The following is a 56552-nucleotide window of genomic DNA, read 5'->3' on the forward strand; positions in this document are numbered from 1 at the left end:
CTCGGACTCACCGAGCCAGTGTCCGTTCCGCTTCAGCGGATAGTGATCTCAGACCGCCTCAACGTCCGTCCGCGTCACGATGGCAAGATGTGGGTACAGGTCGCTCGCCTCGAAGAGCGCGTGACAGAGGGTCAGAATCAACGCATGCTCGATGAGGTTGCTTCCGAGATGGAGGTTGAGCTCGAGCGATTCTTCGGACAGAAGGTCCCGATGGAGAAGGTGTACTACTCCGGCCGCAGCTTCCCAGAGGACGGTCATTCGATCGTCGGTTTCCTCGATGAGCCACGAAAGGTGTACACGATCGTCACCCACTCCGGAATTCGAACTCCCACGCCAGACCGTACCGACCGACCCTGCCCGCATTCCTCGACCCGACCATCACACAACCCCTTTCGCACCTACCCTGACAACGAGTGTTGCGATGACTGTATGACGCCGGCCTACTTCATCGGTCGGCAATGAGTGCGGCCTGACTCTCGCGCTTCAACGTCGCCGGGTGTCCCTCGTCAAGCTTGTGGGACACCCGGCGAGGTCTGTGGTGCTAACTCACTCATCGAAATGAGCTCCTAGAACTCCCCGCGTTGGAAAGCCTCACCCCACACCCAACTCCCGCGCGATCAGCATGAGCTGCACCTCCGTCGTCCCTTCCCCAACCTCGAGGATCTTCGAGTCGCGGTAATGGCGGGCGACGAGGTACTCGTTCATGAAGCCGTAGCCGCCGTGAATCTGCGTGGCGTCCCGCGCATTGTCCATCGCGGCATCGCCGGCGACGAGCTTCGCGATCGAGGCCTCCTTCTTGAACGGCAGCCCCGCGAGCATCCGTGACGCCGCCAAGTAGTACGCCGCACGCGCCGCCACCACGCGCGCCTCCATGCGGGCGATTGTGAACGAGATCCCCTGGTACTCCCCGATCGGCTTCCCGAACGACCTCCGCTCGTTCGCATACCGTACCGACTCGTCCACGCAGCCCTGCGCGGCCCCCACCGACAGCGCGGCGACCGCGATGCGGCCCTCGTCGAGGATGCGGAGGAAGTTCGCATACCCACGGCCCCGCTCCCCCAGCAGGTTCTCCTCCGGCACCTGCACGTTGTCGAAGGTCAGCGGATGAGTGTCCGAGGAGTTCCAGCCGACCTTGTCATACGCCGGCTCCACGGTGAACCCGGGAGTGCCGGACGGGATCATGATCGTCGAGATCTCCGGCTTCTCCACCCCGTCCTTACCCGTCCGGGTGCCGGTCACCGCGGTGGCGGTGACGAGCCGGGTGATGTCGGTACCGGAGTTCGTGATGAAGCACTTGCCGCCATTGACGGTCCACATGCCGCCTTCGAGCGCGGCCCGGGTCTTCGTGCCGCCGGCGTCGGAGCCGGCTTCGGGCTCGGTGAGGCCGAAGGCCGCCAGGCCGGAGCCGTCGGTGAGCTGGGGCAGCCATTCGCGCTGCTGCTCCTCGGTGCCGAACCGGTGGATGGGCATGGCACCCAGCGACACCCCGGCCTCGAGCGTGATCGCGAGCGACTGGTTGACCCGCGCGATCTCCTCGATCGCCAGGCACAGCGCGAAGTAGTCCCCGCCCATCCCGCCGTGCTCCTCCGCGAACGGCAGGCCGAACAGACCCATCTGCCCCATCTTCTTCACGAGCTCATAGGGGAATTCGTGCTTGGCGTCGAGCTCCGCGCTCACCGGTGCGACGTCGTCATCGGTGAACTTCGCGACGCTCCTGCGCAGCGATTCGTACTCGTCGGGGAGCATTCCGGGGGTGAAGGTCGTGGTCATGACTGGCCGTCCTTGTCTGTCGAAGATGCGTCGGTGGAGGAATCGCTGGTCTCAGAAGTGTCGGTGCCCGCGTCATCGGTCACGGTGGCAAGCAGCTCGTCGAGCGCCACCTGGGCGCCGGCGGCGGTGTTCAGGTGCAGGGTGCCGGCCATGGGTGCGGTGAGGACGTGCTCCATCTTCATCGCCTCGACGACGATGAGCGGCTGGCCTGCCTCGACCGCGTCACCGTCTGCGGCGCGCACGTCGATGACGGAGCCGGGCATGGGCGCGGTGACCTCTGCGCCGGCCTCCCCGGGGTCGAGCGTCGGGTCGGCGACCGCGCGGGTGAACCGGAAGACGCCGGTCTCCGAGCGGACCCAGATCTCCAGGGTCGGCCGCTGCGCGCGGGAGTCGACCACCCGGGTGGTCCACACGTGCGCCCGCCGGTCCACCCCGTTCTCCCGGACCGTGATCTCCCGGCTGCGGGGAACCGGGGCCGAGGTGCCCGCAGCACTGCTGGCACGAGCATCGGCACCTGCCGTGCCCGCACCAGCACTACCGGCCCCGTCGCATTCGAACCGGGCGAGGTCGACATTCTCGAGGTCGACCTCGATCAGGCGCTCCTCGCCCTCGTGGGTCAGCGGCACGCGGAGCACAGACGGCTGGGAGGTGCGCCAGCTGCTCGGCCGGTTCCACACGCTGTCCGAAGTCCGGGCTTTCGTCGCGTCCCCGAGCACGGCGAGCGCGGCGAAGGCCCAGTCCGCCTCGCTCGGCGTGTGCTCGAGCTCGCTGCCCGTGCTCATCCGGTCGATGAGCCCGGTGTCGAGGTCACCCGCGGCCACGTCCTCGCGGCTCAGCAGCGTGCGGAGGAAGTCGATGTTCGTCACGATCCCGGGCACCGCGGAGCGCTGCAGGGCGTCACGGAGCTTCGCGACGGCGGCGGGGCGGTCCGGGGCGTGGACGATGAGCTTGGCGATCATCGGGTCGTAGTCGGTGGCGATCCGCTGCCCGGCGGTCAGTCCCGCGTCCACCCGGATCCCCTCGCCTGCCGGGAACACGACGTCGAGGGCGGTGCCGCCGGTGGGCAGGAAGCCGCGGGCGGGGTCCTCGGCGTAGATCCGGGCCTCGATCGCGTGCCCGGTGAGCGTGACCTCGTCCTGGGCGAAGTCGATGCGCTGCCCGGCGCCGATCCGCAGCTGCCATTCGACGAGGTCGAATCCGGTGACCTCCTCGGTGACGGGGTGCTCGACCTGGAGGCGGGTGTTCATCTCCATGAAGAAGAACTCCTCCGGGTTGTCGGCGGCGACGATGAACTCCACCGTGCCCGCCCCCCGGTACCCGACGGAGCGGGCCGTGTTGCAGGCGGCCTCGCCGATGCGCGCCCGGGTCGCCGCGTCGAGGAGTGCCGAGGGTGCTTCCTCGATGACCTTCTGGTGGCGGCGCTGGAGGGAGCATTCGCGCTCGCCGAGGTGGACGACGGTGCCGTGCTCGTCGGCGATTACCTGCACCTCGATGTGGCGCGGGGTGGCGACGAGTCGTTCGAGGAACAGTGTGTCGTCGCCGAACGAGTTCGCGGCCTCACGCCGGGCGGCCCTGAGCGCGGCCGGGAGGTCAGCGGCATCGAACACCGCGTGCATGCCCTTGCCGCCGCCCCCGGCCGAGGGCTTGATGAGGACGGGGAAGCCGACGTCCTCGGCTGCGGTGATGAGCTGTTCGTTGGTGAGTCCCGCCTCGGCGACGCCGGGGACCAGCGGCACCCCGTGGGCGGCGACGGCTTGCTTGGCGGTGATCTTGTCACCCATGGTGCGGATCGCCTCGGCTGTGGGGCCGAGGAACACGATGCCGGCGTCCTCGCAGGCGGCGGCGAACGCGGCGTTCTCCGACAGGAAGCCGTAGCCGGGGTGGATCGCCTGCGCGCCGGTGGCCCGGGCGGCGGCGATCACCTTTCCGATGTCGAGGTAGGACTCACTCGCGGCTGCCGGGCCGAGGCGCACGGCGGTGTCGGCGGCGCGCACGTGGGCGGCGTCGGCGTCCGCGTCGGAGTAGACGGCGGCGGTGCGGATGCCGAGCCTGCGGCAGGTGCGGATGACGCGCAGCGCGATCTCGCCGCGGTTGGCGACGAGTACGGTGTCGAAGAGCATGTCACATCCTGAAGACGCCGTAGCCGGGCGCATCGAGTGGGCGGGTCAGCGGTGAGCAGCGGCACGCCTCGAGGGCGAGCGCGAGGACGCGGCGGGTGTCACCGGGTTCGATGATCCCGTCGTCCCACAGCCGGGCGGTCGAGTAGTAGGGGTTGCCCTGCTGCTCGTACTGCTCGAGGATCGGGGCCTTGAACTTGGCCTCCTCCTCGGCCGACCAGTCCTCGCCGCGGGCGGTCTTCTGGTCGCGGGTGACGGTGGCGAGCACGCCGGCGGCCTGCTCCCCACCCATGACGGAGATCCGGGCATTGGGCCACATCCACAGGAAGCGCGGGGAGTAGGCGCGCCCGCACATCGAGTAGTTGCCGGCCCCGTAGGAGCCGCCGATGACCACGGTGAACTTCGGCACGCGGGCGGTGGCGACGGCGTTGACCATCTTCGCCCCGTGCTTGGCGATGCCGCCGGCCTCGTAGTCGCGGCCGACCATGAACCCGGAGATGTTCTGGAGGAACACGAGCGGGGTGTCGCGCTGGTCGCACAGCTCGATGAAGTGCGCGCCCTTCATCGCCGACTCCCCGAACAGCACGCCGTTGTTCGCGATGATGCCCACGGGGTGGCCGTCGATGCGGGCGAACCCGGTGACGAGCGTGGTGCCGTACTCGGCTTTGAACTCGTGGAACTGCGAGCCGTCGACCACCCGGGCGATGACCTCGCGCACGTCGTAGGGGACCTTCGAGTCGACGGGGACCACCGCGGTGAGCTCCGCGGGGTCCCAGGCGGGTGATTCAGGAGTGGCCCGCTCCCAGGCCGGGGCCGGGCGGGGGGCGAGGGTGGTGACGATGTCGCGCATGATCTCGAGGGCGTGCGGGTCGTTCGCCGCGAGGTGGTCGGTCACACCCGAGGTGCGGGAGTGGAGCGCTCCCCCGCCGAGCTCCTCGGCGGTGACGACCTCGCCGGTGGCGGCCTTGACCAGGGGCGGGCCGCCGAGGAAGATCGTCCCCTGCTCGTTGACGATGATCGACTCATCGGCCATCGCCGGGACGTAGGCGCCGCCGGCGGTGCACGAGCCGAGCACCGCGGCGAGCTGCGGGATGCCCGCGGCGGACAGGGTGGCCTGGTTGTAGAAGATCCGGCCGAAGTGCTCGCGGTCGGGGAACACCTCGTCCTGGTTGGGCAGGTTCGCGCCCCCGGAGTCGACGAGGTAGATGCAGGGCAGGCGGTTGTCCTTGGCGACCTCCTGCGCGCGGAGGTGCTTCTTCACGGTGATCGGGTAGTAGGTGCCGCCCTTGACGGTGGCGTCGTTGGCGACGATGACGCACTCCCGGCCGGCGACCCGGCCGATCCCGGTGATGATGCCGGCGCCGGGCGAGGCGTCGTCGTACATCCCGTTCGCCGCGAGCGGGGAGAGCTCGAGGAACGGCGAGCCGGGGTCGAGGAGCTGCTCGACGCGGTCGCGCGGCAGGAGCTTGCCGCGGTCGAGGTGCCGCTGCCGGGACTTCTCGGACCCGCCGCGCGCGGTGGCGGCGATCCGTTCGCGGAGCTCGGCGATGAGCTCGGCATGCGCCGAGGCGTGGGTGGCGCCAGTGGTCGTGTTCAGCGGTGAACCGATCACTTTCATGGATGATCCCCATTTCAGTTAATTGCGGCTAACTCAGTTGGTATCCTAGCGACCATGAGCACGATGGACAAGGGAACGGGCGCGACGACGCGGCAGACCGCGAAGGCCCGGCGGCGGCAGGCGATCCTCGACCACGCCAAGCGGCTGTTCGCGGCCTCGGGGTTCCGGGCGGTGTCGATCGAGGAGATCGGCGCGGGCGCCGGGATCTCCGGGCCGGCGGTCTACCGGCACTTCGGGTCGAAGGAGGACATCCTCGCCGAGCTGCTCGTCGGGATCTCGGAGTACCTGCATGCGGGTGGTGCGGAGATCGCGGCCGGCGTGGGCGGGCCGGAAGGTGTGGGCGGGTCGGCCGGGGACGGCGCAGTGGTGCGGGAGAGCGATCCGGCGGGCGTCCTGCGGCGGCTCGTCGACTTCCACCTCGCGTTCGCGCTCGGCGAGCCCGAGCTCATCCGCATCCAGGACCGTGACCTCACCTCTCTCCCGGCCGAGGCGCGCAGCAGCCTGCGCCGCCTGCAGCGGCAGTATGTGTCGCTGTGGGTCGCCGCGCTGAGGCGGCAGGCACCCGGGTTGTCGGAGGATGCTGCGACAGTGACGATCCACGCGGTGTTCGGCATGGTGAACTCGACGCCCTACGTCGCGCGCCGGATCGACACGGCGGTGGTCGCCGAACGCCTCCGCGCAGCAGCCCTGGCGACGCTGGGAGTCGCCGACGTGGTTGCTTACCGGAAGTGATTGTGGGCCGGTGACTCACGGTCGACGAGGACTCAGGACACATGGCCCTTCTCATCCACCTCCGGAGCAGGGGCGGCGCTCGCTGGCGAACACAGCCGCCGGGGGCCGGCGTCGGCCGGGACATCGCCGGTATTCACGATCTCCTGCCAGGTGAGCCCGTCGGTGAAGGTGAGGAGCGGCACCTCGCTCGAGCAAGGAGAAGGTGACACCCAGCCACACCTCGGTCCCCGGGAACCAGCACCAGAACCTTTGACGATAGAACCTGGGAGTTCTATAGTTTGGCCATGTGGGTCGTCGACATCGAACTGATCTCAGAATGGCTCGCATCACTCGATGACGACTCCCGCGAACACGTCGTCGCAGCTGTCGAACTTCTCGAGGAACACGGTCCGCACCCGGGGCGTCCACTTGTGGACACCGTGGTCGCATCTCGCCACCGGAACATGAAGGAACTGCGACCGGGCTCGAGCGGCCGGTCGGAGCTGCGAATAATCTTCGCCTTCGACCCGCGTCGCCACGCGATCCTCTTGATCGCTGGAGACAAGGCGGGACGCTGGAAGAGCTGGTATCGGAGACACATCCCGAGTGCCGACGACCTCTTCGATGAACATCTGCGCACCATGGAAGGAAAGTGACCATTATGGCAATGAAGATCAACGAGTTCCTTGCCGAGCACCCGATCGATCGCGAACGCGTCGATGCGCACAAGGAACGGATGCTCAGCGAAGTGCGCGCCTACCGACTCCGTGAACTGCGGGCCGATGCTGGTCTGACTCAAGTGGAGGTGGCACAACGGATCGGCGTCTCGCAGCGGCAGGTCTCGAAGATCGAGCGCGGCGACCTCGAGAGTACGAAGATCGGCACGATCCGTCGTTATTTGGAGGCGGTGGGTGGAGACCTCGCCATCGAATTCGTCGCCGGAGACTCACGGGTTCAGGTCGGCTGACACCCGTTCCCACCACTCAGGCGGCGATGCAGGACCGGAGGTGCGTCTCGATGGTGTCGGCGGTCCACCCGTGAGCCTCGCGCAGGCCGTTGCTCAGCATCGACAGGTACGGGGTCGAGGGCACGGTGTGCTCGACGGCGGCACTGCCGTGGGGTGCGGTGAAGGTGAGCATCGGGGTGCCCTCACGGCGGCCGACGTCGATGAGCGTCTCGTAGTGGCCGGGGCCGGCCCGGTGGCGGGCATTCTTCTCCAGGCCGACGACGATCTCCTCGATCGGGTCCTCGGGGTCCGGGATGCGGTGCATCTCCTGCGCGGCGATGTCGGCGAACTGCCCGGCGGTCACCAGATAGGCCTTGGCCGGGGTGGGACCGGGCACGTCGTGGTCGTAGAACGCCATTCCGCCACCGCCCCACACGCGGGACTCACCGGCGAAGTAGAGGCTGCCCGGCAGGTCGACGCCCGCCTCGGCGCGGGGCATCGAGGGGTCGCGCGCTCCCCGGTAGGTCACCTGCGCGCCCGGCGGCCGGCCGCCCTGCAGATAGCAGGCGAGGCGCTCGCGCGACATATTGGATCCGTAGCTGACGTACCAGACAAGTGTTTCAGACACCCTCTCTACGCTGGCGGCTCGGACGGCGTCGTTCAAGCTCACACGGGGTTTCGGCGTCGATGACCAGACGATTCCCACCGGCTTCGAATGGAGCACGGCGTTCCTCAAAGAATGCTCAGCGCCTTTAGGTGACGGTGGATGCACCCCCACGACCGGCCGCCCGCGGGTTCGAGCCCACGGCGAGGCACCCTGTTCTTCATGCCCAGCACGCAGTGCCAGGACGGGCCGCTCACCGCCCGAAGGTGAGCTCCCCGCTCTCGACGTCCACCGCGGTGAGCTCGAGTGCGATCCGACTGCCCACCTCGGCCTCGCCTTCGACGAAGGCGACGACTGCGGGCTCGGGGAAGTGCACCTCGTAGCGCGGCGGGCGGTCCCGGTTGGCCTCGCGCTGGGACACGACGACGCCCTCGAAGGACTCCCCCACCCGGTCGGCGAGCAGCACGGCCTCGGTGGCCTCGATGACGGCGTTCTCGACCTTCCGCGAGCGCGACCCGGCCGCGCTCATGAGGTCCGGCAGCTCGGGCAGCGCGGCGAGCGCCCACTCCGGTGCCGCGACGCCCTGGGCAGCGCCCCAGGCGATCGGCAGGACGAACCGGTCCACGAGCCGGCGCAGGGGTGCGGTGGTGTGGGCGTAGGGTGCGCCGACCGCGGCCTGCACTGCGGACCCGGGGTCCATGCCGGGTTCGATGACGGTGTAGCCGGCGCCGCGGAACAGCATGGGCGAGGCGTAGTGGACGGCGAGCGCGGCGGGGTCGGCGCCGGTGTGGTCGATCCGTTCGAGGATCTCCTGGTAGGTGCCATCCGCCTCGAAGCCGAGCGATCGCACGACGGCGGTGAACTCCGCGATCGTCTCCTGATCCGGGCGGGGCAGGGTGCGGAGGATCCCCTCGCCATCGGAGAGCATGAGGTCGGCGGCCACCCGGCCGGCGAGCAGCGAGATCTGCGCGTTGGCGTCCTCGATCTCCCGGCGCGGCCGGAACGCCAGCGTGTAGGTGTCCTCGTCGCTGCGGGCGACCTCCTGGTCGGGGATCGCGAGGTCGATGCCGCCGCGCTCGTGCTGCTGGGCGAGCAGGGCGGCGCCGAGCGCGGGGAGGGCGGCCATGCTCGGGTGCAGCGGGCGGCCGGCGTCGTGGTCGGCCTGGACGGTGTCGTAGTCGAGCTGCTCGACCGAGGCGATGACGGCCCGCACGAGGTCCTGGGCGACGACGGACCCGGATTCGGCGACGTCGACGACGAACACGTAGGCGGCCTTCGCAGCTCCCGGCAGGAGTGAGGCGGCATCTTCGGAGATCACCGGTGGGTGCAGGGGGATGCGGCGGTCGGGCAGGTAGTCGGTGAGGCCGCGGGCGCGGGTCTCCGCGTCGAGCGCGCCGCCGGGCCGGACGAACCGGCCGACGTCGGCGATCGCGTAGCGCACCCGCCAGCGGGCGCCCTCGATGGGGCTGTCGCCGAGGTGCATCGCCTGGTCGAGATCCGTCGCCCCGTCCGGGTCGATGGTGACGAAAGCGAGCTCGGTGAGGTCCTCCCGCTCACCGTCGATGCCGTCGTGGCCGGGTGCAGTGGGGTCGGTGAGCTCGGCGACGGCGGCCTGCGCCTCGGCGAGGGCTTCCGGAGGGTACTCCTGCGGGAGGTCGGCGGCGATCCGGTCGTAGGCCTCGGTCAGGGCCGGGCCGGGCAGGTGGGCGCGCATCCGGTGGGAGATCATGACAGCACAATACTGCCGGACCCGGCAGCGGGCCCCTACTGCCGGTGCACGAACAGCCGGGAGGGGCGGCCGCGGCGGCCGTCGGTCATCTCCCCGGTGGGCTGGAGCAGCGGTTCCATGCGGCGGCGGAAGGCGTCGCGCTGCAGCTCCTCGCCGAGGATCGCCTCGTGGAGCAGCTGGAGGTCGCGCAGGGTGAAGGAGCCGGGCAGGAGCCGCCACGGGTCCGGGGTGTCGGCGTAGTCGGCGCGCACCCGGGCGAGCGCCTCGGCGACGACGCGCGGCTGGTCGTAGGGCAGGCTGATCGACCCGCCGGGGGCCGCCTCGACGGCGGGGACGAGGGTGATGCGGCCGGCGGCGATCCCGGCGCGGACCACCTCGGCCTCGACGACGTCGAGGTGGGCGACGGTGACGACCCAGCCGCGCTGGTCGCGGTCCGGGTCGTCGAACACCTTGAGCTGCTGGGGTTCGCGCCCGGAGATCCCCGCTTTCTGCGCCTGGCTGCGCAGCACTGCGGCGGCGAGGCGCTCACGCTCGTGGACGAAGGTCCCGGGGAGCACGAGCCGGCCGTGCCGGTCGGTGACGAGCACGACGTGGAGGGCCCCCTCTGCCACGGAGAAGGTGGCAGTGTCGACGGCGAGCGAGGGCCGCGGGAACGCGGTGAGGTCGGATGAGGTCATGGTGCGGCGCAGCGGAGCGGCGGGGCGCTCAGTCGGCAGTGCGTCGGTGCTCGAGCGCCGGGTCGTCGCGGAACGGCACGAGGAGCAGCGAGCAGCGCGCGGCGTTGAGCACCTCGGAGCTCGTGCGGCCGAGCTGCACGCGCATGCTCGTGAAGCGGCCGAGCCCGCGCTTGCCCATGACGAGAAGGTCGGCGTCCGCGGACCGCTCGGTGAGCACGTCCACCGGATCGCCCTCGACGAACTCCGTGCGCACCCGGAGGCCGGGCACCTGCGAGCGCAGCCAGGCCATGTCGAACTCGGACTGGGCGCGGGCGCGCGCATCGTCGGCGAGCGGGGTGGTGACGACGACGATGGTGAGCTCGACTCCGGTGCGAGCGGCGTAGCCCGCTGCGTCGAGCGCGGCGACACCGGCGTAGTCCGAAGTGTCCTGGCCGACGACGACCCCTCCCCCACCGGTGACGTGGGCGTCGGCGGAGTCGAACTCGCTCGCCTGGGTCTCGCGGTAGACGAGGGCCGGACACAGCGCGTGACCGGGGAGGCCGGAGGAGATCGTGCCGATCCGTCCGCCGGTGGCCTGGTCGGAGCCGTGCTGCCCGATGACGACGAGTCCGGCGCGCTCGGACATCCCGGCGAGCACCTCGGCGGGATCGCCGGCTTCGAGAACGGCGTCGAACGCGGAGTCGGGCAGGAGCTCCCGCAGCTGCGCGCTCACCGCATCGAGGGACTCCTGAGCCTTCGCGCGCGCCTCGGCGGTGGGTTCGGCACCGGGTTCGGCAGGGCGGACGACGGAGACGAGGCGGACGCCGACACCGTGGTGGCGCGCCTCCTTGAGCGCCCAGGCGGCGGCCTCCCGGCAGGTGCGGGACCCGTCGATGCCGACGATGATCTCGCCGTTGATCTGCATTGCTCCACCTTGCTTCCCGGTGCCAGGACCGGGAACGACCTCGCCGAACATGTGTACCCCGATCCTAGAGAACAAAGCGCGGCGGTGGTAGTCACGGCCGCGGTCCGCGCGGGCGGGCCACGGAACGACGGAGCGCCCCCACCTGTGCGGTGGGGGCGCTCCGGAGCGTGAGCCTCCTGCCGGAATCGAACCGGCGACCTTCTTATTACGAGTAAGACGCTCTGCCGACTGAGCTAAGGAGGCAACCAGTACAGGGTACCGGGGGCGCCGGACCCGGTCAAAACCGCAGAAGGCGCCCGGTAGAGTGGGGTGGCGCCCCACCCGAAAGGACCTCAGACCGACGTGGCCATTGACATGCAGCGCTTCATGCGCGAGTTCGAGGAGTTCATCGAATGCGAGTCGCCGTCCTCGGATCCGGGGGCGCTCGCCCGGTCTGCTGAGCTCCTCTCCCGGATCGGCACCGACCTGCTCGGCGTCGCCCCGCGGATCGTCACCGTCGAGGGCTGCCCGCACGTCCTCTGGCGGTTCGGCGAGGGTCCGCGCACCGTCGTCCTCATCGGCCATCACGACACGGTGTGGCCGCTCGGCACGATCCGCCGCCTGCCGTTCTCCGACGTCGAGGGGATCGTCCGCGGCCCCGGCGCCGACGACATGAAGGGCGGCGTCCTCATCGCGCTCCATGCGCTCGCCGCACTCCAGGAGCGCGGGGACTCCCTCGACGGGGTGAGCCTGCTCGTCACCGGCGACGAGGAGCTCGGGTCCCTGAGCTCACGCGCCCTCATCGAGGCCGAGGCGGAGGGCGCCCGTGCGGCACTCGTGTTCGAGAGCGGGGGCGGCGACGGGGCGGTGAAGATCGCCCGCAAGGGGGTCGCGATCTACGAGCTCGAGGTGCGCGGTCGCGCCTCCCACGCCGGCGTCGAGCCGGAGAAGGGCATCAACGCCACGACCGAGGTGGCCCACCAGGTGCTGAAGATCGCGCAGATGGGCGACGCGAAGGCGGGCACCTCCGTGGTGCCGACGGTGCTGCACTCCGGGACCACGTCGAACACCGTGCCGGCGCTCGCGAAGGTCGGGATCGATTCCCGCGCCACGAACGTCACCGAGCAGCTCCGCGTCGACGCCGCGCTCCGCTCGCTCACACCGGTCCACCCGAGCGCCCGGCTGCTGCTGCGCGGCGGGATCAACCGCGCCCCGCTCGAACCGCGCCAGTCGATGGGCCTCTACGGTCGTGCGCAGCGGATCGCCGGCCGGCTGGGGCACCCGCCGCTGCGGTCGATCGCGGTGGGCGGCGGCTCCGACGGGAACTTCACCGCCGGGATCGGCGTGCCCACCCTCGACGGCCTCGGCACCGTGGGCGGCGGCTCCCACGCGGACAGCGAGCACGCTGTCAAGGCCTGGATCCCGCGCCGGATCGAACTCGTCCGCGACCTCGTCGGTGAGCTCATCCTCGACTGATCGGTTTGGGGCGAGTGCCGGCCGGCCCGTTCCGGCTCCCGCGTGCGTTCAGTCCGCGGTGAGCCAGGGGTTCGACAGCCCGATGAAGGCGGCCTCGACGATGAGCAGCGGGGTCATGTTCGTGCTCAGCCGTGTCCGGGCCTGCCCGATGACGTCGATCCGGCGCAGGGTGCTCAGCGCGTCCGAGGCAGTTGCCTGCTCCCGGATCCGCTCCTCATCACCGCGGTTGATCCAGCCCTCGGTGAGTCCGAGCTGGCACAGCAGCACGTCGCGGTAGAGCGAGAGCAGCTCGAGGAGCATCGCGTCGATCTCGTCGTTGCGCGCCCGGGTGGAGCGTCGCTTCTGCTCCTCCTCGAGCCGTTTGACCTGTCCGCGCACCGCGGGCGGCACGGCCTTGCCCGGTTCCACCCCGAGGGTCTCGAGGAGGGCGGCGCGCTCGTGTGCGTCGCGTTCGGCGGAGCGCTCCTTGGCGCTCTCGGTCGCCTCTTCGACGATCCGTCCGGCCATGCGCACGGTGGAGCCGAGCGAGGTGAGCGTCTGCGGGATGTCGAGGATCCGGGCCCGCCGGGTGCGGGCGTCGTCGTTCGTCGCGAGGTGCTTGGCCCGCCCGATGTGGTTCTGCGCGGCGGCTGCCGCCCACAGTGCGGTCTCGGAGTCGACGCCGTCGCGGGTCTGCAGGAGTTCGGCGATCGCCTCGGTGGGCGGGATGCGCAGAGTGACGCTGCGGCAGCGCGAGCGGATGGTGGTCAGCACGTCCTGCGGGCTCGGCGCGCAGAGGATCCACACCGTGGCCGGCGGGGGCTCCTCGATCGCTTTGAGGAGGACGTTCGAGGTGCGTTCGGCCATCCGGTCCGCGTCCTCGATGATCATCACCCGCCACGGGGCGTTCACCGGGGCGCTCTGCGCCTGGGACACGAGTTCGCGGACTTCGTCGATGGTGATGAGGGACTTCTGGGTGGCCATGATCGTCATCGACTCGTGCGTCCCGGCGAGTGCCCGCTGCGCGGCGGGGCTGCGGGATTCGCCGCGGTCCGGGCTCAGCAGCGCGGCGGCGAAGGCGCGCGCGGCGTTCGAGCGGCCGGAGCCGGGCGGGCCGGTGATGAGCCAGGCGTGCGTCATCGCCGCCGAGGCGCCGCCGGTGTCGGTGGCCCGGGCGGCCTGCCGGAGCTGCTCGATCGCGGTGTCCTGGCCGACGAGCTCGTCCCAGACGCTCACCGGGAGCCGCCGTTCGGGTCGTGCCCGCCGCGGTCGCGCGGCTGCTCCCGGCCGGAGCGGCGGAGGCGGGACTGGCGGAGCCGTTCGCGGGCCTGCCGCTCGAGCTCCGCCTGTGCGACGAGCCGGTCGCGGCTCACACGCTGGTGGAAGTGCGGCAGCGGCATCTCCCGGGCGTTCTCAGCCTCCGGATCGGCGGCAGCGTCCCCGCCGGTTCCCGCGGCCGGACCGGTTCCCGCAGCCGGGTCGGTTCCCGCAGCCGGGTCGACGACCGGCATCCGAGCGGTCTCGCTCGCCGCGGGGCCCGCGGGCTGCCGGGGCACTGCGTGCGAGTTCGGCTCCGGCGCCCGGGATCCCAGCGGCGGCTGGGAGCCGGGTGCCGAACGGTTCGCGTGGCGGGCCGGGAGCACGGTCGTGGGATCGTCCTCACCGAACCCCGTGCCGCCGGAGACCGCCGGCGGCAGGACCGTGGTGGGGTCGTCCTCACCGGGAGCCCCGCGGCCGGGTGCCGAGGCGGGCAGCACCGTGGTCTCCGCTTCGGACGGGTCGCTGCCGGCAGTGGCGCTGCCCGCCGGCGGGGCGCCGAGCACGGTGGTCTCCGCCTCGTCCGAGGCAGGCGCACGCGCCGGCGCCGGCGATGCCGATGGGCCGGGCTGGGCTGCGTTACCGGACTGCTCGGCTGCGTTACCGGGCTGTTGGGCTGTGCTGCCGGGATGCTGGGTTGCACTGCCGTGCCGCTGCCCTGCGGTGCCGGGAAGTGCGGTGTCGGAAGGTGCAGTGCCGCGGGGTGCTGTGCCGGGAGCTCCAGTGCCGCAGGGTGCGGTGTCACCAGGCGCGGCTAGTCCTCCGGCGTGCGGGTGGTTCTGCGACCGGTGGTCGCCGCGGGAGGACATGTGCGCGTCGACAGCCGCGGCGATGTCCGCGGCGACGGCGGCGGGTTCCCGGTTCGCGTCGATGACGGCGTAGCGGGAGGGTTCGCGGGAGGCGAGTACCAAGAACGCCTCCTGCACCCGGCGGCGGAAGGCGAGGTCCTCGCGGTCGAGGTGGTTCTCCTCGCCGCGGGCGGCGGTGCGCTGCGCGGCGGTCTCCGGGTCGATGTCGAGGACGAGCGTGAGGTGCGGCACCAGGCCTTCGGTGGCCCAGCGCGACAGCCCGGCGATGTCCTCGGTGGAGAGCTCACGGCCCGCCGACTGGTAGCCGAGCGAGGAGTCGATGTAGCGGTCGGTGATGACGGTCTCACCGCGCTCGAGCGCCGGGCCGATGAGCGAGGCGACGTGGTGGGCGCGGTCGGCGGCGAACAGCAGCGCCTCGCTGCGCGGCGCCACCCCGGAGCCGCCGAGCACGACCTCGCGGATGGCGCGCCCCGCGTCGGTGCCGCCGGGTTCCCGGGTGAGGACGACCGGGCCGATGCCGCGGGCGCGCAGGTGCTCGTCGAGGAGCTGGATCTGGGTGGTCTTCCCCGAGCCGTCCCCGCCCTCGACGGCGATGAAGAATCCCGGCCCGGTGACGTGCTCGGTGGCGTGAGCTGCGAGTTCCGAGGCGGCGGGCACCTCGGCCCGTTCAGCGGCGACCGCGGGGGTGCGGAAGGCGTGGACGAGGTCCACGCCGAGTCCCTGGATGCCGTGCGGGGAGAAGGTGAAGAGCGCGATGATGCCGCCGACGAGCGCCACCAGCCCGACCACGGAGTAGGCCACGGTGGTGGCGCTGATGTTCCAGGAGGCGTTCTCGCTGAGCGCGACGACGGTGTCGAGGTCGAGCATGGTGAGCAGGAGCGCTGCGACCACGCCGGCGCCGACCCCGATGCTGCGGGAGAAGTCGTACCGCTGGGCGCGGACGCCCACGCCGACGGCGAAGGTGACGATCGCGGTGAGGACGGCCTTGCCGGACAGCTCCTCGATGATCCCGAGCGCCAGGGTGAGCACTCCGGCGGTGAGCAGTGCCAGGGAGGTCAGGCGGGGGCGCGACATGCCGGGGGCGAACGTCGGACCGGCCTCGTAGCCGACCGCCCAGCCGAGGAACGCGGCGCACACGATGACGGCGAATCCGGCCTGCCCGAACCGGTGGTCCGCCACGGCGGGCTGCGCGAGGGCGAGGACGGCGCCGAGCACGCCGAAGAGCAGGTAGCACGCCCACGGCCGGGCGATCGGGGTGGGACCGCGCAGCGCCTGGCCGGCCGACCCGGCGGGGAACGCCCCGGTGACCGGGTCTCCGGCACCGGCAGGTGCGCGCATGGCGAGGGCGGAGGACACGAAGAGCAGCACCGCGCCGATGAGCAGGTACCAGCGCACACCACTGATGCCCGCCTGGGTGCCGCCGACGATCTGGAAGGCGTAGGTGGTGAGCAGGAGCAGGACCGCGGCGACCCCGGCGGTGCGCCAGGGCTTGCGGTGCAGGTGCGGGGCCTGGAGGACGAGGAGCGCGGTGGTGATCCCGAGGAACAGCGCGGTGATCCAGATGAGCCAGACGACCGGGAAGAAGAACACGCACACCGATGCCACTGCGGTCGCTGCCGCCCCGCCGGCAAGCAGACCACGGCCGGCCGGTGTGCTCAGCCTGCTGAACACCGAATGCGGGACGAACACCCCAGCGGCGACGAGCACGAACACGACGAGCAGAGCGCCGGCGGCCTGCGGCAGGGAGAAGGAGGTGTCCGCGAAGGACTCCGCGATCCGGTGCGCGGCACCCGGGTCGAGCACCCGCCGGACCCCGTGGAGACCGGCGATCCCGAAGGCGAGCGCGGTGAGGGCGAACATCACCATCCACCCGGTGACCTCCACGGCGACCGGGCCGAGCGAGGCCGGGGGCGCTGCGGAATCCGGCCGGGAGGCAGAGCGGTGATCCGTAGTATTCACGCCATCCACTCTACGACCCGGCACGGACACGGCGTCACAGCCGACTGTCGGATTCGCACCTATCCTGGACGGGTGCCGATCACGCTCACCGCCCTGAACGATGTCTCCCCCGACCCGACCATCGCGCTCGCGCAGGCGCGCGCGCTCCTCGACGAGGTCAAGGCCGGGCGCCGCGCAGGTGTGCTGCGCCTCTACCGTCCGGAGCCCACGGCTGCGTTCGGCGCCCGCGACCGGTTCCTCCCCGGCTTCCCCGCTGCGGTGGCCGCCGCCCGCGACCACGGATTCACCCCGGTATTGCGCTCACTGGGCGGTCGGGTGGCCGTCTACCACCGCGACAGTCTCGTCATCGACCACCTCGAGCCCGCCGCCGGTCTGCTGTCCGGCACGCAGGAGCGGTTCACCGGGTTCGGCGACTGGTACACCGCGATCCTCCGGGGCCTGGGCGTCGATGCGCGGCTCGGCGAGATCCCCGGCGAGTACTGCCCGGGCGAGCACAGCGTCAACGTCGCCGGTCGGATCAAGGCGATCGGCACCGCCCAGCGGGTGACCCACAGCGGCTGGCTGTTCTCCTCCTCCGTCGTCGTCGCCGACCCGGATCCGATCCGCGCGGTGCTCACCGACATCCAGTCAGCACTCGGCGTCGACTGGGACCCGGCCACCGGCGGGGCGATCAGCGAGGTGCACCCGGGCGTCACCGCCGATGCCGTCGAGGCCGCATTCCGCACCGCGTATTCCGAGCGGTTCACCGTGGAGCCGGGCACCCTCACCGCGGCCGAGGCGAGCGCCGCCGAGGGGTACGTCGAGCAGCACCGGCTCTGACTCACGCGGGCCGGTCACGCGGCAGGAGAACGCGAACTGCGCGGTATCCGAAACCGGACGCGCAATTGCGCGCTCGGTTCGGGATACCGCGCAGTTCGGATCAGGCGGTGGTCGGCTTGCCGGTCGACTTCGTCGCCGTGGCCTTCTTCGCAGTCGTCTTCTTCGCCGCGGTGGTCCGCGCCGTCGTCGACTTGGCCGCCGGCTTCTTCGCAGCCGTGGTCTTCGAGCCTGCCGTCTTCGACGCCGTGCTCTTGGCCGTCGTCGACTTCTTCGCGGCAGGCTTCTTGGCTGCGGTCTTCTTGGCCGGGGCCTTCTTCGCGGTCGTCTTCTTCTTCGCCGGACCCTTGGCCCGCTTCTCCGCGAGGAGTTCGAAGGCGCGCGCCGGGGTGATGCCCTCGACGGAGTCGTCCTTGCGCAGGGTTGCGTTCGTGTCCCCGTCGGTGACGTAGGGCCCGAACCGCCCGTCCTTGACGACGACCGGCTTCTTCGACTCCGGGTCCTCGCCGAGCTCCTTGAGCGGGGGTGCGGCGGCACGGCGGCCGCGCTGCTTGGGCTGGGAGTAGATCTCGAGCGCCTCGTCGAGGGTGATCGAGAAGATCTGCTCCTCCTCGGTGAGCGAGCGCGAATCGGTGCCCTTCTTGAGGTAGGGCCCGTAGCGGCCGTTCTGCGCGGTGATGACCGTCCCCTCGGCGTCGGTCCCGACCTCGCGCGGCAGGCTCAGCAGCTTGAGCGCCTGCTCGAGGTCGACGGTCGAGAGGTCCATGGACTTGAAGAGGGAGCCGGTGCGCGGCTTGACCTTCTTGCGGCCCTTCGTCTCCTCGGCCTCGGGCAGCACCTCGGTGACGTAGGGGCCGAAACGACCGGACTTCGCGACGATCGTGTGCCCGGTCTCCGGATCGGTGCCGAGCTCGCGATCCCCGTCGCCGTGGCTGGCGATGAGTTCGCGGGCCTTCTCCGCGGTGAGCTCGTCGGGGGCGAGGTCCTCCGGCACCGACACGCGCTTGGGGTCCTCACCGTCCTGCGCCACCTCGAGATACGGGCCGTAGCGGCCCACCCGCAGGTCGATGCCCTCGGCGATCTCGATCGTGTTGATCTCGCGGGCGTCGATGTCGCCGAGGTCGTCGACGGTCGGCTTGAGACCGGGATGATCCTCGGTCCGGTCGCCGAAATAGAACGCGGTCAGCCAGTCGTTGCGGTCCTCCTCGCCGGAGGCGATCCGGTCGAGGTCGGACTCCATGCCGGCGGTGAACTGGTAGTCGATGAGCCCGCGGAAGTGGAGCTCGAGGAGCCGCACCACGGAGAACGCGACCCAGGTGGGGACGAGCGCATTGCCGCGGGTGCGGACGTAGCCGCGGTCTTGGATCGTGGAGATGATCGCGGCATAGGTCGAGGGGCGCCCGATCCCGAGCTCCTCCATGGTCTTGACCAGGCTCGCCTCGGTGTAGCGCGGCGGCGGAGCGGTGGTATGGCCGGCGGCCTCGGCGCGATCGACGGTGAGCTGCTGACCCTCGGACACCTCGGGCAGGCGCGATTCGCCGGCCCCGGTGTCGTAGCGGTCGACGTCCTTGCCCTCCTCGTAGGCGGCGAGGAACCCGCGGAAGGTGATGACCGTGCCCGAGGCGGTGAAGCCCGCCGTCTTGTCCTCGCCGAGGTCGGCGGTGATCCGCATCGTGGCCGTCTTGCCCTTGGCATCGGCCATCTGGGAGGCGACGGTGCGCTTCCAGATGAGGTCGTAGAGGCGGAACTCGTCGCCGGAGAGCTTCCCGGACACCTGGGCGGGCGTGCGGAAGGAGTCGCCGGCGGGGCGGATCGCCTCGTGCGCCTCCTGCGCGGACTTCTGCTTGCCGGAGTACATGCGCGGCGTGTCCGGCACGTATTCGGGACCGTACAGCTCCGAGACCTGACGGCGGGCGGCGGAGACCGCCTGGCCCGACAGCGCCGAGGAGTCGGTGCGCATGTAGGTGATGTAGCCGTTCTCGTAGAGCGACTGGGCCACGCGCATCGCCTGGCGGGAGGACAGGCGCAGCTTGCGGCCGGCCTCCTGCTGCAGGGTCGAGGTGGTGAAGGGGGCGGCGGGTCGGCGGGAGTAGGGCTTGGTCTCCAGCGCGGAGACGGTGAGCCGATCCTTGGCCGTGGTGTTGAGGGTGTTCGCGAGCGCGGTCGCCATCTCCTCGTCGAGCACGACGACGTCGCTCCTGCCCTTGAGCTTGCCGGCGTCGTCGAAGTCGCGGCCGCTGGCGACCTTCGTGCCGTGGTAGGTGGCGAGGCGGGCGGAGAAGGCGTTGCCCTTGCCGGGCACGGCGAGGTCGATGTCGAGGTCCCAGTAGTCGGCGGGCACGAATGCCATGCGCTCGCGCTCGCGCTCGACGACGAGGCGGGTCGCCACGGACTGCACGCGGCCGGCGGACAGGCCGCGATTGACCTTGCGCCACAGCACCGGGGAGACCTCGTAGCCGTAGAGGCGGTCGAGGATGCGGCGGGTCTCCTGCGCGTCGACGAGCGAGGTGTCGAGCTCACGGGTGTTCTCGAGCGCGCGGGAGATCGCCTCGGGGGTGATCTCGTGGAACACCATGCGCTTGACCGGGATCTTGGGCTTGAGGACCTCGAGGAGGTGCCAGGCGATCGCCTCGCCCTCCCGGTCCTCATCGGTGGCGAGGAAGAGTTCGTCGGCGTCCTTGAGGAGGGCCTTGAGCTCGGAGACCTTCTTCTTCTTGCCCGGGTCCACGCGGTAATAAGGAGCGAAGCCGTTGTCGACGTCGACGGCGAACTTGCCGTAGGGCCCCTTCTTCATGTCGGCGGGCAGCTCGGAGGGCTGCGGGAGGTCGCGGATGTGGCCCACGGAGGCTTCGACGTCGTAGCCGTCACCCAGGTACCCCACGATCGTACGGGCCTTGGTCGGCGACTCGACGATGACGAGTCGACGCGGCTGCGAAGTGGAGGATGCCACGGCGGTCCTTTCATGGGCGACTGTCGCCGACGCGTCCGTCGGGCAGTCCCGCTGTTGCTGGTGAGAAACTCTGAGAAATGTAGCACTTGCCTCTTCTACCGTCTCACATGTCGATGTACGGGGTCCGGGCGGGAGGCGGAGCGGGGTGGTGCGGTGCGGGTGCTGCGGGTGCGGATGCCGTGGTGCGGGTGCGGGAGTCGCGCCGGGCGCCGGAGCCGGGCCGCGCTGCGGGTGCGGCTGCGCCTGCAGCTGCGCCTGCACCGCGGGATAGGTCAGCGTTCGGTGTATGGTCAGTACATGCTGACCATTGCCTCTCGCCTCGACGTGATGAACCGCCTCGGCCGCGCGATGGCCGACCCCACGCGCTCCCGGATCCTCCTCTCCCTCCTCGAGTCACCCGGGTACCCGGCGGAGCTCGCCCGCATGCTCGGCCTCACCCGCACGAACGTGTCGAACCACCTCACCTGCCTGCGCGACTGCGGGATCGTCGTCGCCGAGGTCGAGGGCCGCCGCACCCGCTACGAGATCGCCGACGGCCACCTCGCCCGCGCGCTCGACGCGCTCCTCGACACCACCCTCGCCGTCGACGCCGACGCCCCGTGCCTCGACCCGCAGTGCCCGGTGGCCGGATGCTGCGAGGACGGCGCAGGGGAAGGTACGGGCACCGCTGCGGACGGCGGCTCTGCAGGCGAGCCGGATGCCGGAGGAGGCGTCGGCAGCGATGCAGCCGTCGTCACCGGGGCGCGATCGTGAGCGGGTCCGCGTGCGGGTGCGAGGCCACCTCGCTCGCCGACGCCGGTCCGACCGAGTCCGAGGAGCACACTCCGTGGTGGCGCAGGACCTCGGTGATCATCCCGGTCCTCTCCGGCGTCGCGCTCGTCGCAGGCCTCGCGCTCGAGTGGTTCGTCCCCGGCGCCCTGCCGGAGCCTGCCGCGCAGGTGCTGTTCTGGGCCTCGCTCCTCCTCGGCGCCTCGCAGTTCGCACCGGGCGCGCTGCGGGGCCTCGTCACCCGCGGCAGGCTGGGCATCGGCCTGCTCATGACGATCAGTGCGATCGGCGCGGTCGTCCTCGGCTTCGTCGAGGAGGCGGCCGCGCTCGCGTTCCTCTATTCCATCGTCGAGGCGCTCGAGGACATCGCGATGGACCGCGCCCGCACCGGCCTGCGGTCGCTGCTCACGCTCATCCCCGCGAATGCCACGGTCGTCGCACCCGACGGCACGACGCGCACGGTCCCCGTCTCCCAGCTCGCGGCGGGCGACAGGTTCCGGCTCTTCGCCGGTGAGCGCAGCGCCACCGACGGCGTCGTGCGCGCCGGGCGCAGCAGCCTCGACGTCTCGGCGATCACCGGCGAGTCCATCCCGGTGGAGGTCGGTCCCGGGGACGAGGTGCTCGCCGGTTCGATCAACACCTCGGGCGTGCTCGAGGTCGAGGCGACCGCCCCCGGGGCGGACAACTCGCTGACCACGGTCGTCGGGCTCGTCGAGCAGGCGCAGGCGCGGAAGGGCGAACGGGCCCGCATCGCCGATCGTCTCGCCCGGCCGCTCGTGCCCGGCGTGCTCGTCCTGGCACTGCTCGTCGCGGTGGTCGGCTCACTGCTCGGCGACCCCGGCCTGTGGATCGAGCGGGCGCTCGTCGTGCTCGTCGCGGCCTCGCCGTGCGCGCTCGCGATCTCCGTGCCGATCACCGTCGTCTCGGCGATCGGCGCGGCCACGCGGTTCGGAGTCGTCGTCAAGTCCGGCGCGGCGTTCGAGCGCCTGGGCGGAATCCGCCACCTCGCGCTCGACAAGACCGGCACCCTGACCCGCAACCGACCCGCCGTCGCCCGGATCCTCACCGTGGACGGGTTCACCGAGGCCGAGGTGCTCGGCTGGGCGGCCGCGCTCGAATCCCACAGCTCCCACCCGCTCGCCGCCGCGATCACCGCCGCCGCACCCGGTTCGGTGCGCGCCGAGGAGCCTGCTGCGGCCGGAAAGGAGACCGGCCGGGCCCAGGAGATCACCGAGACCGCCGGACAGGGGATCACCGGTGTGATCGATGGCGCCCGGATCGCGGCCGGCAGTCCGCGGTGGCTCGATCCCGGCGTCTGCGCGGCGGAGGTCGCTGAGCTCGAGGGCCGAGGCATGACCGTCGTCGTCGTCCACCGGGACGGCCGGATGGCCGGCGCCATCGGGGTGCGCGACGAGCTCCGACCGGAGGCCCGCGAGGTCATCGCCTCGCTCGGCGAGCGCGGACTGGGGACGACGATGCTCACCGGCGACAACGCTCGAACGGCCGAGGCGCTGGCCGGAGAGGCCGGGATCACCGACGTGCGCGCGGAGCTGCGGCCGGAGGAGAAGGCGCGCGCCGTGGCCGAGCTGCAGGAGAGCGGGCGCGGCCCGGTGGCGATGATCGGTGACGGGATCAACGACGCGCCGGCGCTCGCCTCGGCGGACATCGGGATCGCGATGGGCGTCACGGGTACGGATGCGGCGATCGAATCTGCGGACGTGGCGTTCACCGGCGACGACCTGCGGCTCATCCCGCGCGCGGTGGACCATGCGCGCCGGGGGCGGCGCATCATCAACGAGAACATCGTCCTGTCGCTGGCCATCATCGTGATCCTGCTGCCGCTCGCGATCACCGGCGTGCTCGGACTCGCGGCGGTCGTCCTCGTCCACGAGATCGCCGAGGTCGTCGTCATCCTCAACGGCCTGCGCGCGGCCCGGGCACGGGGGCTCGGGGCAGTGGAACGCCGGTCGGCCTGACCCTCACACCTGCGGGTAGACGACTCCGGCGGGCACGAGTGTGCGGACCTGGGCGATGAGCTGGGCGCGCAGCGCGGACTCCTCGACCTCGAGCAGGCCGGAGAGCGCGGCGGCCACCGCGCCGAGGGTGAGCGAGCCGTCGGCCACGCCGAGGAATCCGGACAGCGCCGCGTCGGAGGAGAATGTCCGTGCGAAGCCGGTGCCCTGCTCGATCGTGATCATCGTCGGCGCCTCCTGGCCCGGCATGAAATGCCGGTGCTCGGTGACGTCCCCGGAGCGGACGAACGCGGTCTCCGCGAGTTCGGCGTCGTCGGCCGCGGCGAGCCATTCGAGCATCGCCAGGCGGGTGTCGAGGTGCGCGGCGATACCGGCGGCGTTCGCGCCGAGCGGCTGATCGAGCTCCTCGAAATGCCGCACCGCTGCGTCGCTGCCCGGGTTTCCGTCGTCATTGCCCGCAGTGCCGGCTTCGGATCCGGTGGCGGACCCGGGTCTGCTGCCGGCCGCGGGCCCGGTACCCGAATCGGCACCGGCGCCCGCTTCTGCCCCGGCGCCGGGTGCCGTCGCGCCGAGCTCGGAGGCCTCGCCGGGGAGGCGGTGCATGCGCACCCACCCGAACCCGATCCGATCGACGGAGCGGGAGGCGAAGTCGGCGAGCCACGCCTCGGTGTCGGCGGCCCAGCGCTGGGTGGCGCGCGCGACTCCCCCGTCGCGGATCCACGTCTCCGCGTACGCCACGGGGTCGAGCCGCTCGCGTTCGATGACCATGATCGAGGTCTGCGCGTCGCCCACCCAGCCGGTGGGGTCGACGGTGTCCGGCCCGTACTCCCAGTTGCCGAGGAACACCGCGTGCCCATCGGGACGCAGGTGGCCGGGCGTCTGGGCGAGGAGGGTGCGCATGATCCCGTCGCCCTCCATCCCGCCGTCGCGGTACTCGAGCTGGCCGACGCGGCCCTGCGGGGTGATGACGAACGGCGGGTTGGACACGATGAGGTCGAAGGACTCCGGCACCGGGTCGAACAGGGAGCCGAGCCGGAACTCGATGCTCTCCTCCACCCCGTTGAGCTGCGCGGTGAGCGCCGCGAGGTGGAGGGCGCGGATCGAGAAGTCGGTGGCGACGACGCGGTCGGCGTGGCGGGCCAGGAGGATCGCCTGGATCCCGCAGCCGGTGCCGAGGTCGAGCGCGGAGTGCACACGGTGGCGCGGGGTGATCTCCGCGAGCGTCCGGCCGGCCCCGCCGAGTCCGAGCACGAAGTCGTCGGACACCGGTTCGGACTGGGTGAGCGTGCCGTGGTCGGAGACCAGCCACACCGTCTCATCGCCGGGGCGCTGCCCCCGCGGCACCCCGGTGGGCACCGCGTAGGGGGTGAGTGCCAGGCGCGACATGAGCCGCGGCGGCGAGGCCGCCGGGCGGGCGGCGGACGGGGCCGGGTCGTCCTGCGCCGCAGGGACCGAGCTCGAATCACTCCGAGCAGCGGCGCCCGCCCCCGCAGCACCCGGCGCTGCAGCACGGACCAGGGGAAGCCCGGCACCGAGCGCAGGGGCCGTGCCGGCGATCTGTACGAACAGTCCGGATTCGGTGAGGGCATCGCAGAGCTCCTCGCCGAGCGCGGCCCTCACCGCGGTGACCGGCTGCGGCACGCGGAGCACGAAGAGCCCGGCCAGCACGGCCTGCGGCTCGCTCCTCCCGCGGAGGCGGAGCCGGGCCGGGGTCGCGTTGTTGCGCTGCAGCGCGGCGTCGGCGTCGACGCCCCACAGTGCCCGCAGACCGGCCGGGGTGAATTGGGCGGCGCGGAGCCGCTCGGCGAGGGCACGGAGGCAGGCGACGTCGGGCTGAGGCAGCGGCGCGGAGGCAGGCGAGGGAGTCACCGCACCAGGCTACGCGGTCGCACATCCGCCCGGCCGCCAGCCGTCGACTCCGCTGCTTCGGTGCAGGTGCCCGTGGGAGAATGTGCGCCATGTCCGACTCCCGTTCCGCGCTCCTCGATCTCATCGGCGACTTCGGGGCGCGCGAGGACCGGATCCGGCACATCGAGCACTTCCCGGCCCGCGTCGGCACCACTGCGGACTGGCCGGAGTGGGCGGACGACGAGGTGGTCGCAGCCCTGCGGTCGACGGGCATCGACCGGCCGTGGACGCATCAGGTGGCGGCCGCGGACGCGGCACACCGGGGTGAGGACGTGGTCATCGCCAGCGGCACCGCCTCGGGCAAGTCCCTGGGGTTCTGGCTGCCGGTGCTCGACTCGGTGGTCCGCACCCGGGATGAGATCCCCACCCGCGCGGCGACGACGCTCTACCTCTCCCCCACGAAGGCACTCGCCGCCGACCAGTACGAGAAGCTCCGCTCGGTGGTGCTGCGGGGCCTGCGGCCGGGCACCTTCGACGGCGACACCTCGCAGGCGAACAAGGCCTGGGCGCGCAAGCATGCGAACGTCCTGTTCACGAACCCGGACATGCTCCACCGATCGGTGCTGCCGCGGCACGGGTACTTCACCCGCTGGTTCAAGACGCTGCGCTTCATCGTCGTCGACGAGGCGCACCGGTACCGCGGGGTGTTCGGCTCCCACGTCGCGCTGATCCTCCGCCGGCTGGTGCGGGTCGCCCGACACTACGGCGCCGACCCGGTGATCGTCGGGGCCTCGGCGACGATGGCCGACCCCGCCGCGGCGTTCGCCCGGATCACCGGGCGCGAGGCGATCGCGATCACCGAGGACGCCTCGCCCCGGGCGGCCGGGGACTTCGTCCTCTGGGAGCCGCCCCTCCTGCCGGAGCCGTGGGGCCTGGAATGGGAGGATCCTGATCCCGCCGTCGTCGGTGGCCCGGGGCACGACCCGTTCGCGGACTCGCGCGGCCCATCCGCCCGGGAGTCGGCCTTCACACCTGTCCCCGGCCCTGCCCCGGGGACTGACCGGGAACGGGCCCAGGAGCCCACCGGCACGGATGCATCCCGGCGGAGCACGATCGCGGAGTCCGCCGACCTCCTCACCGACCTCACCTGCGCGGGTTTCCGCTCGATCGCGTTCATCGCCTCCCGCCGCGGCACCGAGGCGCTCGCCGAGGCGGTCCGCGACCAGGTGGCGCGCGTCGACTCCACTCTGCCGCGCACCGTCGCCGCCTACCGCGGCGGCTACCTGCCCGAGGAGCGCCGGCTGCTCGAGACCGGCCTGCGCAACGGCCGGCTCCGCACGGTCGCCTCGACGAACGCGCTCGAGCTCGGGATCGACATCGCCGGTCTCGACGCGGTCGTCATGGCCGGCTGGCCGGGCACGCTCGCCTCGCTGTGGCAGCAGGCCGGGCGCGCCGGCCGGGCCGGACAGCAGTGGGCGGCCGTGCTCATCGCGCGCGACAACCCGCTCGACACCTATGTGGTCAACCACCCCGAGGCGGTGTTCGGCGCACCCGTGGACGGCGGGGTGATCGATCCCGGCAATCCGTTCGTGCTCGCCGGGCACCTGTGCGCGGCCGCGGCCGAGATCCCGCTCACCGAGGCCGATCTGCCGCAGTTCGGCGACACCGCGGAGCAGGTCCTCGCCTCGCTCGCCGAGGCCCGCATGCTCCGGCGGCGCCCGGCAGGCTGGTTCTGGGCGAAGGCCGAGGATGCCGCCGCGCTCACCGATATCCGCGGCTCCGGAGGCGGACAGGTGCGGATCGTCGAGGAGTCCACCGGCACGCTGCTCGGCACCATCGAGGACGCCGGGGCGCACACGCAGAGCCACACCGGGGCGGTGTACATGCACCAGGGGCGCACCTTCACCGTGCGCGAGCTCGACCTCGACGCCCGCGTGGCGTTCGTCGAGGCGGCGAACGTCGACTACTCGACGCAGGCGAAGTCGGTGACGGAGATCAGCATCGAGTCGACCGACCACTCGATCACGCTGCCGTCCGGCGCGCGGGTGTTCACCGGGATGGTCGAGGTCGTCGACCAGGTGGTCGCCTACCAGATGCGCCAGCAGCGCACGGGGGTGGTGCTCGCCGAGCACCCCCTCGAGCTGCCCGAGCGCACGCTGCGCACCCAGGCGGTGTGGTTCACGGCCCCGCCGGAGCTCCTTGCCGATGCCGAGTTGGAGCGCGCCGACGTGCCGGGCACGGTGCACGCCGCCGAACACGCCGCGATCGGCCTGCTGCCGCTGTTCGCCGGCTGCGACCGCTGGGACGTGGGCGGGGTGTCGACCGCGATGCACGCCGACACGGGCATGACGACGGTGTTCGTCTACGACGGACAGCCCGGCGGTGCCGGGTTCGCCGAGCGGGGCTTCGACTGCTTCACCGACTGGCACCGGGCGACGCTGGAGGCGATCGAGTCCTGCGAGTGCATCTCCGGCTGCCCCTCGTGCATCCAGTCGCCCAAGTGCGGCAACGGCAACGAGCCGCTCGACAAGGCCGGCGCGGTGCGCATCCTGCGCGCACTCCTCGGCTGAGACCCTACTCACCTGCTCTCCCCGGTCGGGGATCCGGCGACCGCTGTCGCGCTGACCTTCCCGAGCGGAGCTGGGAGGTCGACCTCGGTGACGACCTTCGCGGTACCGAGGTCCGGCCGGGCGATGCACTCGGTGACCTCCACTCCGCTGCGCTCCGCGGTCTCCGCGGCGATCTCGCAAGGGTCACCGGGGATGATGCCGCGGGCGGCATCGGCGGCGGCGATCGCGGCGAGGTCAGCCGCACCGTCGGCGCGGGCGTGGGCGAGGAAGGCCTGGGCGCCGAGCCCCAGGCCGGCGACGAGGGTGAGTGCCGCTGCGCCGAGCGACACTGCGAGCACCGTCGAGGAGCCCCGGTCGTCGCGGAGGTGCCCGGGCCGGATCACCGGATGCCCTCCGTCCGCGCGGTGGCGGTGGCGCTCACCGATTCCTGGACGAAGCGCAGGGTTTCCGGCAGCGGCAGCGTGACCTCGACCGTGGTGTACCCGCCCTCGTGGCGGACGGCGACCGTGGATCCGTCACCGGCCTTCTCCGTCGCCTCGTGGCGCACCGTGCGTTCGGGTTCGCCGCGCGCGGCCTCCCGGGCGGCGGCGCGTGCGGCGTCGTGGGCGCGCAGCTGGGACAGGCCGATCGTGCCGGCACCCGTGATGAGCGCGATGAGGAGCACGAGCGCGGGCATGAGCATGGCGAACTCCGCGGTCGCGGCACCGCGGTCATCACGGGCGGCCGACATCGGTTCAGGCCCCCAGTCCGAGGGCGGTGGAGATCACGCCGGTGATCGCGTCCTTGATCGGGTCGGACTTGAGGACGACGACGAGGAGCGCGGCGAAGCCGCAGGCTGCGAGCGTGGTGATCGCGTACTCCGCTGTCGTCGCTCCGCGGTCGTCCTCGAGCACGGCGAGTGCTGCGCTGCGGGTCGGTACGAGTGCCGCGGCGGGGTCGTCTGCGGGTGGGGTGGTCGTCGGGGTGTGTGCGGTGGTGTCCATCGTGGGTCCTTTCCGTGAGATCCGATGGTCCTCCGATCCTCTGCCGCCGCCGCACCGCGGACCAGAGCCCATCTGCGCCTGTGGATGGCGGCGGGCTGTCCACAGGCCGGAGGTCGCAGCCGCGGGAGCCCCTGTGACCAGCCGCCGCGGGCCCGGCTCAGCCGAAGAGCACTCCGAGGTCGTCGACGAGGCTGAGAACCACCGGGACGACGCCGAGCAGGAGGAACGCCGGGAGCACGCACACACCGAGCGGCACGACGAGCTCGACACCCAGGCGGGCGGCCGCGATCTGCCGCCGCCGGTGCTCCGCGCGCCGCAGGTCCCCGGCGAGGCCGCGCAGCAGCGGGGCGAGTGCGACGCCGGTGGAGCGGGAGAAGAGGACGAGCCGGCTGACCGCGGCGAGCTCCTCGTTCGAGTCGTCGATCTCCCCGAGCGCAAGGGACCGGCCGAGCCGGTCGAGCCCGGTCCGGTCGCCCCCGGCGGCTGCGGCGAGCGACAGCGCCCGCTCCGTCGGCAACCCGGTCTGCAGACAGATCGAGACGAGGTCGAGGTCGAAGGCGAGCGCGTCCACAGCACTCATCGCCGAGGTCGGCGACGGGCCCGGCTCTCCGGCACCCGCCGCCCTCTCGCCCGAGCCTTCCGCGACCCGACTTCCCATTGCACCGCTGCGCGCACCTCGGCCCCGGTCCGAATCCCCGACGCTCTTCCCACGACCGCCCCGCGGTGCTCCGAGAAGCGACTTCAGCCGGGTGTCCGCGCCGGGATCGAACAGCCACCAGCCGCAGCCGACGAGCAGCCCGGCCACCGCTGCGATGAGGAGGATCATGCCGTCGCCCTCCGCAGCAGGGACCGCATCCACAGCCGGCCGACGAGGAGGAGCACCGCTCCCCCGCCCAGGCTGATGAGCCCGGGCACGGAGGACAGGAGTGCGGCGAGGTCGGTCCCGATGAGCAGTCCGAGTCCCAGTGACAGGAGCGGCAGCCAGGTGAGGACCTTGACCGTCGAGGCGGGCCCGGCGAGCGCCACGGCTCTGTCACGGGCGGAGTCGGCCTTCTCCCGGCAGGTGTCGCCGTAGCGGGCGAGCATGTCGGCGGCCGGCGCCCCGGCGGTCTCCGCGACGAACCACACGGCCGCCATCCCGTCGAACACCTCGGCCGCTGCCGGGATGAGAGAGCCGGTGTGGCGGCGGATCGCCTCGTGCGGCGGGTCACCGAGCTCGAGCGAGCGGCTCATCCGCAGCAGTGCCTGCTCGAGGTCGGAATCCTCGGCGAGCCCGGCGAGCTGGGCCATGACGACGGACGGCGGCATCCCGACGCGGAGCAGCTCGACGGCCCGGTCGACGACGGCGACCGCGGCGGCGTGCCGGTCCTCCGGGGTGCGCCGGCGCCGAGGCGCGCTCGCGCGGGGGCGCGGCGAGGTCAGCGCGCGCAGACGCCGGGCGCCGGCGGGATCGGCGAGCAGCCAGTACCCGCAGCCGACGAGCAGCCCGGTGACCAGACCCAGCTGCCAGCTCATCGCGCCTCCCTCCAGTCCACGACCGGGTTCACGTCGCGGCCCGCTGCTCGAGGAGCCGGCGCACTGCCGTCACTCCCGCCTCGGAGAACCCGTCGCCGGCATCCCACACCGGCAGCATCTCGATCCGGGTGTCGCGGTGCGCGGCGGGCACCGCGATCTGCGCGATGCCGCGGGTGTTTCCCTCACGGCGGACGTGGATGACGAGGTCGATCGCTGTCGCCATCTGGGACCGCACAGCCGCCGGACTCATCCCGGCGAGCGCACCGAGCGCCTCGAGCCGGGCGGTGACGGCCTGCGCGGTGTTCGCGTGGATCGTCGCGCACCCGCCCTCGTGCCCGGTGTTGAGCGCGGTGAGCATGTCGCGGACCTCCGCACCGCGGCACTCGCCGACGACGAGCCGGTCGGGGCGCATCCGCAGCGCATTGCGCACGAGGTCGGTCATCGCGACCTCGCCGACGCCCTCGACATTGCTCTGCCGGGCGGCGAGCTGCACGACGTGGGGGTGGCTGATGAGGAGTTCGCGGGAGTCCTCGACGACGAGCAGCCGCTGATCCGCGGCGACCTCGGAGAGCAGCGCACCGAGGAGCACGGTCTTGCCCGAGCCGGTGCCCCCGGAGATGAGGAAGTTCGCCCTCCGGGCGAGCACCTCGAGGAGCAGCTCGTGGGCCGGCGCCGGCACAAACCCGCCGGTGAGGAGTTCGTCGAGGCGGAAGCCGGAGGCGCGCGGAACGCGGAAGGACAGCACGGTGGTGTCCCCGGACAGCGGTGGGATTACGGCGTTGAGGCGCACCCCGTCCGGCAGCCGGACGTCGACGAGCGGGCTCGAGTCGTCGAGACGGCGGCCGCCCAGCCCCGCGAGCCGCACCGCGAGCGCCCGGACGTCGGATTCGGTGCCGAGCGAGATCGGCACCGGTTCGAGACCCGCCCCGCGATCGGCCCAGATGTCGCGCGGGCCGTTGACGAACACGTCGGTGGTACCCGGCGCGTCGAGGATCGGCTGGATCGGCCCGGCCCCGGCGAGCTGCGCGGAGATCCGGGACACGAGCTCGAGCAGGGCGCCGGCGCCGAGCACCCGGCCGGTGCGCTGCACGGCGGTGGCCACGGCCGAGGCGGTCACCGGCCCCGGGTTCTCGAGCAGGTGGTCGCGCACCTCGGCGATGAGGGCGGGCTCGATCCACTCGCTCATGAGGCGATCCCGGCCGCCGCATCGAGGGCGAGGAGGTCTGCGAGGAGGTCCTCGGCGAACCGGCCCAGGCGGGTGCGACCGGCGGGGATCCCCTCCCCGCGGTCGATCCGGGCGGCGAGCCCGCCGTCGTCGGTGAGCGTCCCGGCGAGGTCGAGCCCGATGGTGTCGGCGACGAGGTGCGGGTCGAGGCCGAACCGGTCGGACTCCCGCACGACGAGGCGCACCCCGGGGTGGACCTCGGCGAGCCGGCGGGCGACGCGGGCGGCGGCGACCGCGGCGCGCACCCGGGCCGGGGTGACGAGCACGAGGTGGTGGCAGGCGCGCGCCCACGCGGCCGGGGCGTGGCGGGGCAGGTCGACGATGACGAGGTCGAAGGCCTGCTGGGAGGCGGTGAGGACGGCGTCGAACACCTCCCCGGTGAGCTCCTCACGGCCCTCCCGGTCCCAGGACAGGATCGCGAGGTCGTCGAAGCGCGGCAGCGCCTGCGTCAGCGTCGAGGGTCGCAGTCGGCCCTTCGAGGCGGTGAGCGCCGGCCAGCGCAGCCCCGGGATGTCCTCGCAGCCGAGCACGAGGTCGAGGCCCCCGCCCAACGGGTCCGCGTCGAGGAGGACGGTCGCGATCGACTGGCCGGCGGCCTGCCGGGCGAGCGCGCAGGCGAGCACCGAGGCGCCCGCCCCGCCGGACCCGGCGACGACGCCGATCGTCGTGGCCGGGGCGGCCGGGGGTTCGACCGCGGTGATCATCCGCTGGGTCAGCCATTCCCCGGCCGCCGGCAGGAGGGCGACGTGGTCCGCGCCGAGCCGGGCGGCGTTCGACCAGGCGTCGTGCGCCTCGGCCGGGGCGATGAGCACGGTGGGCACGCCGGCGGCCTGGGGCGGGTCGACGACGTCCTCACCGAGCAGGATGAGGACGGCGCCCTGCCACCCGCCGGACTGCGGGGCGAGCACGTCGAGGGTGATGCCGATGCTGTCGGCGATCGCTGCGCAGTGGTCGACGAGGCTGGGGAGCTGGGTGAGGAGCGCGATGCGGGGCATGCTCCCACGGTGCGCCGACGGCCGCCGAGGCGCACGCCGGGACCACCGACCTGTGGACGGACCGGCGCCAGCGAGCGACCTGTGACCTCACGTCGACGGCCTGTGACCTGAGGACGAACCGCGCGGTGTCGTCACTGGTCAGATGTTCTGCGGGATCTTCCCGGACTGGACGGCCTGGCACACGGTGCGGCCCTCCCCGGCGCCCTTCTCCACAGCCGTGGCGCAGGAGACGATCCACCCGGGCACGTCGGAACCGGAGGTGTAGGCCGCCCCGCCCTGGCCGTAGCCCTGCACATCGGAGAGGAACGCGGCCTCGGGCACGCCCACCCCGGTGGGGTCGACGCCGGAGGACACGAGCTGGATCCGGAACAGGGCGCGGGCGATGAGCCCGTTGCCGATCACGAACGGGCGCAGGGCGATGATCTCGCCCTGGAGGATCGCGGCGACGACGAGTCCGGGCAGGGTCGGGTCGGCCAGCAGCGCGTCGAGCTGCCCGAGGCGGTCGGCGAGCTCCTCGGGCCCCGGGGCCGGCGGCAGCCCGCCGAGGTCGCCGGGCACCTCGCCGGCGAGCCGGGGGCGGCCGAGCTGCTCGTCGGGCACGAGACCGGCGCCGGCCGCGAGCGAGAGCTTGGAGAGGATGTGAGCGAGCCCGCCGCGCAGCGCGTCGGGCCGCTCCGAGTACTCCTGGGCGACCGCGGCGACGCGCACGGCGGCGGACAGCTGGGTGCCGGACATGTCATCGGGCACCTCGCGCCCGGCGCCGATCACCTCGCGCACGTAGGCGATGGGATAGCGGGCACCCTCGAGCGCGGACGAGGCGCGGGCGGCGCGCACCGTGGATTCGACGCGGCACTCGGGCATCCGCTTGCGCAGCGCGTTGTGCCAGCGCAGCTCCGTGCACGCATTGCGTGCCCTGGTCACGGCCTCGTCCACCGGGTCGAGAGCGGCCAGGGCACGCAGCGCTGAGCCGAGCTCACTCATGCTCAGCCACGCTGGATGCCCTCGGTGTTGCGGAGGATGCCTTCGCGGCCGTCGGTGTTGCGGACGGTGAACTCCCCGCCGTTGTCCGACAGCGCGAGGAACCACTCACCGGGGGTGACGGTGAACGCCGGGAACCCGGTCGCGGGGTCGACGGCGTCGCGGGGCTCCGGCACGGCGAACCAGAAGGCCTGCTGGACCGGCTGCGCCTGGTCCTGCTGCGCCTGGTCCTGCTGGGCGGCCTGGTCCTGTTGCTGGTCCTGTTGGGCGGCTTGGTCCTGCTGGGCGGCCTGGTATCCGTACTGCGACTGCTGGGCCTGGTCCCCACCGGCGGGCGCGGCGGAATCGACGGCGGTGGCGTCCGTGTCCTCGATCCGGGTGAAGCCCTTCTCCGAGTAGTCGAAGGCCTTGAACCACTGGGTGGGCTCCTCGGCGGCCTCGCGCTGCGCCTGTTCCGGGGCACCCGGCTTCTCCCAGCCCTGGCGCGCGGTGTCGTCCGCCGAGGTGGCGGCCGAGGTGGTCTCACCGACGGCGGGTGCCGGGGCGGAGTCGCCGGTGGGCGAAGCCGACTCCGGCGCGGGGTCGCCCTCGCCGGTGGCGTTCTGCAGGTCTGCGGCCGACATCATCACCGTGGACTCGCCGTCGGTGCCGGTATCGGCAGTCGGGGCGTCGGTGGTCGACGAGTCGGTCGTGGGGTCTTCCGCGGATCCACCGCTGTCGGAGGTCTCGCGATCTCCTGCAGGGGCCTCGGCGGTCGCCCCATCGGTCACTGCGGAGTCGTCGGCGAGTGCACCGTCGGCTGCGGGAACGGGGCCGTCGGTCTCCGGGCGGACGTCGGCGGCACCGGCCGCGGTCGAACCGCTGCCGTACCCCGGAGAGCCGGAGTCCGCCTCGGCGTCGCGCGAGAAGCCGCCGGACATGAAGGACTGGGTGGGCTCGTTCTGGGCGTGCGCCGGGGCGTCGGCCGAGCGACGGCCGAGATAGGCCTGGTCATCGCCCGACACCTGCTGCACCGGGCCGTCGGAGTCCGGCGCGCCCGATCCTGCGGCGGCACCTGCGCCCACCGCGCCTCCTCCGGCGACCGCACCGAAGCTCGGCGCGGCCTCGGAGAGTGCAGGAGCGGAGGCACCCTGCGGGCCCGATCCGAACTGCTGGCCCTGCGCCTGCTGCCCGTATCCCTCCGGGCCGGAGCCGTACTGCTGGCCGACGGGGCCGGAGCCGTAGGGCTGAGCCTGGTGCTGGGCGTCGACGCCGAACTGACCGGAACCGTAGCCCTGGGGACCGGAACCGTACTGCTGGCCGGCAGTGCCCGGGCCGTACTGGTCGCCCGCCGGACCGGAGCCGTACTGGTCGCCGGCGACTGCGCCGCTGTGGCCGAGTGCCCCGAAGCCCTGCGCCGACTCGCCCTGCTGGCCGTGCGCCTGCTGGCCCTGCTGGCCATAGGCCTGCGGGGCGGAACCGTAGGGCTCGGCGCCGGCGTTCGCAGCGGTGCTGCGGGTGACCGGGCGGGCCTTGGGGTGGGCGGGCGCTTCGGCGCGGGCAGTGAACTCGGAGCCGAGGAACGGGATCACGGTGAGCACCCCGGCGAAGAACGCGATGAGCGAACCGAGGAAGGCGAACCATCCGCCGACGTGGAAATGCTGCACCGAGGTGACGAGGACGAGGAAGTTCGTCGCGAAGCCCACGGCGGTGAGCACCGCGATGAGCTGATCGGGGCTGAGCGAGCCGATCCGCTGCGGGAAGCCGCGGACCACCTTGTTGAGCAGGGTGAGGATTCCGGCGGCGAGGATCGTCAGCATGCCGAGGATGAGCCACATCAGGGCGAATCCATTCCAGGAGAAGTTCGGCATCCAGGACCAGATCCATGTCCTCTCCCGGAAGCCCTCGCCGAATGCGAATCCGAGCACCGGGGTGACGAGTGCGATGAGCGCGAACAGGGAGCCGACGAGAAGGAGGATGTCGCGCAGCGTGAGCGGACCGATGATCCCGGCGCCGGGTTTCTTCTCCTTGACCGGCGCCTGCCCGTAACCCGCCTGCCCGTAACCGGGCTGGCCGTAGCCGGCGGGACCACCGGCCTGCTGAGCATCGTAGGGACCCGGCTGGGAGCCGTAGGCCTGCACTGGACCCGAACCATAGGCCTGACCGGGCTGGGAACCATACTGTCCGGCAGGCTGGGAACCATACGCCTGTCCCGGCTGGGAGCCATAGGCCTGGGCAGGCTGGGAGCCGTACTGCCCGGCGGGCTGCGAACCGTACGCCTGTCCCGCCTGGGAACCGTACGCTGGGCCGGGGCCGCCGGTCTGGTCACCGTGGACGTCGGACTGCGGGCCCGGAGTTCCGGGCTGCGCACCGTACGGGCCCGGCTGCTGGGCGCCGGAGGACTGGGGACCGGGTGCTCCGTAGGGACCGGGCTGCTGGCCCCACTGCGGCTCGGAGCCGGAGGGCTGATAGGGGGTGCTCATCGTTCGAAACTCCTTCGGAGGCTTCCGGCGGCCGTGACCGGTCCCGGGACGTTCTCGCTCACATCCTGACAAACTACCCCGAGTCTTGCACACCGGATGCGGCACCCAGGCCCGGATTCCGCACTCGCGGGAGGGCACCTCGGGAGCGGGACCCGATCCGACCCGACAGCCGTTCGGGAACCGTGTGCGGGCTTAACCCGTGTCCGGGACTCGTTGTACAGTGCGAACGTGCCCGGCAACGCCGCCGGGGCGTGAGCGCGGGTACCCCGGGCCTCTCACTCTCAACGTCGGAGGGAAGCATGACGAACACGACATCACAGGACCGGCAGCACGGCGAGGAACAGACGTTCGAGCCGAGCGCGGAGTTCGCAGCGCAGGCCAACGCCACCGCCGGCCTCTACGACGAGGCCGCCGCGGACCGCCTGGGATTCTGGGCCGAGCAGGCCCGCGAGCTCATCTCCTGGGACACCGACTTCACCGACACCCTCGACTGGTCCGACCCCCCGTTCGCCCGCTGGTTCGTCGGCGGGAAGCTCAACGTCGCCTACAACTGCGTCGACCGCCACGTCGAGGCCGGCCACGGCGACCGCGTCGCCATCCACTTCGAGGGCGAGCCTGGCGACACCCGCACGATCACCTACGCCGACCTCCAGCGCGAGGTCAGCCGCGCGGCGAACGCGCTCGCAGCGCTCGGTGTGGTGCAGGGCGACCGGGTCGCGATCTACCTCCCGATGATCCCGGAGGCCGTGATCTCGATGCTCGCCTGCGCGCGCCTCGGCGCCGCCCACTCCGTGGTGTTCGGCGGGTTCTCCTCCGACGCCCTGCGCTCCCGCATCCTCGATGTCCAGGCCAAGGTCGTCATCACCGCCGACGGCGGCTACCGGCGCGGCAAGCCCTCGGCTCTCAAGCCCGCCGTGGACGAGGCGCTCGCCGGCGGGGACACCCCGGTGGAGAAGGTGCTCGTCGTCGAGCGCACCGGCGAGGACGTCGCCTTCGACGCCGAGCGCGACCTCCACTGGGCCGAGGCGCTCGCCGCGCAGCCCGACACCCACGAGTACGAGTCCTTCGACTCCGAGAACCCGCTCTTCGTCCTCTACACCTCCGGCACCACCGGCAAGCCCAAGGGCATCCTCCACACCTCCGCCGGGTACATCACGCAGAACGCGTTCGCCATGCGCACGGTGTTCGACATCAAGCCGGAGACCGACGTGTTCTGGTGCACCGCGGACGTCGGCTGGGTCACCGGCCACTCCTACGTGGCCTACGGTCCGCTCGCGGCAGGCGCCACCCAGGTGATGTACGAAGGCACCCCGGACACCCCGCACCGCGGCCGCTGGTGGGAGATCGTCGCGAAGCACGGCGTGACGATCCTCTACGCCGCGCCCACCGCCATCCGCACCGCCATGAAGTGGGGCGACGAGATCCCCGCCGAGCACGACCTGTCCTCGCTGCGCCTGCTCGGCAGCGTGGGCGAGCCGATCAACCCCGAGGCGTGGATGTGGTACCGCCGCGTCATCGGCGGCGACCGCTGCCCGATCGTCGACACCTGGTGGCAGACGGAGACCGGCGCGCACATGATCGCCCCGCTGCCCGGCGTCATCGCGACCAAGCCCGGCTCCTCGCAGCGCGCCCTGCCCGGCATCTCCGTGGCCGTCGTCGACGACACCGGCGAACCGGTCGAGCGCAACGTCGCGGGCTACCTCGTCATCACCGAGCCGTGGCCGGCGATGCTGCGCGGCATCTACGGGGACCCGGAGCGCTTCAAGGACACCTACTGGTCGCGGTTCGAGAACATGTACTTCGCCGGCGACGGGGCACGCTACGACGACGACGGCGACATCTGGTTCCTCGGCCGGGTCGACGACGTGATGAATGTGTCCGGCCACCGGCTGTCGACCGCGGAGATCGAGTCCGCTCTCGTCTCCCACGAGGCCGTCGCCGAGGCCGCCGTCGTCGGAGCGCAGGACGAGACCTCGGGCCAGGCGGTCGTCGCCTTCGTCATCCTCCGCGGCGGCGAGGAGCAGACCGAAGGCACCGTCGAGGAGCTCCGGGCTCACGTGGGCCGCGAGATCGGGCCGATCGCCAAGCCCAAGCGCGTCCACATCGTCGAGGAGCTGCCGAAGACGCGCTCGGGCAAGATCATGCGCCGGCTCCTCAAGGACGTCACGGACAACCGGCTGGTGGGCGATGCCACGACGCTCGCCGACTCCTCGGTGATGGACGTCATCTCCGCCTCGGTCGCCGGCGAGAAGTCCTCCGACGAGGGGTGAGGCCCCGGTCCTCGCCCGGCCGCACCGTGCAAGTGGGTGCGCGGTCGGGTGAGGGATTAGTCTAGGATCAGATCCGTACGTTTCGCACCGAATTCAAAGGAGCCTCCATGCCCGAGCGGTCGATCTCGCAGCTCATCAAGGACATCAAGGCGGATACTCAGGCCCTGGCCCAGGAGGAGTCCGCGCTCGCGAAGTCGGAGATCCAGGCCGGCGCGAAGAACCTCGGCATCGGAGCCGGGCTCGCCGGCGCCGGGGTCTTCCTCCTGTTCCTCGCCTCGATCATGGCGATCTTCGCCGGCGCCGCGGCCTTCCACGAGGGCCTCGGCTGGCCGTGGTGGGGCAGCTTCCTCATCGTGTTCGGGATCCTCGCACTCATCGCGCTCATCCTCGTCGCGATCGCGATCCCGCTGTTCAAGAAGGGCAACCCGACCCCCACCTCGGCGATCAACGGCGGGAAGTCCGCCGTCGAGGCGCTCAAGCGCTCGCTCACCAACCCGAGCGGCCCCCGCTACTGAGCCCACGGCCGGCTCCCGGCCGGGCGCGTCCGACGGCACTGCCCCGGTTCGGTCACGCCCGAGCGAATCGCTGATCGGGCGGTGCGAGATTGCGATATCCCGCGGATTCCTTCACAGGAACCGCGGGATATCGCTGTCTCGGGTGAGTCTCAGAGCTGGATGTGGATGTAGGCCTCGCGGTCCCAGTCGCTCGCCCAGCCGAGCTCCTCGAGGGCGAACTCGAGCAGTCCCGCGGTGAAGCCCCAGACGCGCAGCACGCCGACGTCGAATGCCGGGGTCGAATAGGCCCGGTCCGGGGGCGAGAAGGTGCCGCGGTTCGCCGGGGCCACGAGGTCGGCGATCGGCACGCGGTACACCCGGGCGGACTCCCCGTGGTCCATCACGCGCACCTCGGTGGGATCCGGCCACCAGGCGATGACCGGGGTGACGTCGAAGCGGCTCACCGGGATGAACAGCGGGTCCATGGTGCCGATGACGTCGATGCCGTGCGGGTCGAGCCCGGTCTCCTCCTCCGCCTCGCGCAGGGCGACGGCCACGGCGTCCACGTCCTCGGGGTCCCGGCCGCCCCCGGGGAACGCGACCTGCCCGGGGTGATGCCGCAGGGTCGAGGCGCGCTCGAGGAGCAGCACGTCGACGTCGGCAACCCCGAGCGCGTCGAGGCGCTCCGCCTCCGCCTGCCCGGCCCGGGTGCGCGGCGGCACCCCGCGGCCGAACAGCATGAGGACCGAGGCCTCGCGCACGATCTCGTCCGGCTGGGCATGCCGACGGCGCAGCCACTGCTCGTTGCCCATCGAGCCGGGCAGCGCCTCGAGCGCGCGACGGGCCGGGTCCGGGTGCGGACGCGGATCTGCGGGTTCGGTCGTCATGCGGACGCGTCTCCTCTCGGCCCGGCACCGGACGGTGCGGATCCCCGTGCCTCCGGCTCCCCCGGCGCCCGTCCCGCCGCGTCCGGTCCCGTCCGCGCAGCGCGGTCGAGCTGCACCGCCGTCGCGGTGCGCACGAGTGCCTGGGCCTTCTCCGGGTCGGGCTCGCCGATCCCGAAGCTCGGGCACAGCCGCGTGAGCGGGCAGACCCCGCAGGCCGGGCGACGGGAGTGACAGATCCGACGGCCGTGGAAGATCAGCCGGTGCGACAGCATGGTGAGGTCGCGCGGCGGGTAGAGAGCGGCGACGTCCCGCTCGACGGCCACCGGGTCGGTCGCGGCGGTGAGGCCGAGGCGTCGCACGAGCCGGCCGACGTGGGTGTCGACGGTGAGCCCGGGCACGCCGAAGGCGTTGCCGAGCACGACGAACGCGGTCTTCCGGCCCGTCCCCGGCAGCGCGACGAGCGCGTCGAGGTCGGCGGGCACCTCGCCGTCGTGGTCGTCGACGAGGTCCCGTGCCAGGGCGACGATATTGCGGGCCTTGGCGCGGAAGAAGCCGGTGGGGCGGATGATCTCCTCGACGTCGGGGAGTTCGGCGGCGGCCAACGCGGGGGCGTCCGGGTAGGCGGCGAACAGCACCGGGGTCACCCGATTCACCCGCACGTCCGTGGTCTGGGCGGAGAGCACGGTGGCGACGAGGAGCTGGAACGGCGTGTCGAAATCGAGCTCGCAGGCGGCGTCGGGGTGCGCCTCGGCCAAGACCCGGTTGATCCTCCGAGCACGTCGGGTCCGTCCCAGCGGCGTCTCGGCGGCGAACCGGCGCGCGCTCTTCTCCGCAACTGTCAGCACGGATCCCAGCTTAGGCCACCGTGCGGCGGGCCGGCCGACGGTCCGGCGGGAGCACCGCCTGCGGTGATGCCCGCCGGAACTCTCTTCCGCCGATCGTGTCCGAATCCGCTACCAGCCTGTAGATTTGAGGGCAGGGAACCTAGAGGAGGAAATCAGTGGACATCGAAGTAGTGCGGAACGCCAGTCTGTTCAACGGTCTCGACGACGAGTCGACCAGTGCGCTGGTGAAGATCATGAAGCCGCGCAGCCTGCGCCGCGGCACCGCGCTGTTCCACGAGGGCGACCCGGGCGACGAGCTCTACATCGTGTCGACCGGCAAGCTCAAGATCGGACGCGAATCCCCCGACGGCCGCGAGAACCTGCTCAGCGTCGTGGGCCCCGGCGAGATCATCGGCGAGCTCACCCTCTTCGATCCGGGCGCCCGGTCGACCACGGCCACCGCTGTGTCCCAGACCGAGCTGCTCAGCCTCAAGCACGAGGACCTCATGACCTGGCTGCGGGAGCGCCCGCAGGCTGCGATGAACCTGCTCAAGTCGCTCGCCCAGCGCCTGCGCCGCACCAACGACATCGTCGGCGACCTCGTGTTCTCCGACGTGCCCGGTCGCGTCGCCAAGTCGCTGCTCGACCTCGCCGAGCGATTCGGCAAGCAGGCGCCCGATGGCACCCTCGTCGCCCACGATCTCACGCAGGAGGAGCTCGCCCAGCTCGTCGGCGCCTCCCGGGAGACGGTGAACAAGGCGCTGGCCGACTTCGCGGCCCGCGGCTGGCTGCGCCTCGAGGCGCGCGCCGTCGTCATCCTCGACTTCGACCGGCTGCGCAACCGCGCGCACTGAGCACCTGCCGGCGCCGGCCGCGCGGCCCGTGTGCGCCCGGTCGGCTGAAGCCGCAGCCTCGTCCACGTCCAGCGGCCCCGGACCACTCGGTCCGGGGCCGCTGTCGCGCTCCGTGCGCCCGCCCGGTGGATCTGCTGGGATCACCGGGCGAATGCTCTGGGTTCACCGCGGTCCGGCGTCCTCCCGGAGGGCGCCATCCGGGCCGACCGAGACCTCGGCTCAGAGACGCCCGAGGTAGTCGAGCTGCGCCTTGACGATCTGGAGGGCGGCGCCCCGGACGTCGTCGGGCACGTCGTGGTAGACGGCGTCGCGCACCTCCTCGGGCGTGCGGGCGCCAGCTTCGAGTGCATCGCGGACCTGCTCGATGCGCTCCGCACGGTGTGCGGCGTAGTGGGCGAGCACCTCGGCGGGGTTCTCGATCGTCGGCCCGTGCGCGGGCTCGATGACCTCGACCCGCCCGGTGTCGACGAGTCGGCGCAGCGCTTCGATGCTGCCGAGGTAGTCCCGGATCGACCCCTCCGGGTGGGTGACGACGGTGGTGCCGCGGCCCAGCACGGTGTCCCCGGAGTACAGGGTGGCGCCGTGGATGAGGCTGATGCTGTCGGAGGTGTGGCCCGGGGTGGCGACGACCTCGACCACGTCCTCCGGGGCGTCGCCGAAGGTGATCTCCTGCCCGTGGACCACCGGCTCCGTGTGCCGGGCGAAGCGCTCGAGCACGGCGTGGACGGGCACCTCGGGCGCCCAGTCGTCGATCGAGCCGAGCATCTCCGAATGGTCGGCGTGCTGGTGGGTGAGCACGATCGCGCGGAGCTCTCGCTCGCCGATCTCGGTGAGGAACGCCTCGCGGTGGGCGGCGAGCTCGGGGCCCGGGTCGATGAGCAGCGCGCCGGAGTCGTCGGCGCTGAGGAGCACGTAGGTGTTCGTCCCGTCGAGGGTCATGGGCGAGGGGTTGTCGGCTCGGATGCGCATGGGGCCTCTCGTCGTCGAGGAAGGTGCGGATGGCCCCAGTCTATCGAGGTGCGACGAGCAGCCGGGCTCAGGCGCCCGATTCGTCGATGACCGGCTCGTCCTCCTCGTCGTCGACGAGCGAGGCGGATTCCTCCTCCGGCGGCTCCTGGAGATCCGTCGCCTCGCTGTCGCGCTGTGCGCGGCGCGCCGGCTCACCGGGGGCACGCACGGTCGCCCACCACCGGTCGTCGTGGCGCACGATCTCCGGGTGCATGGGACGCACGTCGCGCACCCGCGCCATCGCCGCACCCACCGTCGGCACGGCGGCGAGGCTCTCGCAGACGAGGCGCATCGCCACGGAGATGTGTTCGCCCCCGGAGGGGCCGATCGCCTCGAGCACCTCGGCCGGGGTCATCCAGCCGCCCCAGGAGTCGTTCCGGGAGCGGAACTCGAGTGTCTGCACATGCGGCAGCGCGGCGACGAAGAACACGGTGTCGAAGCGCCGCAGCTGCCAGGGTGTGTTGACCCAGCGCAGCCACGGATGGAGGAGGTCCGGGCGGAACCGCAGGCTGCGGTCGTCGAGCAGCTGAGGGAAGGTCAGCCGGCGTTCGGCGAGCTCGGACCGCCCGTCGTCCCAGTCGGGGGCGTCCACGGTCGTCACCACGCGCCCGTCGATGTCCTCGGCGAGCAGGATGCCGGTGGTGAGGAGCGCGGCCCGGGCGGCGCCGGCGAAGTACGACAGCGCCCGTCCGGAGCTGCTCATCTGCAGCTGCTCGGCGCACTTCCCCGGCGACCAGCCCGCCAGGGGGAGCCTCCGCAGGTCGCTCGGGCTGAGCTCGACGCTGGGGAACGACCACCGGTTCCGGTCGGCGTTGCCGCGGGCATCCGATTGGCGGGTGACAAAAACCTGCACCCCGGCTACCGTGTCGCGGATGAGCGCGATCGCGGCAGCCGGGGTGGGGGTGTCCGGGTGCGGGGGCCGGTCACCGGCGGCGAACAGGCTGAGCAGACGCTCGAGCTCGCGCGAGACCGGGAACTCCCTATCAGACGACGGCATCCAGGCGGCGCACCTTGACGATGAGCTCGATCTCCACCGGGGTGTTCATCGGCAGGGCGGCCACGCCGACGGCGCTGCGGGCGTGCGCGCCGCGCTGGCCGAACACCTCGTGGAGGAATTCCGAGGCGCCGTTGATGACCTTCGGGTGGTCGGTGAAGTCCGGGGCCGAATTCACGAACCCGGTCATCTTGACGACCTGCTCGATGTTGTCGAGGTCGCCGATCACCGACTTGATCGCGGCGAGCGCGTTGAGGGCGGCGATCCGGGCGGCGTCGTAACCCTTCGCGACGTCGACCTCGGCACCGAGGGTGCCGGTCACGGCGAGCTCGCCGTCGACGATCGGGAGCTGCCCGGAGGTGTAGACGAGGTCGCCGACCTCGAGGGCGGGGACGTAGGCGCCGGCGGGTGCGGCGACCTCGGGCAGGGTGAGGCCGATCTCGGAGATCTGGGTCTCGATGCGGGTCATATGAGCCTCCTCGCTCAGGGGGTCGGTGCTGATGTCGTCGCAGCTGCGACGGCCGGCGCGGCTGTTGCAGCCGGGCCCGTCGTCACTGCTTGGGGCGCTTGAGGTAGGCGACCAGGCCGTTGTTGTCCGGTCCCGGGATCACCTGGACGAGCTCGTAGCCGTCCTCGCCCCACTGGTCGAGGATCTGCTTGGTCGCGTGGACGATGAGCGGAACGGTGACGTACTCCCACTTCTGCATGTCTGGTGCCTTTCTGTCGCTGTCGTGGTGCGGTGTCAGGTGTCTGCTGCCACGGTACCCGGTGTCGCCGTGTCGGGGCGCCGGGTCTCCCCCACCGGACCACCGAGGTGCGGGCCGGGTGGTGTGCTGCCGCCGAGGTGTGCGGCGCGCCGGTTCCGTGCCGGTCCGGTCGAGGTCAGCCGCCGATGGCCGGAGCGAGGTCGTTGCCGCCCTCGTCCTCCTGGCCGCCGCCACCGCCACCGGTGTCGCCACCGCCGCCGTTGCCACCGCCGCCGTTGCCACCGCCGCCGTTTCCTCCACCGTTGCCGCCGCCGTTGTCCGGGGCAGGCGCCGGTGCCGGGCGGTTGTTGCCGCCTCCGCCGCCACCGCCGCCGGTGCCGCCGCCCCCGCCTCCGCGACGGTTGCGCGGGCCGGATTCGCCCCCGCCCCCGCCGGAGCCGCCGCCGCGCATGATCGAGGGATCGGGCCGGGCGAAGGACGTGTTGCCGTCGGTGTGGTCGACAGCCTTGCTCATGTAGGACTGCCAGGTCTTGCCGGAGAAGGTCGCGCCATAGACGAAGCCGCGGACCTTGCCCTTGCGGTTCTTGCGCCAGTCCATGCTCTTGTCCGGGTGACCGGTCCACACGGCGGTGGAGATCGACTTGGTGAACCCGGCGAGCCAGGTGTGGCCGACCTCGAAGTTCGTCGTACCGGTCTTGGCGCCGGCCGGCTTGCCGATCTTGAGCGAGGACGTGGTGCCGCCATTGAAGGTCTGGGTCAGCGCATAGGCGACGCCCTGGGCGACCTTCTTGTCGAGCACCTCGTGGCAGTCGGCGTTCGGGATCTCCACCTTCTCACCCTTGCGATCAGTGATCTCGGTGATCGGGGTGGGGCGGCAGTAGGTGCCACCGGAGGCGAACACCGCGTAGGCGCTGGCGAGGTCGATCGGGGCGACCTCGACGGTGCCGAGAACCGAGGACGGCAGCAGGGCCAGGGTGAGGCCGCTCTCCGTCGTGGTGTCGAGCTGCTCGCCGGTGCCGTACTTGAGCCCCATGTCCATCGCGGTCTTCATGGTCCCGCACATGTTGAGCTGATTCGCCATCGCCGCGTAGCCGGTGTTGACCGAGCTCTTCGTCGCCTGCAGCGCGGTCATGCTCGAATTGCCCTTGCCGTCGCCGGCGTTGTTCGGGTTCCAGTTCGCGCCGTTGTTGTCGCAGCCGTCGTACTTCCACGATCCGGCCGCATATTCGCGCTTGGTGCCGTTGACGGTGGTGTTGAGGCTCTTGCCCTCCTTGAGCCATTCGGTGAGCACGAAGGGCTTCCACGTCGATCCCACCTGGAAGCCGTTGGCCCCGTTGTGCTTGCGGTCGACGTTGTAGTTGATCTGGGTGTCCGATCCCTTCTCGCCCTCCGTCACCGTGTAGTTGCGGTTCTGGGCCATCGCGATGACCTGACCGGTGCCGGGTTCGACGGACACGATCGAGTGGCCCGCACCCGAGGGGTCGCCGACGGGGATCCGCTTCTTGACCTCTTTGTCCGCGATCTTCTGGATCTCGGGGTTGATGCTCGTCTTGATCTCGAGTCCGCCGCGCTGGAGGAAGTTGACGCGCTCCTCGTCGGTCTCGCCGAAGGCCGGATCGGTCTCGATGACGCGCTGCACGTAGTCGCAGAAGTACGCCATGTTCCCGGCGGACGCGCACCCGTTCGGAGTCGTGTGGATGTCGAGGTCGAGACCCGAGTCGACGGCTTCGTCGTACTGCTCCTGGGTGATCTTCTCCTGGTCGAGCATGAGCCCGAGCACGACGTTGCGGCGCTCGATCGTCTGCTCCTCGAACCGCTCCGGGTTGAACGCCGAGGGGTTCTTCACGATCCCGGCGAGCATCGCGGACTGCTGGATGTCGAGCTCGCTCGCGGACTTGCCCCAGTAGCGGTAGGCGGCGGCTTCGACGCCGTACACGTTCGGGGAGCCGGAGTAGTTGTTGATGTTGAGGTAGCGGTTGAGGATCTCGTCCTTGGAGTACTTGTTCTCCACCGCGACGGCGAGCTTGGCCTCGCGGAGCTTACGGGCGTAGCCGGCGGTCCCCTCGCTCTCCTTGGCCGCGTCGACACCCTCGGCGTCGTCCACGGCGTGGGCGTTCTCCGCCAGCACGTTCTTCACGTACTGCTGCGTCAGCGTCGACCCGCCCTGGGTCTCGTCGGAGATGAGGTTGTGGACGACGGCGCGGGCGATGCCCTGCACGTCGACGCCGCCGTGCTCGTAGAAGCGGGCGTCCTCGACGGCGACGGTGGCGTCGCGCATCTCCTGCGAGATGTCCTCGAGCGGGATCTCGCGGCGGTTCTGCCAGTAGAACGTCGCGATCTCGGAGCCGTCGGCGGCGAGCATGCGCGACTGCTCGGCGAGCGGACGCTCCTCGAGCTCGGCGGGCAGGGCGTTGAACACGTCGACCGCGGTCTCCGCGCCGGCGGAGACCGCACCGACCGAGGGAATCGCCAGACCGGCACCGACGACACCGGCGATCACGCTGACCGCGATGAATTGGAACCAGGCCCGGACCTTGTTCTGCTGGGGATCTGACGCAGGAGACACCATGCTCGCCATGATAGCGAAGCCGCGTGCCCGGAGCTTTCAGCGCGCGCCCAGCCCGATCGCGGGATTCCGACCCTCCTGATGAGGCGCTGGTGAGGCGCCTGCGGACCCCTGCTCGAACTCCCGAAGCCCCCTGAGGCCCCTGAGGCCCCGTGCTCCATGCTCCAACTGCGCGGTATCCGACAGCAGCCGCGCAATTGAGCGTCGATCTTCGGATACTGCGCAGTTCGCGCGGCCGACGCCCGGCCGGCGCCCGAGCCCGAGCCCGCCTGCGGTGGTGGCCGTCAGTCCGCGCGGGGCACGAGCTCGAGCAGCGAAACCTCGGGCGGGCAGGAGAAGCGGGCGGGCGCGAACGGGGAGAACCCGAGCCCGGCCGACACGTGCACCGTCGTGCCGCGGTGGTCGAACACACCGCGCGCACGTGTCCGGTCGAGGTCGCAGTTCGTCACCGGGGCACCCCAGAAGGGGATCCGGATCTGCCCGCCGTGCGTGTGTCCGGCGAGGACGAGGTCCGCGCCGGTCCGGGCGAAGGCGTCGAGAGTGCGGAGGTAGGGAGCATGGGTGACGCCGAGGCGCACCCCGGCGGTGGGATCGAATGCCGGGTGGTCCGCGGTGATCCGGTCCCGGTCCATGTGGGCGTCGCCGAGGCCGGAGACGGAGAACCGCACCCCGTTGACGGTGAGCTCCGTGCCGCGGTTGTCGAGGAGCTGCCAGCTGCGGGCGGTGAGGGCCTCGACGAGATCCCGGGTGGGCAGGGGATGCGGCGGACGCTCCTCCTCGATCTCCGAGGGACCCCTGAGATAGCGCGCCGGGTTCTTGGCCCGGGGTGCGAAGAAGTCGTTCGAGCCGAGCACGAACACGCCGGGCACGTCGAGCAGCTCCCCGTAGGTGTCGAGGACGGCAGGCAGGATCGGCGCGGACCAGTTGTCCCCGGTATTGACGACGAGGTCGGGCTCGAGCGCGGCGAGCCCCCGCACCCAGGCCATCTTGTGGCGCTGCCACGGCGCGAGGTGGAGATCGGAGAGGTGGAGCACGCGCACGGGCGCAGAACCGGCGGGCAGGACGGGCAGCCGGTGCCGGCGGATGCGGAACAGGTGCGGCTCGATGCCCAGGGCCCAGACCGCGCCGAACGCACCGGCCGCGGCGAGTGCGCCCGTCGCCCGGCCGAGGCCCTGGCGGTTCAGGATGCCGTCCCACCCTTCTGCGCGGCGATGAGCGCGGCGATCTGCACGGTGTTGAGCGCGGCACCCTTGCGGAGGTTGTCGTTGGACACGAAGAGCACGAGGCCGCGGCCGGCCGGGGCGGACTGGTCGGCGCGGATGCGGCCGACGTAGGACGGGTTCCGCCCGGCCGCCTTGAGCGGGGTCGGCACCTCGTCGAGTTCGACACCGGGGGCCTGGGCGAGCACCTCGCGGGCGCGCTCCGGGGTGATCTCGCGGTCGAACTCGGCGTGGATGCTCAGGCTGTGGCCGGTGAACACGGGGACGCGCACACAGGTGCCGGCGACGAGCAGGTCGGGGAGGCCGAGGATCTTGCGGCTCTCGTTGCGGAGCTTCTTCTCCTCGTCGGTCTCGTTCTCCCCGTCGTCAACCACGGAGCCCGCCATCGGCAGGACGTTGAAGGCGATCGGCTCGATGTAGATCTCCGGCGACTGCTGCACGGCCCCGCCGTCGCGGACGAGCGCGCGGGCCTCGGGCAGCGCGGACTCGGCCTGTGTATAGAGCTCCTCGACCCCGGCGAGCCCGGATCCGGACACCGCCTGGTAGGTGCTGACGATGAGGCGGGTGAGCCCGGCCTCGGCGTGGAGCGCCTGGAGCGGCGGCATCGCGGCCATGGTCGTGCAGTTGGGGTTCGCGATGATCCCCTTGCGCGCCTCGGCGATGGCGCCGGGGTTGACCTCGCTCACGACGAGCGGGACCTCGGGGTCCATGCGCCAGGCCGAGGAATTGTCCACCACGGTGACGCCGGCAGCGGCGAAGCGCTCGGCCTGCGCGCGCGAGGTCGCCCCGCCGGCGGAGAACAGCGCCACGTCGAGCCCGCTGGGATCGGCGGCCGCGGCGTCCTCGACGGTGACCTCGCGGCCAGCGAACGGCAGCGTGCTGCCGGCGGAGCGGGCGGAGGCGAAGAAGCGGATGTCGCCGATCTCGAACCCGGGGTCCGCGGCGAGGAGGTCGCGCATGACCCCGCCGACCTGGCCGGTGGCGCCGACGACGCCGATGTTCAGTGCGCTCATCGTCCGGTCCCTCCGTACACGATCGCCTCGGTGTCCGCGGTGTCGAGCCCGTAGGCGGAGTGGGCGGCGCGGACGGCGGTGTCGAGCAGCTCGGCGCTGGTGACGACGCTGATCCGGATCTCCGAGGTGGAGATCATGTCGATGTTGATGTGCGCCTTCGAGAGCGCGTCGAACAGGGTCGCGGTGACGCCGGGGTGCGAGCGCATGCCGGCGCCGATCACCGAGAGCTTGCCGATCTGGTCGTCGTACTGGAGGTGGTGGAAGCCGATCGAGCCCTTGGCCGCCTCGAGCGACTCCATCGCCTTGCTGCCGTCGGCCATGGGCAGGGTGAAGGAGATGTCCGTGCGGCCGGGATCCCGGGTGGAGATGTTCTGCACGATCATGTCGATGTCGATCTCCTGGCCGGCGATCGTCCTGAAGATCTCGGCGGCCTTGCCCGGCACGTCGGGCACGCCGACGATGGTGAGCTTGGCCTCCGAGCGATCGTGCGCGACTCCGGAGATGATTGCCTGTTCCATGGATGCGTCCGTTTCTGGTTCAGTGGTCGAGGTGCGCAGGTCTTCCGGGATGGGCGAATCGGTCACCCAGGTGCCCTGCCGCTGGGAGAACGAGGAGCGCACGTGGACGGGCACTCCGTAGCGCCGGGCGTACTCGACGCACCGGAGCATGAGGATCTTGGCGCCCGAGGCCGCCATCTCGAGCATCTCCTCGTAGCTGATGATGCCGATCTTCTTCGCCGAGGGCACGATCCGCGGGTCCGCGGTGAACACGCCGTCGACGTCCGAGTAGATCTCGCAGACGTCCGCGCCGAGCGCGGCGGCGAGCGCCACGGCGGTGGTGTCGGAGCCGCCGCGGCCCAGCGTGGTGATGTTCTTCGTCGTCTGGCTCACGCCCTGGAAGCCGGCGACGATCGCGACGTTGCCGTCGTCGAGCGCGGACCGGATGCGGCCCGGGGTGACGTCGATGATGCGGGCCCGGCCGAAGGACTCGTCGGTGATGACCCCGGCCTGGGAGCCGGTGAAGGACTGGGCCTCGTAGCCGAGGTTCGCGATCGCCATCGCGAGCACCGCCATCGAGATCCGCTCGCCGGCGGTGAGCAGCATGTCGAGCTCGCGGGCCGGCGGGATCGGGGAGACCTCCTTGGCGAGGTCGATGAGGTCGTCCGTGCTGTCGCCCATCGCGGACACCACGACGACGACGTCGTGCCCGGACTTGCGGTATTCGACGATGCGCCGTGCGACGCGCTTGACTGATTCCGCGTCGGCGACGGACGAACCGCCGTATTTCTGGACGACTAGGCTCACGGCTGTCACTTTCCTCGGGGTGCGTTCGCGACCATTGTACGGTCGGCCCCGCGCACGGTGCGGACCCGCCCGGCATGCGGATCCGCGGGCAGGAACGGAGCGAACTGTGGGGCGTTCGGCGGAGAGTGCGACCGTTGATGGTCCTACTCTTCGCCGAAAGTCCTACAGTCGCGTGGTGCCGGGGTCGAGGGGTGTGCGGGTGGGTGTGCTTCCGGGTCGAGGGGTGCCGGTGGGGATGGTGCCGGGGTCGAGGGGCTCGCCGCCTCGGGTCACTCGTTCGGGTCGGTCATTCGACGGTGAAGAGGTCTCCGGGCTGGCAGTCGAGGGCGCTGCACAGGCTCACCAGGGTGGTGTAGCGGATCGCCTTGGCCCGGTTGTTCTTGAGGACCGACAGGTTGGCGACGGTCACGCCGACCTCGGTGGAGAGCTCCGTGAGGGTCTTGCCGCGCTCCGCGAGCAGGCTGTCGAGATGGCAGCGGACGCTGTGGGTGCCGATGTCGACGCTCATCAGATGACCCCTTCGAGCTCGTCCTCGACGCGGGCACCGCGATCGAGGAGCAGGCCGATGACGCCGATGCCGCCGAGGACCGCGAGCCAGCCCCAGATCAGTCCGCTCTGGATGCTGTTGTCGATCGGGAGCTCGGCCAGACCGAGGTCGCGGATCACGAGGTTGTCGCCGAGCATCTGCACGATGCCGGACACCGCGCCGGCGGCGAAGACGGAGAAGAACAGTCCGCGCATCGAGCGTCGCGTGCGGGGGTCGAAGGCCAGCCCCTTGGACACGAGGCCGATCGCGCGCACGGCGCACCAGCCGGCCAGCAGCAGCCCGAGGACGAGGATGATGTCGGCTGCGATGAGGAAGCCCTGGGTCGCACCGGCGAGGTCGTCGGCCGGCAGCCGGAAGTCGATGACGCCCCGGGCGAGCACCTCATGGTCGCCGAGCTGCGTGGTGACCGGCTCCTCGCCGCGCAGGGCGAGATCGACCTCGAAGGTCCGGTCGATGAAGGCCCGGAACAGCTCGGTGACCCGTCCGCCGATGATGAGGATGACGACGACGAGGGGGTAGATCTCCAGTCCCGTCCAGGTGCGCTTCGATCCGCTCGGCGCGGAGGTCTCCGGAGTGGGTGATGCGGGGGTGGGTGAGGGGGTGCTCATGGTGACTCCTTGTCTTCGATGGACTCGATGTCTTCGATGGACTCGATCGACATATCGATTTTCGATGTATCGATAGTCAATATCCTTATCGAGATTCGATATGGAGTCAAGCGGTTCGAGGTATCGATTTTCGATACGTGTGAAGGTGCAGGTGAGGCGGGGCCGCGCGATCGATCCCGGCCCACCTGCGCGCGGTCGTCCTCGGCCGCGACAGGCGGGCGGCCGGAGCCGAGGTGCGGGCTCAGGTGACGGAGCGGCGGCCCTCGAAGGCGCGACCCAGGGTGACCTCGTCGGCGTACTCGAGGTCACCGCCCACGGGCAGGCCCGAGGCCAGACGGCTCACCGTGATGCCGACGCTCGAGAGGAGCCGCACGAGGTAGGTCGCGGTCGCCTCGCCCTCGAGGTTGGGGTCGGTGGCGATGACGCACTCGGTGACCTCGCCGGACTGGAGGCGGGGCAGGAGCTCCTTGATCCGCAGATCATCGGGGCCCACTCCGGCCATCGGGTCGATCGACCCGCCGAGCACGTGATAGAGGCCCCGGAACTCGCGGGTGCGCTCGATCGCGACGACGTCCTTGGGCTCCTCGACGACGCAGATGAGCGTCTGATCGCGGCGCGGGTCCTTGCAGATCACGCACTGCGTGTCCTCGGACACATTGCCGCAGGTCTCGCAGAAGCGCACGCGCTTCTTGACCTCGGCGAGCGCCGAGCTCAGCGCCTCGACGTCCTCCGACGGACTCTGCAGGACATGGAAGGCGAGACGCTGAGCGGACTTCGGACCGATCCCGGGGAGCTTGCCGAACTCCTCGACGAGGTCCTGCAGGGCGCCTTCGTAGAGCATGCTCATTCGTTGACCTCCTCGATGACGACGCCGCCGAGGAGGCGCACGACCACGGGCACGCCGAACTCCGGCGCCTCGCTGATGTCGATGTCGCCCTCGGTGTCGTAGTCGACGTAGTTCTCCACCGGGTCGGGCTCCGGTTCGGCGGGTGCGGGTGCGGCGGCGGGTGCGGAACCCTGGCCGCGGCGGGCGGCGAGGTGCGCGAACCGGTGGTCGGCAGGGGGTTCGGAATCGTCCCGGGCGGCTTCGCCAGGGGCCGGTTCGGTCCCGGTGTTGCTCGTGAACGCGATGTCGGGGTCCGCGTAGGCCCCGAGGAAGTCGAGGTCGTCGTCGAGGCCGCCTGCGATATCGGTGTCGCCGGGGCCGGCATCCGGGGCGCCCGCGCCTGCGGGGTCGGCGTCGTTGGGGCCGACCCGGCGGGCTCCGGGCGGCCCCGGCTCACCCGGACCGTCGCCGTGATCGGGCTCGTCGTAGGGCTCGCCGTAGTCCTCGTCGTAGGGGTAGTCCGGGATGTCGGAGGGAGGCGGGACCGCGACGAAGGGAGCGTCGACCGCACCGCTGCCGGCGCTGGTGTCGACGTCCCTGGCCATGCTCTCCATGTGGAGTCCACTGCCGGTCTGCCCGCCGCCGGCCGGTCCGCCGTCCTCGGTGCCTCCGTCGCCGCCGGCCTCTGCGGCGCCCTCGACAGGCGCGGAGTCCCGAGCGCGCTCGTCTCCGGTGGAAGGCACCCTGCTGTCAGGGGACCCGCCGTCTGCAGGCTCCGCACCGGTGGGTCCGGTGTCAGGGTCCGATTCGCGCCCACCCTCGAGCGCAGCGGTCTCCCCGGGAGCAGGGTCCGAGTCCCCGGGTGCGAGGTCGGAGTCCCCGGGCGCGAGGTCGGAGACAGCGCCGGGCCCATGATCGGCGTCGATCGAGTGGTCAGCCGGCGGGTCGCCCTCCGCGTCGTCGTCGCCGGAGTCCTCGGTGCCCCAGGCACCCGCGGGGGGTGGGGTCTGCCAGAACCGGTCGTGGTCGACGGGCTCGCGGTCGGCCTCGCGCAAGCCGACGACCGAGTCGACCTCCTCACGGCTGGGACGGCGCGCGGCCGGACCGCGGTTCGGCTCGCCGCCGGGTCCCGGCGCGGTACGGCCGACGGTGGCGCCGACCTCGCCGACCTCGACGCGAGCCTCGATGCCGAGGACCTCGGCGACGGATTCGGCGAGCTTCACAGCGTTGGCTCCGCGGGTGAACCCGGAGACCGAGCCCTGGTTGTTGAAGCCGAGGGTGAGGACGCCGGCGGCGAAGGCCTGCGGCACCGCGTTCGAGCTCACGATGGCGCGCGCGAGCTTGCTCCGCCGACCGAGGGCTTCCAGGATGTCCGGCCAGGCGCGACGGATCGCATCGATCTCCGCACCCGCCGCGGCACCGGGAGCCGCAGGCTCCGCGGCCCGCGGACCCGGCTGCTGCTGCGAGGTCGGCCGCTGTGGTGCGGCCCCTTGCTGCTGCGCCGCCGGCTGCGGTGAACGCTCCGTCGAGCGCTCCGGCGCCTCGCCCTGTTCCTGGCGCGGGGGCGCCGCCGGTCCCTGCGCGCCGGTTGCGGGCTCTCCCCGCCGGACGGAATCCGCCCGGCTCGCAGCCGGATCTGCTGCGCTTGCCGCACCCGGCCCCGGCGCAGGTGCAGGCGCAGGCTCAGGTGCAGGTGCAGGGGCAGGGGCAGGTGCTTGTTCCGCACGGGACGAGGGCTCACCGCCGGCAGGACCCCCACCGGACGGTGCCCCATCGTTCGCAGTCCGTCCGCCGCTCGAGGCCGGCCCGGCATCCACGCCCGACCCGGCATCCACGCTCGCTCCGGCACGTGCGGCCGGCCGGGCCGTCGGCGTGGGCCCGGCGGGGTCCTCTTCGAGGAAGGATTCGGCTGCGGCCGCCGCTGCCGCGAAGTCGCCCAGCGCGTCATCGACCTGCCGGGCCGCGGGGGTGGTGGGTCGGCCCGCCTGCTGCGTCATGCCCCGGCCGTGCGCGGTCTCCTCCGGCGCACCGGGGCCCGTGGCCGCCGGGCCCGGGGACCCGGCCTGTCGTCCGGGAACCGGACCACCGGCTCCGGCCCCGTCGGCCACCGTTCCACCGCCGGCCGCGCCTCCGGCACCCGAGCCGCCGGCTTCCGATGCTGCAGGGATCGCGCTGCCCGGGACCACGCCGGCGGGGGTCATGCCGATCCGTCGTTCGAGCCGCTCCACCCGGGAGAGTGCTGAGCGGCGGGAGTCCTCCGCACCGGGGAGCAGGATGCGGGCGCACATGAGTTCGAGCTGCAGACGCGGCGAGGTCGCCCCCGACATCTCCGTCAGCCCGGTGTTGAGAAGGTCCGCGGCGCGCGACAGCTCAGCCTGTCCGTAGATACGGGCCTGCTGGACGAGCCGCTCGAGCCGGTCCGCGGGCACCTCGGGCAGGAATGCCGCCGCGTGCTCCTGGGCCGCGCCGATGACCACGAGGTCGCGGAACCGCTCGAGCAGGTCCTCGACGAAGCGGCGCGGGTCCTGACCGGATTCGATGACCCGGTCGACGACCCGGAACACCCCGGCGCCGTCGCCGGCGGCGAATGCGTCGACGATGTCGCCGAGGAGCGAGTCCGGGGTGTAGCCGAGCAGCGCGACCGCCGTCCGGTAGTCGATGCCGTCCGCGGTGGAGCCGGCCATGAGCTGGTCGAGCACGGACAGGGAGTCGCGCACCGAGCCGCCGCCGGCGCGCACGACGAGCGGCAGCACACCCTTGCCCACCGGCACCGACTCCCGTTCGCAGAGCTCGGACAGGTAGCGGGTGAGGATCTCCGGGGGGACGAGCCGGAACGGGTAGTGGTGGGTGCGTGAGCGGATGGTGCCGATGACTTTCTCCGGCTCCGTCGTCGCGAACACGAACTTCACATGCTCCGGCGGCTCCTCGACGAGCTTGAGCAGGGCGTTGAAGCCCTGGGTGGTGACCATGTGCGCCTCGTCGAGGATGAACACCTTGTACCGGTCGCGCGCCGGGGCGTAGACCGCACGCTCGCGCAGGTCGCGGGCATCGTCCACGCCGTTGTGGCTGGCCGCGTCGATCTCCACGACGTCGAGCGAACCCGGGCCGCCGTTGGCGAGGTCGCGGCAGCTGGGACACTCTCCACAGGGCTGCGGAGTGGGCCCCTGCTCGCAGTTGAGGCAGCGGGCGAGGATCCGCGCCGAGGTGGTCTTGCCGCAGCCGCGCGGGCCGGAGAACAGATAGGCATGGTTGATGCGGCCGTTGTCGATGGCGGCCTGGAGAGGCCCGGTGACATGGTCCTGTCCGATGACTTCGTCGAAGGACTCCGGGCGGTAGCGGCGATACAGTGCGGTGGACACATCGACCACCCTACTGGGTGCCGCGGACACGGCCCACCGAACGCTGATCCGCGCCCGGCCGCCCGCCGCGAATGCTTGAGGCGGCCCGCCGCCTCGGGCAGGATGGTCCCATGACGACACCCCCCGCCCGCTCCCCCGAACCTCCCGAGAACACGCCGGCCGACCCGGCCCGGACCATGCGGATCGGCCACGCCGAGCGCGACGAGGTCATCGAGGTGCTGCGGGAGGCCGCGGGCGAAGGGCGCCTCACCACCGAGGAGCTCACCGAGCGGATCGAGCTCACCGCGGCCGCGAAGTTCTACGTCGACCTCGACGCGATCGTCGCCGACCTGCCGGTGCCTCCGCCCTCGGATCGGATCCGCCCGACCCAACGGCCCCCGCGGGCCGCACCCGGGGCCTCCGACGCCCCCGGTCACCACCCCTTCGACCCGCTCGTCCTGCGCGCCTCCTGGGACAACGCCAAGCGCAAGGGCCGCTGGACTCCCCCGCCCTTCATCCGGCTCGAAGCCGTCGGGGCGACCGCAGAGGTGAATTTCCTCGAGGCGACCACCGACCTGCCCGAGATCGACGTCGAGGTCTCCGGCGGCATGGGCAACGCCGTGGTCGTCGTACCCGAGGACTGGGGCGTCAACATCGATCGCCTGAGCTCCAGCTGGGGCACCGTGCGCTCGAAGGTCGCCGCCGACCCGCAGCCGGGCAAGCCCCTCGTCCGCGTGCACGGCTCGATGGGCATGGGCGCCTTCACCGCCCGCCACGCGGGCTACTTCGAACGCAAACGGCTGGAGAGCAGCGGGAATGGATGAGCCCCAGATCCTGGTCGTCCTCATCGTCATCGCGTTCTTCGCAGTGGCGCTGTTCGGCGGGGGCTACCTCATCTTCCGGGTGATGAACCGGCCGGACTCCTACATCGGCTCGCACCTTCCCGGTGACCGGGCGGAGGAGACGACGCCCCACTTCGTCGACGACGACACCACGGACGACACCCCCGACGGGTCCCCGCAGGGTCCCGAGGAGCCGCACGAGGACACCGACCGCGGTCCGGGCTACTGAGCGCCGCCACCGGTTCCGGCGGTCCCCGAATCCGACAGGCCCCCACATCCGATGAGGACCCCCGCCCGGCGTGCCCGCATCCGGCAGGATCCGCGTCCGGGCGTGTCCCGTGCCGTCGCGGAGCCGAGGCGCGGGCTCAGTCCGCCGCGGACTCGCTGACCTCGACCCGCGCATGCTCGTCGCGGCCGAACAGCCACAGCAGGAGCTCCACCGGCGTGCCGCGCAGCGTGGTCGAGGCCGCGCCGGTGCGTCCGGCCGAGGTCATCCCGAACCCGGGCGCCTCCACCACGAGGTGGGTGCCGGACTTGAGGCTCGCCGGCAGGATGATCGCCTTGACGAGCGC

At 71.7% G+C, this 56552-nt stretch carries 50 protein-coding genes and 1 tRNA gene (2 of these 51 only partly in view); 14 read left to right on the forward strand and 37 right to left on the reverse strand.

Going from position 1 to position 56552, the window contains the following annotated elements:
* A protein-coding gene (locus tag AB0I45_RS01075) for an FAD-dependent oxidoreductase (protein ID WP_295690830.1) crosses the window boundary here: on the forward strand, window positions 1-462 show its 3' portion. The gene continues 219 nt to the left of window position 1, outside the view; only the last 462 of its 681 coding nucleotides appear in the window; its start codon lies off the left edge, out of view; the stop codon is at window positions 460-462.
* A gap of 129 nt (window positions 463-591) precedes the next feature.
* Here the strand turns inward: AB0I45_RS01075 and AB0I45_RS01080 are convergent, their stop codons facing one another.
* Genes AB0I45_RS01080 through AB0I45_RS01090 form a run of 3 tightly spaced genes read right to left on the reverse strand, consistent with a single transcriptional unit; the run spans window position 592 to window position 5505 of the window.
* Complete coding sequence (locus AB0I45_RS01080; RefSeq protein ID WP_360316130.1) at window positions 592-1770, reverse strand: acyl-CoA dehydrogenase family protein; 1179 nt, start codon at window positions 1768-1770, stop codon at window positions 592-594.
* Entirely contained in the window at window positions 1767-3890 is a 2124-nt protein-coding gene (locus AB0I45_RS01085; protein WP_360316133.1) for a biotin carboxylase N-terminal domain-containing protein, read from the reverse strand. Before AB0I45_RS01085 ends, AB0I45_RS01080 begins: the two co-directional genes overlap by 4 nt.
* A 1-nt stretch (window position 3891) precedes the next feature.
* Window positions 3892-5505, reverse strand: coding sequence for a carboxyl transferase domain-containing protein (locus tag AB0I45_RS01090; RefSeq protein WP_360316136.1), 1614 nt, complete (start codon window positions 5503-5505; stop codon window positions 3892-3894).
* A gap of 54 nt (window positions 5506-5559) precedes the next feature.
* Between AB0I45_RS01090 and AB0I45_RS01095 the strand changes: the two genes are divergently transcribed.
* Complete coding sequence (locus tag AB0I45_RS01095; protein WP_360316139.1) at window positions 5560-6237, forward strand: TetR/AcrR family transcriptional regulator; 678 nt, start codon at window positions 5560-5562, stop codon at window positions 6235-6237.
* 32 nt (window positions 6238-6269) lie between these two features.
* On the opposite strand, the gene AB0I45_RS01100 is transcribed toward AB0I45_RS01095, so the two are convergent.
* Window positions 6270-6446, reverse strand: coding sequence for a hypothetical protein (locus AB0I45_RS01100; protein WP_360316142.1), 177 nt, complete (start codon window positions 6444-6446; stop codon window positions 6270-6272).
* A 75-nt stretch (window positions 6447-6521) separates the two neighbouring features.
* Between AB0I45_RS01100 and AB0I45_RS01105 the strand changes: the two genes are divergently transcribed.
* Together AB0I45_RS01105 and AB0I45_RS01110 are read left to right on the forward strand one after the other, a co-directional pair.
* The gene (locus tag AB0I45_RS01105; protein WP_360316145.1) at window positions 6522-6872 is read left to right on the forward strand and encodes a type II toxin-antitoxin system RelE/ParE family toxin; all 351 of its coding nucleotides are present in this window, start codon (window positions 6522-6524) and stop codon (window positions 6870-6872) included.
* An 11-nt stretch (window positions 6873-6883) separates the two neighbouring features.
* Complete coding sequence (locus AB0I45_RS01110; RefSeq protein ID WP_360316148.1) at window positions 6884-7183, forward strand: helix-turn-helix transcriptional regulator; 300 nt, start codon at window positions 6884-6886, stop codon at window positions 7181-7183.
* 16 nt (window positions 7184-7199) lie between these two features.
* Here AB0I45_RS01110 and AB0I45_RS01115 read toward each other — a convergent pair whose 3' ends face one another.
* The 5 genes from AB0I45_RS01115 to AB0I45_RS01135 all read right to left on the reverse strand — a co-directional run bounded on the left by AB0I45_RS01115 (window position 7200) and on the right by AB0I45_RS01135 (window position 11319).
* A complete protein-coding gene (locus tag AB0I45_RS01115; RefSeq protein ID WP_360316151.1) occupies window positions 7200-7748 on the reverse strand; it encodes a histone deacetylase in 549 nt (182 codons plus the stop codon).
* 271 nt (window positions 7749-8019) lie between these two features.
* Window positions 8020-9495 carry an RNB domain-containing ribonuclease gene (locus AB0I45_RS01120; protein ID WP_360316154.1) on the reverse strand — a complete coding sequence of 492 codons (1476 nt, stop codon included), beginning with the start codon at window positions 9493-9495 and terminating at the stop codon, window positions 8020-8022.
* 35 nt (window positions 9496-9530) lie between these two features.
* A complete protein-coding gene (locus AB0I45_RS01125; RefSeq protein WP_360316157.1) occupies window positions 9531-10172 on the reverse strand; it encodes an NUDIX hydrolase in 642 nt (213 codons plus the stop codon).
* Between the two features lie 28 nt (window positions 10173-10200).
* Complete coding sequence (locus tag AB0I45_RS01130; RefSeq protein WP_360316160.1) at window positions 10201-11076, reverse strand: universal stress protein; 876 nt, start codon at window positions 11074-11076, stop codon at window positions 10201-10203.
* Between the two features lie 170 nt (window positions 11077-11246).
* Window positions 11247-11319 (reverse strand) — tRNA-Thr (locus AB0I45_RS01135).
* Window positions 11320-11418: 99 nt separating this feature from the next.
* Here AB0I45_RS01135 and AB0I45_RS01140 point away from each other — a divergent pair.
* The gene (locus AB0I45_RS01140) at window positions 11419-12531 is read left to right on the forward strand and encodes a M20/M25/M40 family metallo-hydrolase (protein WP_360316163.1); all 1113 of its coding nucleotides are present in this window, start codon (window positions 11419-11421) and stop codon (window positions 12529-12531) included.
* Window positions 12532-12579: 48 nt separating this feature from the next.
* Here the strand turns inward: AB0I45_RS01140 and AB0I45_RS01145 are convergent, their stop codons facing one another.
* Both AB0I45_RS01145 and tmk read right to left on the reverse strand, forming a co-directional pair.
* Window positions 12580-13746, reverse strand: coding sequence for a DNA polymerase III subunit delta' (locus tag AB0I45_RS01145; protein WP_247425466.1), 1167 nt, complete (start codon window positions 13744-13746; stop codon window positions 12580-12582).
* Window positions 13743-16595 carry a dTMP kinase gene (tmk, locus tag AB0I45_RS01150; RefSeq protein ID WP_360316166.1) on the reverse strand — a complete coding sequence of 951 codons (2853 nt, stop codon included), beginning with the start codon at window positions 16593-16595 and terminating at the stop codon, window positions 13743-13745. Before tmk ends, AB0I45_RS01145 begins: the two co-directional genes overlap by 4 nt.
* 72 nt (window positions 16596-16667) lie before the next feature.
* Here tmk and AB0I45_RS01155 point away from each other — a divergent pair, with 72 nt between their 5' ends.
* Window positions 16668-17414 carry a lipoate--protein ligase family protein gene (locus tag AB0I45_RS01155; RefSeq protein ID WP_360316169.1) on the forward strand — a complete coding sequence of 249 codons (747 nt, stop codon included), beginning with the start codon at window positions 16668-16670 and terminating at the stop codon, window positions 17412-17414.
* Between the two features lie 100 nt (window positions 17415-17514).
* On the opposite strand, the gene topA is transcribed toward AB0I45_RS01155, so the two are convergent.
* Entirely contained in the window at window positions 17515-20361 is a 2847-nt protein-coding gene (topA, locus tag AB0I45_RS01160) for a type I DNA topoisomerase (RefSeq protein ID WP_360316172.1), read from the reverse strand.
* 297 nt (window positions 20362-20658) lie between these two features.
* Here topA and AB0I45_RS01165 point away from each other — a divergent pair, with 297 nt between their 5' ends.
* Together AB0I45_RS01165 and AB0I45_RS01170 are read left to right on the forward strand one after the other, a co-directional pair.
* A complete protein-coding gene (locus AB0I45_RS01165; protein ID WP_295687831.1) occupies window positions 20659-21114 on the forward strand; it encodes a metalloregulator ArsR/SmtB family transcription factor in 456 nt (151 codons plus the stop codon).
* On the forward strand, window positions 21111-23105 hold the full coding sequence (locus tag AB0I45_RS01170; protein WP_360316176.1) for a cation-translocating P-type ATPase: 1995 nt from the start codon (window positions 21111-21113) through the stop codon (window positions 23103-23105). The genes AB0I45_RS01165 and AB0I45_RS01170 overlap by 4 nt, the downstream gene beginning before the upstream one ends.
* Window positions 23106-23108: 3 nt before the next feature.
* Here the strand turns inward: AB0I45_RS01170 and AB0I45_RS01175 are convergent, their stop codons facing one another.
* Window positions 23109-24971 carry a class I SAM-dependent methyltransferase gene (locus AB0I45_RS01175; RefSeq protein WP_295687837.1) on the reverse strand — a complete coding sequence of 621 codons (1863 nt, stop codon included), beginning with the start codon at window positions 24969-24971 and terminating at the stop codon, window positions 23109-23111.
* An 89-nt stretch (window positions 24972-25060) separates the two neighbouring features.
* Here AB0I45_RS01175 and AB0I45_RS01180 point away from each other — a divergent pair, with 89 nt between their 5' ends.
* Window positions 25061-27520: a DEAD/DEAH box helicase gene (locus AB0I45_RS01180; RefSeq protein ID WP_360316180.1), complete on the forward strand. Its 2460-nt coding sequence runs from the start codon at window positions 25061-25063 to the stop codon at window positions 27518-27520.
* Window positions 27521-27528: 8 nt separating this feature from the next.
* Here the strand turns inward: AB0I45_RS01180 and AB0I45_RS01185 are convergent, their stop codons facing one another.
* From AB0I45_RS01185 to AB0I45_RS01225, 9 genes are all read right to left on the reverse strand, one after another.
* Window positions 27529-27903: an Rv3654c family TadE-like protein gene (locus AB0I45_RS01185; RefSeq protein ID WP_295687844.1), complete on the reverse strand. Its 375-nt coding sequence runs from the start codon at window positions 27901-27903 to the stop codon at window positions 27529-27531.
* A complete protein-coding gene (locus AB0I45_RS01190) occupies window positions 27900-28250 on the reverse strand; it encodes a TadE family type IV pilus minor pilin (RefSeq protein WP_137318099.1) in 351 nt (116 codons plus the stop codon). Before AB0I45_RS01190 ends, AB0I45_RS01185 begins: the two co-directional genes overlap by 4 nt.
* A 4-nt stretch (window positions 28251-28254) precedes the next feature.
* Complete coding sequence (locus AB0I45_RS01195; RefSeq protein ID WP_360316185.1) at window positions 28255-28503, reverse strand: DUF4244 domain-containing protein; 249 nt, start codon at window positions 28501-28503, stop codon at window positions 28255-28257.
* A gap of 157 nt (window positions 28504-28660) precedes the next feature.
* Window positions 28661-29083 (reverse strand): type II secretion system F family protein, encoded by a 423-nt coding sequence (locus AB0I45_RS01200; protein ID WP_175406795.1) that lies wholly within the window; start codon window positions 29081-29083, stop codon window positions 28661-28663.
* A 242-nt stretch (window positions 29084-29325) separates the two neighbouring features.
* The gene (locus AB0I45_RS01205) at window positions 29326-30018 is read right to left on the reverse strand and encodes a type II secretion system F family protein (protein ID WP_137318102.1); all 693 of its coding nucleotides are present in this window, start codon (window positions 30016-30018) and stop codon (window positions 29326-29328) included.
* Window positions 30019-30046: 28 nt separating this feature from the next.
* Window positions 30047-31204 (reverse strand): TadA family conjugal transfer-associated ATPase, encoded by a 1158-nt coding sequence (locus tag AB0I45_RS01210; protein WP_137318103.1) that lies wholly within the window; start codon window positions 31202-31204, stop codon window positions 30047-30049.
* A complete protein-coding gene (gene ssd / locus AB0I45_RS01215; RefSeq protein WP_137318104.1) occupies window positions 31201-32238 on the reverse strand; it encodes a septum site-determining protein Ssd in 1038 nt (345 codons plus the stop codon). Before ssd ends, AB0I45_RS01210 begins: the two co-directional genes overlap by 4 nt.
* Before the next feature lie 138 nt (window positions 32239-32376).
* Window positions 32377-33219, reverse strand: a complete 843-nt coding sequence (locus AB0I45_RS01220) for a Fic family protein (protein ID WP_137318105.1) — start codon at window positions 33217-33219, stop codon at window positions 32377-32379.
* Window positions 33220-33221: 2 nt separating this feature from the next.
* Window positions 33222-35678 (reverse strand): hypothetical protein, encoded by a 2457-nt coding sequence (locus AB0I45_RS01225; protein WP_360316191.1) that lies wholly within the window; start codon window positions 35676-35678, stop codon window positions 33222-33224.
* A gap of 299 nt (window positions 35679-35977) precedes the next feature.
* Here AB0I45_RS01225 and acs point away from each other — a divergent pair, with 299 nt between their 5' ends.
* A complete protein-coding gene (gene acs, locus AB0I45_RS01230; RefSeq protein WP_360316194.1) occupies window positions 35978-37948 on the forward strand; it encodes an acetate--CoA ligase in 1971 nt (656 codons plus the stop codon).
* A 107-nt stretch (window positions 37949-38055) separates the two neighbouring features.
* A complete protein-coding gene (locus AB0I45_RS01235) occupies window positions 38056-38463 on the forward strand; it encodes a phage holin family protein (RefSeq protein WP_137318108.1) in 408 nt (135 codons plus the stop codon).
* Window positions 38464-38612: 149 nt separating this feature from the next.
* Here AB0I45_RS01235 and AB0I45_RS01240 read toward each other — a convergent pair whose 3' ends face one another.
* Complete coding sequence (locus AB0I45_RS01240) at window positions 38613-39329, reverse strand: CoA pyrophosphatase (RefSeq protein ID WP_295687868.1); 717 nt, start codon at window positions 39327-39329, stop codon at window positions 38613-38615.
* Window positions 39326-40171 (reverse strand): endonuclease III, encoded by an 846-nt coding sequence (gene nth, locus AB0I45_RS01245; protein WP_360316413.1) that lies wholly within the window; start codon window positions 40169-40171, stop codon window positions 39326-39328. Before nth ends, AB0I45_RS01240 begins: the two co-directional genes overlap by 4 nt.
* Before the next feature lie 158 nt (window positions 40172-40329).
* Between nth and AB0I45_RS01250 the strand changes: the two genes are divergently transcribed.
* Window positions 40330-41007: a Crp/Fnr family transcriptional regulator gene (locus AB0I45_RS01250; RefSeq protein ID WP_247425494.1), complete on the forward strand. Its 678-nt coding sequence runs from the start codon at window positions 40330-40332 to the stop codon at window positions 41005-41007.
* Between the two features lie 219 nt (window positions 41008-41226).
* On the opposite strand, the gene AB0I45_RS01255 is transcribed toward AB0I45_RS01250, so the two are convergent.
* The 12 genes from AB0I45_RS01255 to AB0I45_RS01310 all read right to left on the reverse strand — a co-directional run bounded on the left by AB0I45_RS01255 (window position 41227) and on the right by AB0I45_RS01310 (window position 55159).
* Window positions 41227-41976 carry an MBL fold metallo-hydrolase gene (locus AB0I45_RS01255; protein WP_137318111.1) on the reverse strand — a complete coding sequence of 250 codons (750 nt, stop codon included), beginning with the start codon at window positions 41974-41976 and terminating at the stop codon, window positions 41227-41229.
* Between the two features lie 67 nt (window positions 41977-42043).
* On the reverse strand, window positions 42044-43012 hold the full coding sequence (locus AB0I45_RS01260; RefSeq protein ID WP_247425496.1) for a hypothetical protein: 969 nt from the start codon (window positions 43010-43012) through the stop codon (window positions 42044-42046).
* Window positions 42999-43478 (reverse strand): RidA family protein, encoded by a 480-nt coding sequence (locus AB0I45_RS01265; protein WP_247425497.1) that lies wholly within the window; start codon window positions 43476-43478, stop codon window positions 42999-43001. The genes AB0I45_RS01260 and AB0I45_RS01265 overlap by 14 nt, the downstream gene beginning before the upstream one ends.
* Window positions 43479-43560: 82 nt before the next feature.
* Window positions 43561-43716, reverse strand: coding sequence for a hypothetical protein (locus AB0I45_RS01270; RefSeq protein WP_175406797.1), 156 nt, complete (start codon window positions 43714-43716; stop codon window positions 43561-43563).
* Window positions 43717-43891: 175 nt separating this feature from the next.
* The gene (locus AB0I45_RS01275; protein ID WP_360316201.1) at window positions 43892-46285 is read right to left on the reverse strand and encodes a transglycosylase domain-containing protein; all 2394 of its coding nucleotides are present in this window, start codon (window positions 46283-46285) and stop codon (window positions 43892-43894) included.
* 281 nt (window positions 46286-46566) lie between these two features.
* The gene (locus AB0I45_RS01280) at window positions 46567-47322 is read right to left on the reverse strand and encodes a metallophosphoesterase (protein WP_254668852.1); all 756 of its coding nucleotides are present in this window, start codon (window positions 47320-47322) and stop codon (window positions 46567-46569) included.
* 140 nt (window positions 47323-47462) lie between these two features.
* Window positions 47463-48515 (reverse strand): aspartate-semialdehyde dehydrogenase, encoded by a 1053-nt coding sequence (locus tag AB0I45_RS01285; RefSeq protein WP_247425502.1) that lies wholly within the window; start codon window positions 48513-48515, stop codon window positions 47463-47465.
* Complete coding sequence (locus AB0I45_RS01290; RefSeq protein ID WP_137318117.1) at window positions 48512-49819, reverse strand: aspartate kinase; 1308 nt, start codon at window positions 49817-49819, stop codon at window positions 48512-48514. Before AB0I45_RS01290 ends, AB0I45_RS01285 begins: the two co-directional genes overlap by 4 nt.
* A gap of 286 nt (window positions 49820-50105) precedes the next feature.
* Window positions 50106-50327, reverse strand: a complete 222-nt coding sequence (locus tag AB0I45_RS01295; protein ID WP_295687887.1) for a helix-turn-helix domain-containing protein — start codon at window positions 50325-50327, stop codon at window positions 50106-50108.
* Window positions 50327-50974 carry a hypothetical protein gene (locus AB0I45_RS01300; RefSeq protein ID WP_137318119.1) on the reverse strand — a complete coding sequence of 216 codons (648 nt, stop codon included), beginning with the start codon at window positions 50972-50974 and terminating at the stop codon, window positions 50327-50329. The genes AB0I45_RS01295 and AB0I45_RS01300 overlap by 1 nt, the downstream gene beginning before the upstream one ends.
* 241 nt (window positions 50975-51215) lie before the next feature.
* On the reverse strand, window positions 51216-51821 hold the full coding sequence (gene recR, locus AB0I45_RS01305) for a recombination mediator RecR (protein ID WP_360316207.1): 606 nt from the start codon (window positions 51819-51821) through the stop codon (window positions 51216-51218).
* Entirely contained in the window at window positions 51818-55159 is a 3342-nt protein-coding gene (locus AB0I45_RS01310) for a DNA polymerase III subunit gamma and tau (protein WP_360316210.1), read from the reverse strand. Before AB0I45_RS01310 ends, recR begins: the two co-directional genes overlap by 4 nt.
* Before the next feature lie 110 nt (window positions 55160-55269).
* Here AB0I45_RS01310 and AB0I45_RS01315 point away from each other — a divergent pair, with 110 nt between their 5' ends.
* A complete protein-coding gene (locus AB0I45_RS01315; RefSeq protein WP_247425511.1) occupies window positions 55270-55962 on the forward strand; it encodes a DUF1707 domain-containing protein in 693 nt (230 codons plus the stop codon).
* A complete protein-coding gene (locus AB0I45_RS01320) occupies window positions 55955-56209 on the forward strand; it encodes a hypothetical protein (RefSeq protein ID WP_137318123.1) in 255 nt (84 codons plus the stop codon). Before AB0I45_RS01315 ends, AB0I45_RS01320 begins: the two co-directional genes overlap by 8 nt.
* A gap of 136 nt (window positions 56210-56345) precedes the next feature.
* On the opposite strand, the gene AB0I45_RS01325 is transcribed toward AB0I45_RS01320, so the two are convergent.
* Window positions 56346-56552 carry the end of a TIGR03085 family metal-binding protein gene (locus tag AB0I45_RS01325; protein ID WP_360316214.1) on the reverse strand. Its footprint extends 417 nt past the window's final position, so the window shows 207 of its 624 coding nt (coding positions 418-624); its start codon lies beyond the right edge, outside the window — the gene reads right to left on this strand; it ends in the stop codon at window positions 56346-56348.

The sequence above is a fragment of the Brevibacterium sp. NPDC049920 genome (genome assembly GCF_040656435.1).
GTDB lineage: Bacteria > Actinomycetota > Actinomycetes > Actinomycetales > Brevibacteriaceae > Brevibacterium > Brevibacterium pityocampae.

Excerpts from the sequence above, each read along its gene's own strand:
- AB0I45_RS01240 (WP_295687868.1), bottom strand. The coding sequence starts at position 39,329 with ATGACGACCGAACCCGCAGATCCGCGTCCGCACCCGGACCCGGCCCGT.
- AB0I45_RS01275 (WP_360316201.1), bottom strand. The coding sequence starts at position 46,285 with ATGGTGTCTCCTGCGTCAGATCCCCAGCAGAACAAGGTCCGGGCCTGG.
- AB0I45_RS01200 (WP_175406795.1), bottom strand. The coding sequence starts at position 29,083 with ATGAGTGCTGTGGACGCGCTCGCCTTCGACCTCGACCTCGTCTCGATC.
- AB0I45_RS01110 (WP_360316148.1), top strand. The coding sequence starts at position 6,884 with ATGAAGATCAACGAGTTCCTTGCCGAGCACCCGATCGATCGCGAACGC.
- AB0I45_RS01225 (WP_360316191.1), bottom strand. The coding sequence starts at position 35,678 with ATGAGCACCCCCTATCAGCCCTCCGGCTCCGAGCCGCAGTGGGGCCAG.
- recR (WP_360316207.1), bottom strand. The coding sequence starts at position 51,821 with ATGAGCATGCTCTACGAAGGCGCCCTGCAGGACCTCGTCGAGGAGTTC.
- AB0I45_RS01315 (WP_247425511.1), top strand. The coding sequence starts at position 55,270 with ATGACGACACCCCCCGCCCGCTCCCCCGAACCTCCCGAGAACACGCCG.
- acs (WP_360316194.1), top strand. The coding sequence starts at position 35,978 with ATGACGAACACGACATCACAGGACCGGCAGCACGGCGAGGAACAGACG.
- AB0I45_RS01270 (WP_175406797.1), bottom strand. The coding sequence starts at position 43,716 with ATGCAGAAGTGGGAGTACGTCACCGTTCCGCTCATCGTCCACGCGACC.
- AB0I45_RS01235 (WP_137318108.1), top strand. The coding sequence starts at position 38,056 with ATGCCCGAGCGGTCGATCTCGCAGCTCATCAAGGACATCAAGGCGGAT.
- AB0I45_RS01080 (WP_360316130.1), bottom strand. The coding sequence starts at position 1,770 with ATGACCACGACCTTCACCCCCGGAATGCTCCCCGACGAGTACGAATCG.
- AB0I45_RS01125 (WP_360316157.1), bottom strand. The coding sequence starts at position 10,172 with ATGACCTCATCCGACCTCACCGCGTTCCCGCGGCCCTCGCTCGCCGTC.
- AB0I45_RS01095 (WP_360316139.1), top strand. The coding sequence starts at position 5,560 with ATGAGCACGATGGACAAGGGAACGGGCGCGACGACGCGGCAGACCGCG.
- AB0I45_RS01205 (WP_137318102.1), bottom strand. The coding sequence starts at position 30,018 with ATGAGCTGGCAGCTGGGTCTGGTCACCGGGCTGCTCGTCGGCTGCGGG.
- ssd (WP_137318104.1), bottom strand. The coding sequence starts at position 32,238 with ATGCCCCGCATCGCGCTCCTCACCCAGCTCCCCAGCCTCGTCGACCAC.
- AB0I45_RS01120 (WP_360316154.1), bottom strand. The coding sequence starts at position 9,495 with ATGATCTCCCACCGGATGCGCGCCCACCTGCCCGGCCCGGCCCTGACC.
- AB0I45_RS01190 (WP_137318099.1), bottom strand. The coding sequence starts at position 28,250 with ATGTCGGCCGCCCGTGATGACCGCGGTGCCGCGACCGCGGAGTTCGCC.
- AB0I45_RS01300 (WP_137318119.1), bottom strand. The coding sequence starts at position 50,974 with ATGAGCACCCCCTCACCCACCCCCGCATCACCCACTCCGGAGACCTCC.
- AB0I45_RS01115 (WP_360316151.1), bottom strand. The coding sequence starts at position 7,748 with ATGTCGCGCGAGCGCCTCGCCTGCTATCTGCAGGGCGGCCGGCCGCCG.
- AB0I45_RS01165 (WP_295687831.1), top strand. The coding sequence starts at position 20,659 with ATGCTGACCATTGCCTCTCGCCTCGACGTGATGAACCGCCTCGGCCGC.
- AB0I45_RS01285 (WP_247425502.1), bottom strand. The coding sequence starts at position 48,515 with ATGAGCGCACTGAACATCGGCGTCGTCGGCGCCACCGGCCAGGTCGGC.
- AB0I45_RS01105 (WP_360316145.1), top strand. The coding sequence starts at position 6,522 with ATGTGGGTCGTCGACATCGAACTGATCTCAGAATGGCTCGCATCACTC.
- AB0I45_RS01320 (WP_137318123.1), top strand. The coding sequence starts at position 55,955 with ATGGATGAGCCCCAGATCCTGGTCGTCCTCATCGTCATCGCGTTCTTC.
- AB0I45_RS01130 (WP_360316160.1), bottom strand. The coding sequence starts at position 11,076 with ATGCAGATCAACGGCGAGATCATCGTCGGCATCGACGGGTCCCGCACC.
- AB0I45_RS01085 (WP_360316133.1), bottom strand. The coding sequence starts at position 3,890 with ATGCTCTTCGACACCGTACTCGTCGCCAACCGCGGCGAGATCGCGCTG.
- AB0I45_RS01090 (WP_360316136.1), bottom strand. The coding sequence starts at position 5,505 with ATGAAAGTGATCGGTTCACCGCTGAACACGACCACTGGCGCCACCCAC.
- AB0I45_RS01255 (WP_137318111.1), bottom strand. The coding sequence starts at position 41,976 with ATGCGCATCCGAGCCGACAACCCCTCGCCCATGACCCTCGACGGGACG.
- AB0I45_RS01195 (WP_360316185.1), bottom strand. The coding sequence starts at position 28,503 with ATGGACACCACCGCACACACCCCGACGACCACCCCACCCGCAGACGAC.
- AB0I45_RS01180 (WP_360316180.1), top strand. The coding sequence starts at position 25,061 with ATGTCCGACTCCCGTTCCGCGCTCCTCGATCTCATCGGCGACTTCGGG.
- AB0I45_RS01260 (WP_247425496.1), bottom strand. The coding sequence starts at position 43,012 with ATGCCGTCGTCTGATAGGGAGTTCCCGGTCTCGCGCGAGCTCGAGCGT.
- AB0I45_RS01295 (WP_295687887.1), bottom strand. The coding sequence starts at position 50,327 with ATGAGCGTCGACATCGGCACCCACAGCGTCCGCTGCCATCTCGACAGC.
- AB0I45_RS01210 (WP_137318103.1), bottom strand. The coding sequence starts at position 31,204 with ATGAGCGAGTGGATCGAGCCCGCCCTCATCGCCGAGGTGCGCGACCAC.
- AB0I45_RS01220 (WP_137318105.1), bottom strand. The coding sequence starts at position 33,219 with ATGAGTGAGCTCGGCTCAGCGCTGCGTGCCCTGGCCGCTCTCGACCCG.
- AB0I45_RS01265 (WP_247425497.1), bottom strand. The coding sequence starts at position 43,478 with ATGACCCGCATCGAGACCCAGATCTCCGAGATCGGCCTCACCCTGCCC.